Genomic DNA, 50,553 nt, shown 5'->3' with positions numbered 1-50,553 from the left:
CGGAGTCGAGATTCGCGAGGCGATCCACCTGGAGGAGAGGAGCGGCACGTGAAAATCGCGATGGTAGTGTCGGAGTTCAACTTTGACGTGACCTCCGCGATGGAGGAGCGGGCGCGGCGCCATGCCGCCTTCCTCGGCGTCGAGGTCAGCCACGTGGTCCACGTCCCGGGCGTCTTTGACATGGGCCCGGCGATCAAGAAGCTGCTGCGCCGCAAGGACGTCGACGCGGTGGTGATTATCGGCACCGTGATCAAGGGCGACACCGGGCACGACGAGATCGTGGCCCACGCCGCCGCGCGCGCCGCCGCCGACCTGGCGCTGCAGTTCGACAAGCCCGTCGCGCTGGGGATGACCGGGCCGGGGATGACCCGCGAGCAGGCGCTCGACCGTATCGACAACGCGCGCAACGCGGTCGAGGCGGCGGTGCGGATGGCGCGGACGCTCAAGGAAATCGGCGAATAGCGCTGCCTGCCGCGTACCTGGCGGCCGCTTTCCGCTGCCGAAGAGCGTTCGGGGCCGTTGCGGCCACCGCCGCGCTCTCAACAGGGCGCTGTTAAAAGATCGTTTCGGGCGGCGTTGAGACGCCGTAGATTATTTTCTTATACTTCGGTCCGTGGCGGGGATGCTGGACGAAGCGGCGGCAAAGCGTGCGCACACCTTTTCGACGCGTGCGGCGGCGCGCATCCTTGCCATCTCGCCCGACCGGATTCGGTACTGGGTAAGGCGCTCGCTGGTGCGGCCCTTTAAGGGCGGCCGCCAGATGCGCTTCGGCTTCGACGATCTGCTGGTGATGCGGCTCGCCAAAGAGTTGCTCCCGACGCGCCATCATCTCGACCCGGTGCGCCGATGCCTCGAGCGTGTGCGCGGGATGTTCGGGCCGGCAAGGCCGGTTACCTCGCTCAGGCTCGCCAACTATGAGGGCCAGATCGTGGTGCGCGACGGCAACGTGATGGTCGAGGCGATGAGCGGGCAGGTCCTGCTCAACTTCGAGGCGCCGCCGCCGCCCGGCAAAGTCGAGGAGCGCTTCGGTCCCGCTCGCGTGCGCGAGCGCTTCGAGGAGGCGCGCAAACTGGCGGAGAGCGATCCGCTGCGCGCACTCACGCTCTACAGCGAACTTTTGGGCCGCGAGCCGGGAAACTACCAAGCGCATATCGACCTTGCCGATCTGCTCGAGCGCGAAGGCGACCTCTCCGGCGCGCTGCGCGCGCTGCTCGGCGCGGCGGCGATCACTCCCACCAACGCCGACGTCCATATCCGGCTGGGATTGCTCTACCGCCGCCGCGAGGACCAGCAGAATGCGCTCGGGAGCTTCTTGCGCGCGACCGAATGCGATCCGCTCTCGCTCGCCGCGCATCGCAACCTGGCCGAGTTGTACGAGGCGATGGGCCGCAAGCGCGACGCGCTGCGCCATCTCGGTATGGTCCATCGCCTGACCCGCAATTAGCCCGTTCCGCAGGGCCAGGGCCGCTCTCCACGCTGCATTTGAACTGACCCGCGCCCCGGCGATAAGCTTGCGGGTGATGCCCGACAAGACTTTGAAGCAAATCGACGTGCTGCGCCACGAACTCAAGGCGCTGCGTTACATCCTGGACAATTTCCACGCCGGCAAACTTTCGCCCGCGGCCCTGCCGCCCCGCGACGATTTTCTCTCGGCGCAGGCGCGCGCGATCTACGACGCGATTTTGAAGGCCCCGAGCCGCACCGCGGCCGAGGAGGAAATCGCGGCGATGCGCCTTGATGAGGTCGACGTCGCATCGTTCCTGCGCCTAAGCGGCGGCCATTACTACACCTATCCCGCGCTGGTGCACGAGCGCGCCGAGGCGCTGCGCGCCGGCCGCCTCAGGATCGAGACGGCTTGAGTGCGCTCGCCGCAAAGGAATTGCACCTGTTGCTCGACGCCTCGGGCGCGCTGATCGTCTATCAGGAACAAGGCACGCACTGGGCCGGCGTGCTCGGATTTTCCAGCGAAGCCCGCGCGCGCGAGTTCGTGGCCGCAAGTCATCTCGACGCCGCCGAGACCGCCGCGATCGATCCCGCCGACCAGGCGCAGGTCGCCTCGCTGATCGAGGCGGTTAAACGGCGCGCCGTGCGCCACCTGCTGCTCGATCTCGATTGGCGCACCGGCGAATGCGTGCAGGTCGAATTCGACGGGAGTTCCTTCGGCCCTTCGCGCGAGCGCCGCTTCACGCCGCACCAGCATCGGACTTGAGCGCGGCCCGCGGGCGGCGCGGATGGCAAAACCAATGAGCGCGGCGAGCCCCGAAAGCGTCACCATCGAAGACCTCGAACGTGCGCGCGCGCGCCTTGCGGGAATCGTCAAACCGACCCCGCTCATCCGCAGCGAGACGCTCTCGCGGATGACCGGCGCGGAGGTTTACCTCAAGCCCGAGAACCTGCAGAAGACCGGCTCGTTCAAGATTCGCGGCGCGTATAACCGCGTCGCGTCGCTGGCGCCCGCCGAGGCCGCGCGCGGCGCGGTCGCGGCGTCGGCCGGCAATCACGGCCAGGCGCTCGCCTGGGCGGCCTCGCGCGCGGGCGTGCGCGCGACGATCGTGATGCCGACGACGGCCGCGATCGCCAAGATCGACGCCACGCGGAGCTACGGCCAGACCGTCGAGCTCGCCGGCATCGACTACCTCGAGGCCCGCCGCACGGCCGGGGAAATCTGCGCGCGCACGGGCGCGCTGTTCGTCGACGCCTACGACGATCCGTTCGTGATCGCAGGCCAGGGCACGGTCGGCCTTGAGATCGCGGACGAACTCACGCCCGACTTCGTGCTGGTGCCGGTGGGAGGCGGCGGCCTCCTCGCCGGGATAGCAATCGCGCTTGCCGCGCGCGCGCCGCGCGCGAAGTTGATCGGCGTAGAGGCGGCGGGCAGCCCGCAACTCAGCCTCAGCCTCGAGCGCGGCGCGCCGTGCACCGTGCCGACGGCGGTTGACACCATCGCCGACGGCCTTGCCACCGGGCGCGTCGGGCGCTTGCCGTTCGAAATCGTGCGCAACCGCCTCGACCGCGTCGTTACGGTGGACGACTTCGAGATCGGCGAGGCGGTGCTGTTGGTGCTCGAGCGGATGAAGCTTCTGGCCGAGGGCGCGGGCGCGGCCGCGCTGGCCGGGGCGCTCAAGCTCGGCGCGGCGCTCGCCGGGCGGCGCATGGCGATCGTGGTAAGCGGCGGCAATATCGACGTCAATCTCCTCGATCGGATCATCGGGCACGGGCTGGCCAAGGCGGGGCGGCTGATGCGGCTAACGGTCGAGATGCGCGATCGGCCTGGCGAGCTGCAGCGGTTGTTGGCCGCGATCACAGAGCAGGGCGCCAACGTCCGTGCGATTCAGCACGACCGCACGCGGCGCGACGTCCGGATTGGCGGCGCGCGGGTGACCCTGGAGCTCGAAACGCGCGGTCACGCTCATATCGAGCGCATCCGCGAGGCGCTCGCCGCAAGCGGCCACAATCTGCTGATCGAAGAATGAGCCGGTGCCGCCCGAAAAGTTAGTATGGACCCCATCGTCGACGCGCATTGCCATCTGGCCGACCCGCGGCTCTATCCCGATCTGGACGGCGCGCTCGCGCGCGCGGCCGCGGCGGCGGTCAGAACCATCGTCGCGGTCGGAGCGATCGAGACCATCGAGACCGACCGGCTGACAGTCGAGATCGCCGAGCGCCATCCGCGGGTCTTCGCCGCCGTCGGAGTCCATCCGCACAACGCCGCCGATTGCGACGAGGCGCGCATCGCCGCGCTCGCCGGGCTTGCGAGGTCGCCGAAAGTGGTCGCGATCGGCGAGACCGGGCTCGATTTTCACTACATGCATTCCCCGCCCGACGCGCAGGAGCGGGCGTTGCGGCGGCACCTGGAACTCGCCCGCGCGCTCGACCGTCCGGTGATGATTCATTGCCGCAACGCCGAGCGGCGGCTGTGCGAGATCGTGCGCGAGACCGGACTGCCGCCCGCCGGCGGGATGATCCATTGCTTCACCGGCGACGCCGGCGCGGCGCGGGACTTCGTCGAACTCGGTTTTTACGTGTCGTTCTCGGGAATTCTTACGTTCAAGAAGGCCGACGAGCTGCGCGCAGCGGCTAAAGTAGTGCCGGAGGACCGCCTGCTGATCGAGACCGACGCGCCCTATCTCGCGCCGGAGCCGTATCGCGGAAAGCCCAACGAGCCCGCGTACGTTCGCCGCACGTTCGAGGCGATGGCGGCGCTCCGCGGCGCCGATCCGTCGGCGCTCGCAGCGCGCATTTGCGCCAACGCCGCCCGCCTGTTCAGATTGCCGGCGGCCTGAGCGCTGCGTTTGCGGCGCCGAGCCCTAGCCCAGCGGATGGCCGCCGAAGGCCCACGGATGAATCGCGACCAGGACGATCGTCAGCGCCGTCCCGATGACGACCGCCAGCAGAGGAAAATCCTCGCGCGGATCGCATCGCTGGCGTCCGCTCAGCAGCGCCGCGCCAGGCATGAACGAGGTCTCTGCGACGAACTTGCGGTAGCGCTCGCCCATCGAGCGCAGCTTGCGGCGGTCCTGATGCAGGCCGCCAAAGATGCCGAGTGCGGGAAACGTGCCGAAGAAAATCACGTCGCCCACCCATCCGTTCATCAGCATGTGCGCGAAGCCGAAGATCGCGAACGCGACGAAGCCCGGATGGCGCGTCAGCTTGAGCATCCCGCGCGGCGTCGGATTGTCCGGCGCGCCGAGCGCTACCGGATTAGGAGTAATCAGCGACGCGACCCACATGATGAGCGCGGCCAGCATCAGCAGCCACACGAGCCATCGCAGCGGCGCGACACCGCGCAGATACCAGAGCATCGGACCCGCGTGCTTGTGATGGCCGAAGGCGACCACCAGCGGGATGAAGGTGCCGAGCGCGACCAGCGAATAGATCCCGCGAAAGGGCTGCTCGCCGGTCGCTCCGACGATCGCGCCGCGCACGGCGTCCGCGGACAGGATGAAATGTCCCGCCAGGAACAACACGGCCCATAGCGCTATCATCCCGACGGCTCCCATCGCTCCCTCTCGGACAAAAAGGGCGAAACGCGTCCTCGCGGCTGCCGTCAACTTTAGTCGCGCGGCGACCCGGCAGGATAGAGGGTCCGGCCGCGCCCCGGCCGCGTCGCTGGAGGCGATTCACGCCGGACCGATTGGGGGGTTATAACCTCTGTCATGGAAGCCACGGCAAAGAAGCTCAATCTGCCGCCGCCTTTCGAGGAGACGGTCAGCCGCCACGAGCGCGAGATCATGCGTTTCCTGCTGCGGATGACGCGGGACCAGAACGACGCGCTCGATCTCTTCCAGGAAACGTGGCTCCGCGCCTACCGCGCCTATCCGCAACTAGACTCCGCAGAGGGCCTGCGTCCGTGGCTGTATCGGATTGCGACCAATCTCTGCCGCAACCGCGTGCGCGACAACGTGCGGCGCGCACGCGTGATCACCAATGGCGACGACCCGACGGACGGCGACCATCGCGCTGCCGCGTCGGCGCCCGGCGGCGGCGGACACGAGGGGATGATCCATCTCAGGCGCGCGATTGCAGGACTTCCGAACAAGCAGAATCAGGCGCTGGTGATGCGCAAGTTCGCGGGACTCGAATACGAGGAAATAGGCGCGGCGCTCGAGTGCTCGGCCGATAGCGCGCGGGCGAGCGTTTACCAGGCGCTCAAAAAGCTCAAGGCAATCCGGTAGATGCGCAGGCCGCGGATATCCGGGACGGTGAAGATCATGAATCAGACGGTCAAGGACGAGATACTGATGCGCGAAATGCTCGGCGACGACGGACCGCTCGGGGCAGATAGCGCGCCCGACGACGCCACGGTCGATGCGGCGTTGCGGGCGGTGCGTCCGAAGCTCGCGCGCACGCTGGGCCGCGCGCGCCGGCCGCTTGCGCGCGTCGGCGTGATCGATTCTCCCGTCGGCCGCCTCCTGGTGGCCGAGAGCGCGCGCGGCCTCCTCGCCGTGCAGTTCCTCGACGTGGCCGAGGCGCCCGACTCGCTCGCGGCGATGCGGGAGAGCTTCGACGTGGTCGAAGACCCCGAGACCGCGGCGCGCATCGGGCGCGAGATCGGCCGCTATCTGAAGGGCGACCTGCAAGCGCTCAACCGTCCGGTCGATCTCAGCCTGGTGCGGAGCGATTTTCAGCGGCGGGCGCTGATGCGGCTGCGCAGGGCGGTGCCGCCCGGCGCGGTTATCACGTACCAGGCGCTGGCGGCGGCGGTCGGCGCGCCGTCGGGCCAGCGCGCGATCGGCAACACGATGGCCACCAATCCGGTGCCACTCTACGTTCCGTGCCATCGCGTGATCCGCTCCGACGGCACGATCGGCAACTATGGCGGCGGCGAGCCGCGGAAGATCAAGCTGCTGCGAGCCGAGGGCTTCAGCGTGGCGCGCGATCATCGGTTGCCGGCGGGCAGCGTGATGGGGCATCTGGTGACGCACATCTTCTGCCGTCCGCAATGTCACGCGGCGATGCGCGCGGATCCCGCGAAATCGGTGATCTTTGCGAATTCGCGCCGCGCGCAGAGCGCCGGACTGCGCGCGTGCAAGCTCTGCCGTCCGGTCTGAGGCTTGTGCGCGGCGCGGAGACAAAGCGCTCGAGGCGCGCAGAAATCAAAAGCGCAAGCGGCGCGGCGCCCCGCCAGGACGCCACGCCGCTTGCGCTTACTGGTCTTGCTTCGGCGAGCCTATTCGGTCTGCTGCTGCTGCTGAAGCTGCTGGATCTGCAGACGCTGGCTCTGGATCTCCTGCTCCTGGTTCTGAATCTGCCCCTGCTGCTGCGCGGTCGCGGACTGCTGATTCTGGAGCGAGTTGCCTACGACGTAGCCGGTGCCCGCGCCGAGCGCGCCGCCTATCGCCGCGCCGGCCAGCGGATGTCCTACCGCTGCGCCGACGATCGCGCCCGCGCCGCCGCCCAGCACGCCGCCGCCGAGCGTTCCTTCGGTAGTCGTTGACATCCCCTGCGGACCGCATCCGGCAAGCGCGGCCGCAGCAAGTATCGCCATCACCACCGCAGCCGCGCGAAAATTATTCGCCTTGACCATACAAACCCTCTGCCTCATCCCCGCCGCATGGCCGCCGCGGCACGACTCACTCGGTTTCCTGCTGTTGCTTGAGCTGCTGGATCTGCTGGCGCTGCTGCTCGAGTTCCTGCTGCTGCTGCTGGATCTGGCCCTGGGTCTGCGCCTGCTGGTTTTCGTTGTTCTGCATCGAGTTGCCTACGGCAAAGCCGCCAACACCGCCGATCGCGCCGCCGATCGCCGCGCCTGCGCCGGGCGCACCTACTGCGGCCCCGATAATCGCGCCGGTCGCGGCACCCAGTCCGCCGCCCAGAAGCGTTCCCTTCTCACGCGTCGATAACGGCTCGCCTGAGCATCCGGCCACCAAAAGAGCCGCCGCCACCGCCACCAGAATTGTCGAGACTACGCCTTTGCGCATTGCTCGCCCCCTCCTTGTACGTAAAGTAGTCTTCCTGGTTTCCATGCCCCGTCCGTATGCGATCCTGCTTGATTCGCTCGATTCGCCAGCGAGTCCCTGCGCAGCAGTTTTTATGCCACCGACGGCCCTCGGCTATTCTACCTTTTTCCAGATCGCTTTGCCTGCAGTGGCGGCGATGCAACCGGTTGCATCGTATTTCCAATCCCAGCAGAGATAATGCGGCGCCCGCTCGGGCGCGCCTGGAAACAAGGAATCCTCGAGAATTCCTTAAGGGAGCACCGCGAAAATGCGTGCGGGCGCTCCCGTTCCCTTGGCGATCTTCATCGGAATGCAGAAGATCGTTGCGCCGCTGAACGGAAGTTTATCTGCGTTGGCAAGATTTTCAAATCCGATCCGATTCGCGCCAAGCCACATCCGATGGACCGGAAAATCCCGCGAATTGCCGGGATCGAGACTCGGCGTGTCGATCGCCAGCGCCATTACGTTCCGATCGGTGAGTAGAAATTTCACGGCTTCGGGCGAGAAACCTGGAAAGTGGAGATCGGTTACGTCGCCCGGCTTGTCGCTGCCGAGGTAGTGCTTCTTGTCGGGCCAGTAGCGGCCCCACCCCGAGCGCGCCACGACGATCGCTCCCGAAGGAATTTGGCCGTGGGTTCTTTCGTAAGCGTGAATGTCCTCGAGGATGAGCGTGGCATCGGGATAATTCTCGGAGCGGGCGGAAAAATCGATAACCGCCGCTGGTCCGACGAAGTAGCTCATCGGCACCTGTTCCGCCGACATCCCGTTGCGGTTGAAATGCAGCGGCGCGTCCATATGCGTGCCGCCGTGTTCGGCCGCGGCAAACCTGGCCGAGGCGTAAAAGTAGCCGCCCGGCTGCATCCCGAACAACTCGAACTTGTGCTCGAACCCGCCTTCGGTGGGCCAGTAGATGGTCGAGGCGTCGAAGCTGTAGGTCAGGTCGATGATTTTGCCCTGGTCGCTGAGCGCGCCGATGACTTTCGCCGGGTTGAAAAAGTCGGCCTGGGCCCGCACGCGCGGGGCGGTCGAAGCCAGCAGCGCCCAGAAAACCGCAGCTGAGAGTGCCGCGCCGGACGCGATTGCGCCGATCACGCCGATCGCACGGGGCAGCTTCCGGATCGTCTTGCGCATCGTCTCGCGCCTCATTTCGCGCCTCATCGTTGCGCGTCTGTTGCGTCTGGCGTGGCCCGCTCCGTCACCACCCGATCGCCTGCGCCGGCATTAGCGCGGCGATCTGTCCGCGCGGATCGGCGCCGGCCTTGAGCTGCCCGCGCGCACCGTCGCGCGACACCGCGAGCACGTTGCCGTCGCACCATGGCGGACGCGTCTCGAGCTTGTGGCCGTGCGCCGCAAGCTCGGCGCGCACACGCTCGTCGATGCGGTCCTCGATACGCACGAGTCCGGGCGAAGCGTCGTGCGGAAAGAACGACGACGGGGCATGCATGCACGAGTAGCGCGGCGCCTCGATCGCCTCCTGAAGGTCCATCCCGAACTCCGCCAGGTTGAGAAAGAACTGCAGCGTCCATTGATCCTGCTGGTCGCCGCCCTGGGTGCCGAAGGCGATCCATCTGCCGTCGCGCGTCAACGCCATCGACGGCGTCAACGTGGTGCGCGGGCGCTTGTGGGGCGCCAGGGCATTGGGATGGCGTTCGTCGAGGTAGAAGGTCTGCAGGCGCGTGCCGAGCGGAAAGCCGAGCGCCTCGACCACGGGCGAGCTGCGCAGCCACGCGCCGCTCGGCGTGATCGCGATCAGGTTGCCGTGGCGGTCGGCGGCGTCGACGTGCGTCGTGCCGGCGCCCCACGAACGCGGCCCAAGCGGCGCGTCCGACTCGGCGCGCATCGCCCGCGGATCGCCCGGCCGCAAATCCATCGCGGCGCGCTTCGGATCGATAAGCGCGCGGCGCAGCGCCGAATAGCCCTCGGAGAACAACGCGCCGAGCGGTACGTCGACGAATTCTGGATCGGCGTAATAGGCCTCGCGGTCGGCGAAGGCAAGCTTGGCGGCCTCGATGAGCGTATGAAGGTAGGCGGCCGAGTTATGGCCCATCGCGGCGAGGTCGAAACCCTCGAGCAACGCAAGCTGCTGCAGGAAGACCGGCCCCTGCGACCACGGTCCGCACTTGAAGACGGTTGAGCCACGATAGGTGCGGCTCGCCGGCTCTTCGATCCGGGTAGCGAAGGTGGCAAGGTCCTCGAGCGCCAGCAGTCCGCCGTGCGCCTCGGAGTGGGCGACGATCTCGCGCGCGATGTCGCCGCGGTAGAAGCGCTCGACCGCCGCGCGCAGGCCGGCCGCGCGGCCGCCGTTGCGCGCGCCGGCTTCGGCGTCGAGCAGGCGGCGGAAGAAGTGCGCGAGCGCCGGATTCCTGATCACGTCGCCGGAGCGCGGCGGCTCGCCACCGGGCATATATACGCGCGCGGTCGAAGGCCATCGCGTCCGAAAGACCTCGGCATTGGCGTGGATCGAGCCCATCCCCAGGCCAGGGACATCGACCGAGGCGTCGTCGCCGCAAAGCCCCGGGTGCATCGCAAATCCGTCCTCGCAGAGGGCGAGCGCCGGACCCGCGACGTCGGCGAGGGTCATCGTGCCGAAGTTCTCCAGCGCGCAGGCCATCGCGCCGAAAGCCGCGGGCACGCCGGCGGCGAGCAATCCTTCGCCAGGAACGAGATCCAGCCCGAGCGCCCGATAGTGGGAAATCGTCGCGCGCTCGGGCGCCATCGTATTGCCGTTGATCGCGACCACCCGGTCGGCCGATCCTGTCTTGATCAGCATCGGCGCCTCGCCGCCGATGGTGTGCATGTGGGGATTTACGACGCCTTCGACGAGCGTGGCTGCTACGGCGGCGTCGATCGCATTGCCGCCGCGGTCGAAGATGCGGGCGGCGGCGGCGGCGGAGAGATAGTGCTCGGTGGACGCGACGACCTCGCGGCCGATGATCAGGGGATATAGCGTTGACATGGCATTTATAACGAGTATCTTAGAGGCTGGGCGTTTGTTAACGATAGATGGTGCTAGTAGTAACCAAATGGTGCTGCGGCGCAGAAGTTTTCATCCCAAACCGGTTTATCCCAAATCAGTCCGACCCTGTACCTGACGCGATTCTCGCCGCAAATCAAGAGCGCGTAACTGCGCAGCCAAACCTGGCTAACAACCAGGGACTAGGAATTCGAGGGAAGGGCCGAGTTATTTGGCTTTTCGAACGAGGTTGTGGGGGAATGAAAGTCGGTTCCGAAGCGTCTAATTCAATAGGCGCGATCATTGCTATCCAGTAAGGCACAGAGGGATTCTCCAACATGCGGGCGGCGGAGCTAGGCGGGCGGAAGGACAGTGATGAACATGGAAACTATGAATTTCGAGGCGGCGGTGGGGCGGCGTTGTCGTTTGCTCAAGCCTGTGCGAGACCATGAAGGGTTGAGCAGATACACAGAAAAACCTCGCATTTTGCGCTCGGTGGACAACCTCGGGCGCCGGATGTTGTTGGTGCAGTTTGACGATGGCGCAACCACCTTCCTGTTTCCGGACGAAGTGACGGTCGAGTAAGAGCGCTGCCTGATTAGCGGGCGACCGCGTAATTCGCGGTCAGCCAGGGGCGGGTCCGAATATTGGCAATCGTCGCAAACCAGGCGACGGCGGGCCCAAAAACGCGACTCAGGCTGATCCTGCGCCAGTCAGGAAATCGCGGGCGCGTAGCAGCGCGACGATCGACTTTGCATCGATGAGCTCACCGCTCACGATCATCGCCAGTGCCCGGTCCAAGGCGACCGGCGTGGCACTGATGACTTCGTCATGGTCGAGCTCGCCTGGCGCGGCCTCGAGTTCGCGTGCCAGGTAAAGCTCGATGCGCTCGTCGCAAAAGCTTGGGATCGTTACGATTGCACCGAGGTAGTCCCAGCGGCGCGCACCAAGTCCGGCCTCCTCGCTAAGCTCGCGCTCGGCGCAGGCGCGCGCGGTTTCGTCGGCACGGCGGCATCCCGCCGGAACCTCCCATATCCAGCCGCCCATCGCGTGCCGCCACTGCCGAAGCAGCGTCACGCGGCTATGCTCGTCGAGGGCGACGATAGCGCTCGCCCCCGGATGGCGGATTACGGCGAGGTCGACTGTCAGGCCGTTGGGCAATTCGGCTTTTTCGACGCCCAAATCGACCACGCCGAGCTTCATCACTTCCCGTCTTTCTATCGCCATGCGCCAGCATTGCGGTCATCGCCCGAGCAGGCAAGCGGGCAAAGCGCCCGCACACAAGGCAATTGCCCGCGCGCGCCGGAGAGGCCAATATTTGAGTCGAGACACGAAGCGCGAGAAGCCGTGGCGAAGACCGTAATTCCAATCTATTTCGACTACGCTTCGACGCTCTGTTATTTCGCGTGGCGCATCGTCAGCCAGCTCGAACGCGAGCTCGAATTTATCGCGCTGTGGAAGGGCGTGCCGATCGCGCTACGCAACTACCGCACGCGCCCCGGACTGCCGCTCGGCGCGCTCGAACTGGTAAAGATTCGCAACGTCGCCGCCGAGACCGGCATCGCCGTCGAGCCGCCCGGACGATGGCTCGACTCGGACAATGCGCTCCAGGGCTCGGAGTTGGCGCGCGACGCCGGCGCTTTCGCTGACTATCACGATGCGGTCTTTCGCGCCGCCTTCGAGGAGCGCGCCGATATCGGAAATCTCGACCTGTTGACCGCGATCGCGGCTGAGGCCGGCCTTGACCGCGCGCGCTTTCGCGACGAAATCGAACGCGGACGGATGGCCGCGCGGCTTGCCGCGAACAAGGCCGAAGCGGACCGTTTTTCGGCGCTCGGCTATCCAAGCTTCATCCTGGGCGATTTTCCGCTCACGGGGATCCAGCCGATCGAGTCGATGCGGATGCTGCTTTCGCGCTTCATCGAGCGTCGCGCCGCGGAGCCGCAGGCGTGAGCGCCGTGCCGAAGCCAAGCGCTCCGTCACCCGCCGGCACTGCAGGATCGCGGCCGCCGCTTAAATGGGCGGGGGGCAAGCGATGGCTGGTGCCGCACCTCGCTCCCCTGTGGCTACGGTTCAGCGATCGAAGGTTGGTCGAGCCGTTTTGCGGCGGGATAGCGGTTGCGCTCGCCCTGATGCCGGCGCGCGCGCACCTCAGCGACATCAACCCGCACGTGGTGAACTTTTATCGATGGCTGAAGCGTGGGTTCAAGGTAAAGATCGCGATGCGCAACGAGGCGGCGCTTTTTTATCGTCATCGCGAGCGCTTCAATCGCCTGGTCGCGGACGGCGACGGCGACAGCGCGGCGGCGGCCGCGCTCTTCTACTATCTGAATCGGACCGGTTACAACGGGCTTTGCCGCTTCAACCGCAAGGGCGAGTTCAACGTACCGTTCGGCCGCTACCGCCGGATCAACTATGTCACCGATTTTTCCGCCTACCGGGCCGCGTTCCGGCGATGGGAGTTCAGCGCCGGCGATTTTGAGAAGCTGGCCCTCGCGGACGACGATTTCATCTATGCCGATCCGCCCTACGATGTCGAGTTCACCCAGTATTCAAAAGAGCAGTTCGGTTGGGATGAACAGGTGCGTCTGGCCGAATTCCTCGCGCGCCATCGCGGACCCGTGCTTCTGTCGAACCAGGCGACCGCGCGAATTCTCCGTCTCTATCGCCGGCTGGGCTTTTCCATCCGGCGCCTTGAGGCCCCGCGGATGATCAGTTGCACGGGCGATCGCGCGCCTGCGCGCGAAGTCCTCGCAACGCGGGGATTCTGACCCGCCGCGCCACCGCCGGCATGGCAGTCCGTCCTGCTTTGGACTAGCGCGACAGGAATACCGGGCACGGCGCGTTGCGCAGGACGTATTCGGTGGTCGAGCCCAGCACCATTTCGATTATCCGGCTGTGGCCGTATGCGCCGATGAACAGCAGGTCGGTCTCGCTCTGGTTGAGATAACGTACGATCTCCTCGTGCGCATGGCCGCTAAGCCGCTCGAACGTGGCGCCGACGCGGTAGGGTTCAAGGTAGTGGCGCGCTTCGGCGATCACCCGCTCGCCCATCTTGGGGTCGCGCGCGACGGTTATTACCGTGAGCGGCGCGCCGAGTTCGGTGGCGAACTCCGCCGCCGCGCGCATCGCCTTGGACGCCCGCTCGCTGCCATCGTAGGCGAGAGTCAGCCGCTCGATTTCGCGCAGACGCTTGGGCGAGACGAACAGCGGCCGCGGGCTCTTGCGCGCGACGCTCTCGGCGGTCGAGCCTAAAAGCCCCGTCGAGAAGCGTTCGTGGACGCCGCGATGGCCGATCATCACGAGGTCGGCGGCCTTGGCCCGCTCGCAAATCTGGTTGGCCACCACGCCCATGTCGAGCAGCGGCTCGGCCGCGATCTTTTCGCGTTCGGCGGTCGCGCAGAAGTCCTCCACCACGGTCCGTCCCCGCAGCGTCAGCACTTCGCGCATTTTTGAGGAGAAGTCGAGATAGGGTTCTAGTCCGAGCGAGCCTGAGATATCATGGAAGAAAGAACCCTCGATCGAAACGATGTCGACGACGTGCAGTCCGACAAGAGTGGCGCCCAGGCGGCGCGCCAGCGCAAAGGCGTAAGCCTGGGCCACGCGGGAGTGCTCCGAGGTGTCGATGCCGACCAGGATGCGCTTGATCATCGGCCTCACTCTAAGCGTACAATCCGGCGATATCATGCGTATTCGGCTCTAACAAGGGGTGTTTGAAGATGGCTGAGTTACGAGGCGGCGCGCGAATCGCATCGATGGTCGAAGAGCTGGCGGCGGCGGCGGAGCGCGTCGGATTGCAGGTCAGGCGCGAGCGGCTGCTGCGCGAGGTCGGCTATCGCGCGCGCGGCGGCGCCTGTCGGCTCCGCGAAAAGGACCTCATCATCATCGATTCCTCGCAGCCGCCGGCCGAACAGCTCGAGGTGTTGCTCGACGCGCTGCGCACGCGCGACCTCGAGACGCTTTACCTGTCGCCCGCCGCGCGCCGGCTGTTGCAGACCCGCTCAGACGAGCCCGACGGGCCGGAGCGGGCCGACAAAGGCGGCGCGGCCGAGCCTGGCTGAGTCGCATCGTTCCCCCATGCCGCGCCCGGAGGAAGGAATCGCCCGCAAGGCCGCAGGCAATCCGAAGCTCGGCGAGGTCGAGCGGCGGATGGCGGTGTTCCACGGGCGGCTCAAGGAGCGCGGACTCAAATCGACCGGCCAGCGCGACGATATTGCGCGCGTCTTCTTCGGGCTGGGGCGTCATGTCAGCGCCGAGGAGCTTTACGCCGAGGTCAAGAAGGTCAATCCGCACGTCGGCTATGCCACCATCTACCGCACGCTGCGCCTGCTCAAGGAATGCGACCTGCTCTATGAGCGCCACTTCGACGAAGGCCAGGCGCGCTACGAGGTTGCCGGCGACCATCATCACGACCATTTCATCTGCGAGCGCTGTGGACGCATCATCGAATTCGAGAACGCGGCGATCGAAGAACTTCAGCAGACGGTCGCGCGCGAGCTTGGCGTAATGCTGACCCACCACAAGATGGAGCTTTACGGGCTTTGCTCCGAATGTCGCGCGCGTCCCGCCCGCTAAAACCGCCTCCGAACTTCCTTGGACATGGCGGCGCGCGGCTCTGTATGATGGCGCGGGGATGCGACCAGCGGAGCATCACTGACAAGCAACGCTCACACTCCGGGTCGGCACGGCCGGACCCAAGCCGGATCTGATAAGGATTGCATATGACACAGCAGCAGCCGCAGATGCTCGAGGGTTTCCACGTGCTCGACTTCACCCACTACGTGGCGGGCCCGACCTGCACGCGCATCCTGGGCGAACTCGGCGCGGACGTTATCAAGGTCGAGCGCTCGCTCGATGGCGATCACGTGCGCGCGCTCGGGATCGTGAAGGACGGCATGAGCAGCTACTACTTCCAGCACAATCACTGCAAACGCAGCCTGGCGGTAGACCTGCGCAAGCCGCGCGGCAGGGCGTTGCTGCTCGCGATGATCCCGAAGATCGACGTGGTGGTGGAGAACTTCGCGCCCGGCGTAATCGCCGACATGGGCTTCGGCTACGAGGCGCTTGAGAAAATCAATCCGCGCCTGGTGATGTGCTCGATCTCGGCCGCCGGACAGAGCGGGCCGCTCAGCCGCCGGCCCGGTTACGACTATATTGGCTCGGCGCTCGCGGGCGTCACCGATCAGCTTGGCGAGCCCGACCGCGCGCCGATCGTGCCCTCGATGGCGATCGGCGACATTTCGACCGGCGTGGCAGCTGCGATGGCGGTCGGCTTCGCGTTGCTTTCGCGCGAACGCACCGGCAAGGGGCAGTATATCGACGCCTCTCTGATGGACACTTACTTTCACATGCACGAGTTGTTCGTGCCGGTGCTCTCGCTGCGGCCCGGCCGCTACCATCCCAAGCGCAACGGCTCGATGCATCCTGCGGGCAGTCCGTGCGGCGTCTACAAGGCCAACGGCGGCCATATCATGCTGATCGCGCAGCAGCACGAGATGCCGCGATTGCTGCGCGCGATGGGCCAGCCGGATCTGATGAACGACGAGCGCTTTTCATCCAACGGGCGCAGGGTCAAGAACAACGCCGCGCTGCGCGAGATTATCGAAACGTGGCTCGCGACCTTCCCCGACCGCGACTCCGCTATCGCCGCGCTCGACCGCGAGCGCGTACCCTGCGCGCCCGTGCTCAAGCTGGAAGAGGCTATGGAGCATCCGCACATGCGCGGCCGCAAGACCGTGCGGCGCGTGCGCGACGAGACGCTCGGCGAGCTCGATATCCCCGGGATGCCGGTCAAGTTCTCGGACTGGCCCGAGCGCACCGACGTCAAGGCGTCGCGCGTGGGCGAGGATAACGCCGCCGTGCTGCGCGAGATGCTGGCGCTTTCCGACAGCGAGGTTGCCGCGCTCCATGACGAAGACGTGCTGCTGCGCGGCGGGCCTGCGGATGAGACCAAGGTGGCCGCGGGCAACGTGGTGATCGAACCGCATCGCGGCTGAACGCGCCACCCGCCGCACGACGGGCGGGGACAAAATCGATGGTCGATGAAGCACGCCGGACCCAAGGCGCTCGAAGCGATTGAAGCGCTGCTCGAAGAACTCCGGACGATCCCCGGCCTGACCGAGCGCAAACGCGGCATCTTCTATCGCGGCGCCGCCGCCTTTCTGCATTTCCACGAGGACCCCGCCGGGATGTTCGCCGATTTGCGCCGCGGTGCGGACTTCGAGCGCTACGCTGCGAATACGCGGAGCGAAATCGCCGGGCTGCTCCGCGCGGCGCGAGCCGAGGCTCGCAGGCCCAGCAGCGCATGATGATGTGAAGCCCGCCGCTGGGCTTTTCGCTATTTCTTCTATTGTAAAACGCCCGCGTACAATGTGGGGAACTTGTTTCTCCGGCCGGTCGTTTAGTGAGGTGCGGGGCTACTTAGGCAAAATCATGGGCATCTCATCCGAAAATTGCCTGTTCTGGTTTGCTTTAATCTTGTCAAAGGATTAGACCGAGCTAGTCCGAAGATAAGTCTGAGTAATCCAAGACGTTAGTTTCAGCCTTGGTTGACGGGGGTCGCAGGTGACTTCTGGCAAGGCGAATCGAGCGTTCCTAGCAGCAGGCGCGAGGGCTCTGAGGCGCTACTCAGGGCCGCTTGTCGCTAGCTCCGTCGCGGCCGTGCTCCTCATCGCGGCCGTGGCCGTCTTTCGGATTAGCCGAAACCACTTTTTTACACACTCTTCCTTTCCCGCGCTCCTCGACATTTCCACCGATCCCTCGATGAGCGTGATTGGCGCGATGGTCGAGCGCGGCGATTTGTGGGGAGCGAGCGCGCGGATTGGAAGCTCGTATCGATTCGACAAACCGGCGGGCCTCGCGGCATTGCGGTCCTTTTCCGTGCTCGTGCTGCGCCGTGGCCTGTATGAGTCCGACCCGTACGAGCGCTGCTACGCGATCAGCGCGCTTGCCGCTGCGGGCGACCACGACGAGATTGCGCGTCTGGTCGAGATTTTTGAGGGCACCCGCAAGCCCGCCCTCAGGATGGCCGTGGCGGATGGACTGGGAGATGTAGGCGACGCGGACGCCGTGGAAGCTCTGGGCCAGCTCTATCTCTCGACCGCACCCGCGTACCGGCGAATCGTCGTGGACGGAGCCGCCGAAGCTCACGACCCGGGCGCGAGCGAATTGCTGGGGCGCGCCTTGGAAGGTCCGGATCGAACGACGCGCATCGCCGCCGCGCGGGGACTGGGCCAGCTTGGGAACCGCGCCGCGATTCCCGTCCTTAGACGATTCGCCGCCGCGGCGCGGGATTCCTTCGAAAGAGCCGGCGCGGCGTACGCGCTGTTGCGCTTGGGTGACGGCTCGGCGGTTCAAATCGCCGAGCCTATCCTGAGCGGCAGGGTCGACGATGACGCGCGCGCGATGGCCGCGGTAGCGCTCGGCCGGGCGGGCGATCCGCGCGTGGCCGGCCTGCTGCGGGAGGCGCTAAGCGATCGCAATATTGACGTGAGAATCGGCGCGGCGGCGGCGCTCACCCATTACGGCGACCCCGCCGGCGCCGCCTACCTCAAAGCCGCAATCCAGGACGACGATTCGATCACCCGCCTCCATGTGGCTCAACTTCTCGACGAAGTGGAATTCCGCAACGCGCGCGACGTCGTGATCGCGGCGGTCGCTTCGCCGGACTCCGAGTTGTCGCTGATGGGCATTCGCGCGGTGGGCTTGTCGGGCGGCGCCGCCGAAGTCGGATTGCTCGTCCGGACGGCAGATGAGACCGAGGATCCGATGGCGCGGGCCGAGGTGGCATGGGCATTGGGCAGAATCGGCGGAGATCGCTCGGTTGTGCCGCTCATTGCGATGGTCGCGGAGCTCGACCATACGGTGCGCTACACGGCGGCGGACGCGCTGGATCGGACGGCGATGCGGCTGCTGGAGGGCAAATCGTCGGGCGGGGCATGAATCAGGGAAGAACGTGTGAGTTGGGGGCAAGCGTGAAGATAGGGATCGGAAGTCAGGAGGGGATCATCGAGGGCTGAATTTCGAAACGCATCACGAGGGAGGACAGCGAAAGGGTTATGTGGATCAAACCGAAGATGACTGAGGCGGCGGGAAGCAGGTGCATCGCGCTGGCAGGGCTGTTGGTCATTGCCGGTGCCTTGCTTTGCGCGCGTCCCGCCATGGCGCAGGACGTAAAGAGCTACACCAGAGCCACATTCGACCAGTGGTTGGCCAAGTATAAGGACGCAAAGCCCGACTTCAAGGTCGGCGACGTGCTCACCGCAAAAGATCTCGAGCGCATGCGGCCGTTCATTTTTCCCGGCTATCTCGAACAGCTGAACTTCCCCGAGTTCAAGGCGCCGATCGCGGCTCCGGTGGACCATACTCCCCGCCAGGACTACATGGCCTGCACGGAGAAGTATCAGTCGCAGGTCAAATTGCTCCCGGATCACACCGTGGGCAACTACGTATGCGGACAGCCGTTTCCCAATGCCTCGGTCAAGGAAAGCGATCCTGACGCCGGATGGAAAGCGGTCTGGAACTACGAGTATCGATGGCAGAGCTTCGGATTCTCGTGCATGGCTCCAGCCACCTGGGACCGCTCTGGCGGCTCGCACGACATCCCCACCTGGGAGCTGCCTCCGACCGACTGGATGAACAGCGCGGGTTGGACGGAGTCCGGCGTGAATCCGAGATTGCCGTCAGCCGAAGTGATGAAGCTGATATATGGCGGCGGCGGCAACTTCCAGCGCACGCTGGATGCGTTCTATCGCAAGGTCTTCTATACGCATCTTGCGATGCTGGAGAATCACACGCTGCCGGTGCCTAATGCTGCAGCGTTCGAGTTCAAGGAGTTCACGGGTTTCTACTCGCCGTTTGACATCCGCGGCACCGCGTTCATCATCTACCGTTACGCCGACCCGCATCGCGAAGACGACGGCTGGGCCTATATCCCGAACCTGCGCCGCGTGCGCCGTATTTCGGCCGAGGTCAAGTCGGACTCGTTGCTGGGCACCGACCATACGCTCGAAGATTTCTACAGCTTCTCCGGGCGCGAGCTCGAGTGGCACTGGCGTTTCCTCGGATGGAAAGATCAGCTGGCGGTCGTCGATTCCGTTCACGCATATACCTATCTTTACGGCCCCAACGGAATCATCCCGAACGATACGTGGACGATGCGGCGCTTTGCCATCGAAGAGCGCACGCCGCTCAGCGAGCGTCATCCGTACAAGAGCGTCGTCGAGGATTGGGATTCGCAGAACTATGACGCGTGGCTGATGGAAGCCTTCGACCACAAGGACAAACTCTGGAAGGTCTGGGAATTCCAGAAGAAGTGGAGCGAAAGCTTCGACAAGGACGACTGGATGTACCCGATCAACAAGGGCGTCTTCACGACAGAGTTCCAGTCGGTGCAGGTGCTCGACGTGCAGAACGATCGCGGCACGATCTGGATCGTTCCGGGCGGCTTCCCGAACCTGAAGGGACCTGAAGCGGAGAAGCTCTACGACATCAACAAGCTCGAAGAGATCCATCGCTAGGCAGTTGGTGAACGAATGAAAATGGCGCTGCCGGGCCGCGCGCGGCCCGGCAGCGTCCTTCCAACGCCGATTCGGCGCGCGCGCGGCCTCTGGTGCTGGCGCCTATCTGCGGGCCGGCGAAAAATCGCGAAAGAACTGCCACATCTGATCGTTAGCGTCGATGACCCGCGTGCCGCGTCCCAGGTAGAAAACCGAGCGCGATGCGCCCGGCCACACATGCCCCGAGCCTGACAGCTTCCACAGCACGATTCTGCTGCCGTCGCGGCAGGGCCCCCATTCGTAGCGGGTCGCGGTGTTGCCCGCATCCGCAGAGCCCGAAGCGCCCTTCAACTCCGGCCCGACCTGCGCCCCTGACGGACAGCCGTCGAATCCGCGCCATCGCACCACCTCTTCATCCACTCCCGGAACGCGCGGATAGCGCGTCGCGCGAGAGAGGCCGCCGAGCAATCCGGGGCGGCCCCCGTAAGGCACGTAGCGATCGTCGACGCTATTGAAGAGCATCAGCGGCATCGCCCGCGCGGGTCCTGACGCCTCGACCATCAGGGCGCCCTCAACCGGCGCGATTGCCGCGATAAGGTCCGCGGCCTCGACCCCGAGCCGGAAGGCCATCATTCCGCCGTTCGAGATGCCGGTCGCGTACACCCGCGCGCGATCGACGCGGACTCGCGTGGCTAGGTCGTCAAGCAGGGCCCTGGTGAAGCCAACGTCGTCGACACGGTTGCGCTCGGCATAGGCGCAGCATCCGCCGGCGTTCCAGGTGAGCGCGCGCGTGCCACGCCCGGTTCCGTTCGGATACACCGCGAGGAAGCCGGCGCGGTCGGCCGTCGCGTCCATCGCCGAGTACCACTCCTGCTGCTGCGCGTTGCTACCCGCGCCGTGAAAATTCAGGATGACCGGGAAGGCTCCGTCCGCGAAGCTCTGGGGAGGAACGTGCACGATGTAACTTCGCGCAAGTCCGCCGAAGTGGAGCTTAATCCGATGGCTCCCGGGGCCGAGCGTTTCGCCGCTCGCGCCGACGCCCGCGGGCACGGACGCGACGAGGGCGATCAGCGCGAAAACCGCGCGGCCGCGCCGTCCGCGGCCGCGCCCGCCCGAGCGGCTCAGAGCAGACCTTCCTTGAGCGCGTCATCGACCGCGCCGATATTGACGTAGTGGCCTTTGGCCATCACCGCGAGAAAGGCGCGCAGCTCGGCGTCCGCGATAGTCCCGAGGTTTTCCTCGATCTTGCGGATTACCCAGCGCTGGCCGCGGTTGAGCAGCTCGAGCTTGCCGTGGAAGTCCCCCACCGCGCGCACCTTTTCGACGAAGTCGCCGGTCTTGTTTGACGCGACGCCGCCGAGACGGCGGACGTGCGCCGCAAGCTCGCCCGCGTAGTAGCCCTCGTCGTGGCCGACCTTTTTGAGCAGTTCGCGAAGCTCGAGCGAGCGAGCCTCGGCGGTCAGTTCGTGCAGGACGCGGCCGCCGGCGCGCTCGGCCTCGCCCAACGTGTTGAGAAAACCTTCAAGCTGCGCGTCCATCGCAATTTCTCCCGTGGTTTCTCCTTCAGCTTTTCACCGATGTCTCCGGCCACCTGAGTTTTTTCGCGGCGCATCAAATCACCGGCGCCACCGGACATAACACCGCGCGAAGCCATCCGCCATGCGCGCCGGCCGCAGCGTTGAGCATCCAGACCATCGCGCGCAGTTGCGCGGAGATGCCGGTGCGCAGCGCACCGTCGTTGCCCAGATTCCCTTTCATCAGGCTCTTGAACAGCCCCGGCGGCGCCGGCAGTTCGACTGTCCCAAGCTTGGTGTCCTCGGGTATCTTGGCGAGCTTCCGCGCCGCTTTGATCGCCTCGTCGAGGCCGCCGATGCCGTCGACGAGTTTGAGTTTGACCGCCTCTGCGCCGGTCCAAACGCGGCCCTGCGCAATCTGGTCGACGCGCGTGGGAGTCAGGCCGCGTTGCTTGGCGACGAGGTTGACGAAATGCTGATAGGTCTCACCCAGGAGCTGATCGCGGAACAAGTGCTGCTGCGCAGGGGTGAAGTCGGCGAAGGCATCGAACATCGTGGCGTTGGCGCCGTGTGCGATCGCAGCGCCGTTCACTCCGATCGAGGTCAAGAGCGGCGCGATATTGAACTTGCCGCCGAGCACGCCGATCGAGCCCGTGATGGTCGCCGGCTCGGCAAAAATCTTCTCGGCCGGCATCGCGATCCAGTAGCCGCCTGAAGCCGCGTAGCCTGACATGCTCACTACCAGCGGCTTTTCCTTGGCCAGCAGTTCGGCCGCGCGCCGGATGAGCTCGGAGGCGATCACCGAGCCGCCGGGCGAGTTGATGCGCAGGACCACCGCCCGCACCGAATCGTCGTCGCGCGCCTGGTCGAGCGCCTCGACCAGGTCATCCGAGCCGACCGCGTCGCCTCCCGGCGAAAGGAGCGGATCGAATCCGCCCTGTCCCTCTTGAATCGCACCGTCGGCGTAGACCACCGCGATGCTGTCGCGATGGCCGAGGTGCGGCAGCAGCGGAACTTGCTTGTAGTCGGAGTACTTGACGATCTCGTGGTCGTGCCCGCTCCAGGCCTTGACCCGGTCGGTGAATTCGTCGCCGTACTCGATCCGATCGATGAGGTGGGCTTTGAGCCCGGCCTTGGCGCTGAGCGGCGCCTGGTCGATCAGCGCGCGGAGCTGCGCGGGTTCGAGATGGCGCTCGCCGGCGGCCGTGGCGACCAGCTGATCGAACAGACCGCCCGCCAGTGCTTCATCCTCCTCGCGTTGAGCGGCGGTGAAGTCCTTTTCGGTGAAGATGTTGGCGGCGCTTTTATATTTGCCGATCGCGGCGAAGTTGGGTCTGATCCCGACCTTGTCGAACAGTCCGCGCGCGAACAGCTCCTGCAGCCGCACGCCCATCAGCTCGATCTCGCCCTCGGGCATCATCGAGACCTCGCCGGCGGCTGCCGCGACCAGGTAGGGCAGATTGCCGGAGTCGAAGTCGCCGGCGCTTTCGAGATATGCGGTGGTCCATTTGTGATGAGCCGCGAAGCCGCGGATGAGCGCACTCAATTCCTGGGCCTGCGCGAACTCCATCTCGGGGTCAGTGATACGGATTGCGAGCCCGACGATTCGCGGATCGTCGGCCGCCTCGCGCAGCGCTCGGCGCGCCACGTTGAGCGGCGTGCGGTTCTCGTCAACCAGTCCGCGCAGACCGTCCGTGCCGCGCTCGATTACCGGACCCTTCAGCGCGAGCTCGATCACCGAGCCGGGCGCAACGCGATGCGACCACCATTTGACGAAGTGACTGATGATGCCGAAGACGATTAAGATAACGGCCGTTCGCACCAGCCATCGCAGCATCCGTTTGATCATGCCCTGTCTCCTATCCAGCCGCGAGCCTGCGCTCCGGGGATTTTGCGCGGTCTCTTGAAAAGCCGCGAGCCAAACCCCAATGATAGCCAACCACAACCCGGCTGGCGGGACCAGTACCGCCGGGATTGGCGGAAAACTGGCGGCGATGAAGGAGGATACCGAGCGCAGAGGAGCGGCGCGCCGCACGGCGCGCCGGGAGCCGCGATGAACGGGGCTGGCCCGGACTCGCGCGCCGCCGCGACTCCAGCCCCGGCGCTGCTGATGAGCGAGCAGCCGATGGGCTGGCCCCAGTACCGGATCGTCACGCTCTGCCTCGTCGCCTGGATCTTCGACTTCTACGATCTCATCCTCTACTCGTTTTTGATGGTGCCGATGGCGCACGATCTGCACCTGGGCAAGCTCGAGGCGTCATTCGCGATGGGCCTCTCGTTGCTGATGACGGCGCTCGGCGGGCTTCTTTTTGGCTTTATCGGCGATCGCTTCGGCCGGCGTCCGACGATCATCGCGACCGTGCTCATCTACGGCTTCGGCACGCTGCTCTGCGCGGCGAGCCTTAGCCTTGCGCATCTGCTGATCTTCCGCTCGCTCACCGGAATCGGAATCGGCGGCGAGTGGGCCGCCGGGCAGAGCCTGGTGGCCGAGACCGTGCCGCCCGCCCGGCGCGCGCGCTACGCGGCCTACGTTCAGGTGGGAGCGCCGCTCGGCGTATTCATCGCCGCGTTCCTCGCCGGTTACGTCACACCGGTGATCGGATGGCGCGCTACCTTCGCGCTCTCCTCGCTGCCGGCGCTCCTGGTCGCGGCCGCGGTCTGGCGATGGCTTCCGGAGAGCGACGTATGGCAGCGCCGGATGGCCGGCGGCGGCGAGTGGCTTACACGCGAGGAGCTGGGGGCCCTCCGCCCATACCTCGGAATCCTGATGCTGCTGTTCCTGGTTATCTGGGTGAACTCGGAAGCCTACTGGTTCACCTACAGTTGGATGCCCGGCTATCTGAGGCTCACCCGCAATTTGAGCGACCGCGCGGCGAGCCGCCTCATGATGGGAATGCAGATCGGCGCGGTCGCCGGCTACGCGAGCTTCGGCCTCCTCGCCGACCGCTTCGGGCGGCGGCCGGTGTATTCGGCCTTCGCCGCGATGATGGCGTTCGGGCTGCTGCCCGCGACCATCCTGTGGCCATGGGCGATTGGGGTGCCCGGGCTCGTCGCGGGCGCGATGGCGCTGGCGGGATTTGGCACCGGCATCTGGTCGGGCACCGGGCCGATCGTTTCCGAACTGCTGCCGACCAAGGTGCGTAACTCAGCGCTCGGATTGCTGCTCAACGTGACCCGCGGCCTGCAGTTCTTTACCCCGATGGCGATCGCGGTGATGAGCCGCTCAATCGGGTTCGGCGCGGCGCTGTCGATCGGCGCGGCGTTCTCGGCGCTGGGCTCGATGCTGATCTGGCTGATTCCGGAAACTCGCGGCCGCGTGCTCACCCGGCTCGACGAGGACCTGGTTGCGCGCTCTCCCGATCCCGCGCCCGCCACCACGCTTTCGTAATCGGCGCCTACTTGCCGCTCTGGCTGTACTCGGCGCCGTCAAGATAGGACCATCGCCGTTTCCCGTCGCTTACCTGCGAAAAAATCAGCGTGGTCGAGACGGTTGCCGCCGCGGGCGCCGGCAGCGTTCGCCCGACCGTTATGCGCGACTCCGTCGTTGAGCCGGTGAACTTCCTGTCGGACAGCGCCTCGTCGAGCACGCGGCCGGCGCCCTGTTCTCCGGGCGGCAGACCCATCGCCCGCGCGATCGTCGCCCGTATGTCGAGATTGCCGCTCGGATACGGATCGACGAAGCCGCGGCGGAAATCCGGGCCGACCGCCGCACAGAAGTTGTGCAGCTCGCGCGCGCCTGCCGCCGCATGCATGCCAAGCCCCGTGGTGAAGCCGCCCCATCCCCCGGCGTCGGCGTACATCACGCCCTTGACCGGCACGACCAGGGCGTCGGAGCGATTTTTTCCGGTGCTGCCGCTCGATGCGCCCTTGGCGTCGAGTACGTAGACAGGCGCGTTCGGCCCGGTGAGTCCGCGATTATCCACGTCGGGCAGTTCGCGAAACGAGACCACCAGGTCGGGCGCGTCGAAATAATTCTCGCGCCCGATCATCGCGACGACGTCGAGGCTGAACGTGCCGTCGATCCATCCCGAGTGGCCGACTGTCACTTTGCCGTAGGTTTTGCCGGCGCCATCGAGCGCGCGCTCCTCGTCCGCGCTCCGCGTGAAAAGCGGCCCTGCCCACGGTTGCGCCTCGATGAAGTCGGTTATCTTCTGCAGCGTCGCACGCCGTGATTCCATCGTCGGGAACGCCGCCCTGGAAAGATCGATCAAATCGGTGCCGCCGTTGGCCATGACCGTGATGTCGCGGCTCGTTGCCGACTGCTTGAGCCCCTTGGCTATCAGCATCTGCGCAAGCGGCACCATCGCGCGGATCGTCGCGAACCCGTGGTCCGAGATGACCATCAGGTCGGTGCGGTCGGCGATGCCGAGCCTTGCGATCGCGGCGCGGACGCTCTGGAGGTTCGCGTCGCATAGCTTGAGCGCATCGAGGTTGGGCTGCGTGCCGAGGCCGCGATGATGCTGCGTGAGGTCGGGATTGTGTTGCCAGAAGACGACCAGCGCCGGATGGCCGCCGAGCGCGGCGTCCCGCGCTTCCGGCAGCGCCCGCTCGGTCACGACGCGGGCGAAATAAGTGTCGCGCATGCCGTCGGCCACGCTCTCGCTTTTCGCATCGGGCGGCGCGGGCGCCAGCGCGCCATTGAGCGAAGGCGGCGCCAGAAGGTCGTCGCTCACAAAAATGTATTTGCCCGCATCGATCGGACCGCCGGGCGCCGCGTCGCCCGAGACGCTGTCGTCGAAGAGAAACGTCGGCCCCCGCTTGCCGACGATCGCGAGGTAGCCGCCCGCGCGCCGCACCTGCTGCCCGATCGATTCGGAGCCGAGCAACGCGCCGTTGAAAAACTTCGGCCCGTTGAGCGCCGCGAGCGCGGCCGAGTTTTCCAGGTTGACCGGCTCCTTCGCCCACGCGTCATCCGGCGCAAGCGCGATCTTGTGCGCGCCAAGCCGCCGCGCGAGCGACACCTCGTCGCCGAGAATCGCCGTCGTGCCGGGCGGCGTGCCGGTCGCGAGCGCCGCCGCGTCAACCATCGTGATCGTCGGGTAGACCGAATGCTGCCGCGCGAAGCGCACTCCTCCGTTTGCCATCGCGAACAGGTTCGGCGTGCGCTCGGCGGTCACAAAATCGGGCCGCAGACCGTCCCATACCATCAGGACGAAGATCCGCGCGGGCAAGATCCGCGACGGACGAACCGCCGTCTGCGCCTCAGCCTGACAAGGCCGCGCAGCCGCAAATCCGAGCGACAGCGCGAGCGCGCAGCCAAGCAGCCGGAGCATCGCATGCGGCGCGCGCCGGACGGATTTAGGTATTCGCTGCAAGCAAAGCGGCGCCCCTTTTCGAAAATTGCCAGGCCGCGTAGCGCGCGCCGCGCGCTCAGCGCATCAGGTGCGTCACGAACCAGTCGCGCGCCGGATACGCCGCCTTCTCGAAATCGCTGACGTACGCGTCGAAGTGGCCGCCGTCGAGCAGCACCAGCCGCTTGGGCTCGAGCGCCTCGTTGTAAGCCGCGATCGCCATGTCGGCGGCGGCCAGCGTATCGCCCGTGGCGACGACCAGCATCAGCGGCGTCGGGCTGATCTTGGCGATGTAGCTTCCGGGCTCGTACTCCATCAGCATCTCGAGCGTGCGCAGCGTGACCTCGTTGCGCCAGGCCTTGGCGCGCTCGCGGCCAGTGTCGGTGAACCACTGGTAGGAATCGGGGGTGGGCAGGGCCGAGGGCGCGAGCGGATCGGCCGCGACCACCGGGATCATCGCGGGCGGCTCGCCGCGGAAGCGCGCTTCGCGGTCGGCGTCGAGCTGCGCGCGCAGCGGGCCGAGAAAGTCGGGCCGCACGAGGCGCTGGACGTTGCGGTAGCCGCTGATGAGCGGCACCTGCGAGACTACGCATTTGACCCGCCGGTCGATTGCGCCGACCACTAGCGCATGGCCGCCGGAGTAGCTCGAACCCCACACGCCGACGCGCTCGGAGTTGACCTCGCGCTGCGCTCGCGTCCACGTGATCACGTGGCGATAGTCGCGCACCTGCGCCCACGGGTCGATCTCCTGGTGCGGCTGGCCGTCGCTCGCGCCGAAGTTGCGGTTGTCGAACACCACCGCGGCGAGGCCGGCGGCCGAGAAGCACTCGGCGAAGCGGTCGAGGTACATCTCCTTGACGGCGGAAAAGCCGTGCGCCATCACGATCGCCGGCGCCTTGCCGCTTTGGCGATCGGGCGTGTAGAACCATCCGCGCAAAATCGTTCCCTCGGCGTTGATCTCGATGTCCTTTCGCATCGGTGTCGCTCCTTTTCGCCTTTAGTGGGGCCGGGATCGCGCCGTGGCCGGCCGGCAACGGCTTTAGTCCGACCTCGCTGTTCTCCCCGCCGCCGATTCTTCCGATACCTTTTGGCGCCCCACCTATACACCGGGAACACCCGCGCGCGCCAACCCGCGGGGTGCTGTGGACGAACGCGCCGCGCGGATAGCGCGCGCGCGTGCCAGGGAGCGCTCTATTTGGTAGCGTGGCCCCAGTGCCGGACATCGGTGCGTAGATTGGGAGCGGAGGTTTAGAGCGGTGCGCATCGCGCTCATCGGGCAGGCGGCCTTTGCCGAGCGCGCCTTGGAGGCGCTCCATTCGCGGGGCGAAGAAATCGTCCACGTCTTCGCGCCGCCCGATCTGCCCGGCGGCCGTCCCGACCCGCTCAAGACCAAGGCGCTCGCGCTTGGATTGCCGCTCAGCCAGCCCGCGACCTTCAAGACCGACGAGGTCTTCGATCAGTTCCGCGAGCTTGACGCCGAGCTTTTGGTGATGGCCTTCGTCACGCTGATCGTGCCCGAGCGGATCCTCTACGCGCCGCGGCACAAGACGATCTGCTTTCATCCTTCGCTCCTGCCGCGCCATCGCGGAGCCAGCGCGATCAACTGGACGCTGATCATGGGCGACGCTGAGGCCGGCGTGACCTGGTTCTGGCCCGACAGGGGAATCGACACAGGACCGGTCCTGCTGCAGCGCAGCGAACCCATCCGTGACGAAGATACCGTCGGCTCGCTCTACTTCAACCGGCTGTTTCCGCTCGGCATCGAGACGATGGGCGAGGCGATCGACCTCATCAAGGCTGGGCGCGCGCCGGCAATCGCGCAAGACGAACGGCTCGCCACCTACGAGCCGCCCTGCCGCGACGAGCATGCGCGGGTCGATTTCGCACGTGGCGCGCGCGAGGTCTTCAACCTGGTGCGCGGATGCGATCCGCAGCCGGGCGCATATGCGAATGCGGGTGGCGAGCGGCTGCGCCTTTACGAGCCGATTTTGGAAAACCGGCGGAACGAAAACCCGGCCGGCACGGTGATATCGGGCACAGTCATATCAATCGACGACGCCGGGATGCGGGTTGCGCTGGAGGGCGGCACGATGGTGGTGCGGCGGGTGCGCTTCGATTCGAGTCCGAAAAAGGCCGCGCCGGCGGAACTCGCCGCAGCGGGCCGCCTGCACGCCTCGATACAACTTACGTAAGCACAAGGAAGACCATACCGGAGCGGGGCCGCTGATGCTTTTGCGGCACCCGCGACATAGGATTTGGAAGCCGCGATGCGGTGCGAGACACCGCGCGCCATAAGGGGGAAGGGGCGAAGATGAAACTCTGCGTGGGTACGTCCAAGGGGATCGTGCTCCTCGACGCCGAGCACAAGGGCAAGCCGCTGATGGTGCTCGCGGATCCGCCGTCGGTGTGGTGCATGGCGCAGGACTGCCGCGATCCGGGAACGATTTACGCCGGCTCCATGGCCGACGCGCACATGGGCAGCGCGCGAGGGCGGGTCGCGCTCGCGCGCTCGAACGACGGCGGCCGCGCCTGGGCCGATATCACGCCCGGCATTGCGCGCAACGAGGACGTCTGGGCCGTTGCCGTGCCGCCCGACGGGCCGGGCGAGCTTTTTATCGGCACCTCGCACGCGCGGCTTCTCCACAGCCTCGATCACGGCCGCACGTTTCGCGAGTGCGCGGATTTCCTCAAACTGCCGGGGCGCGAGCGCTGGAGCTTTCCACCATCGCCGCACATCCCCCACGTCCGCGCGATCGCCTTCGACCCGCACGACGCGATGACCATGTATGTTGGCGTCGAGGAGGGCGGCGTCGCGCGCTCGAGCGACCGCGGCGAGAGCTTCGAACTGCTGAACAAGGGCATCTATGAGGACATCCACTGCATCGCGGTCGATCCGCAGGATCGAAGACGCCTCTACGCGACTACCGGCGCGGGCTTCTACCTCTCGGAGAACCGCGGCGCGTCGTGGAGCAGGATCAAGCGCGGCTTTTGTCGCAGCTACACCGTGCCGCTGTTCGTTGCGCGCGGAGATATGAGCCGTGTGTTCACCGCCGCGGCGGCCGGCCCGCCGCCGTCATGGTCTGCCGGGCCGAGCGGCGCGGACGCGGTGATGTTCCGCAGCCTGGACGGAGGCGAGAGCTTCGAGGCGCTTGGCGACGATACGCTGCCCGAGCGCGGGATGGTGATGCGGTTTAGGGCCGACCCGGAGAGCGAGGGCGCGTTCTTCGCGCTTACGACCGACGGACTGGTGATCCGGATGCGCGAGGGGGCCGCGAGCGCGATGGTTATCGGCGAACGTCTGCCCGCAGCCTACGACCTGGTGGCGCTGCCGTAACGAACCATACCGCGCGACGCTCGTTACGCGCGGCCGCCGCCGCTCAGGCGCGCGCTTAGCCCGCTGTGCCGCTCCTTGGCAGCCGAAGTCAGCGTCAGCACCGCGCAATGCGCCCGCCGCACGATCTGCTCGGCCACGCTGCCCATGATGAAGTGGGCAAGCCCCGTGCGCCCGTGAGTTTTAAGCAGGATAAGGTCGGTATCCAACTCCGTCGCCACTTCTAGCACGGCCCTCGCGACTTCGCCCGGCCCCGCCACGCGCGTGATAACTTCCGATTTGAGCCCGGCGAGCCTGTCGTCGGCCAGTTTTTGCAACCTGAGGCGCGCATCGTCTCCGGTGCGACCCTGCGACGCCTCCATCGCATCGGGCGCGCCAATCCTGGGCAGGATCAGCACGACGTGCAGCAGATAGATCGTCGCGTCGATATCCTTGGCCATTTGCGCGGCCAGGTCCAGCGCGTTCTGCTCGGACTCGTCGAACTGTACCGGACAGAGAATTTTCCTGAACGGATATGACATTGGCCCTCCGCTGCGTGCGCGCTGGAGTTCTTCATTATGATGTATCGAAGTGGAAATGCCTTCTCCAGCCGCCACGGCCGCCCTTGACAGATGGCGAATAAAAAACGAAACTAAGCCGATGAAGCTCGTGTCATCGGCGCTGTTCGACGACCCCTTCTATGACCCGGCCGCCGCGCTCCCCCCTGTCCGCGATGTCGAGTTCGTCGAGATGCCAGTCCGCACCGTCTTGAACCGCTGCGAGAATCCGCGGATGCCGTTTCGATGGACGATCAACCCGTACCGCGGATGCGAGTTCGGATGCGTTTACTGTTACGCGCGCTACACGCATGAGTTCCTGGAACTGCGCGATCCGATGGATTTCGAGCGGCGCATCTTCGTCAAACGGATGGCCGCGCAGGTGCTGGCGCACACGCTTTCGCGCACGCCGCTCGGCTCGGACCCGATTGCGATCGGAACGGCGACCGATCCCTACCAGCCGGCCGAGCGCAAGTACGGGCTTACGCGCTCGATGCTCGAAGTGTTCGCGCAACTCGGCGGGCTCGAGCTTTCGATCACCACCAAGTCCGCGCTGGTGGTGCGCGACCTCGACCTTCTCCGCGCGATCAACTCTCGGTCGAAGATAAGCGTCAACTTCTCGCTGATGACGCTCAACCACCGTCTCCAGCGTACGCTCGAGCCGCGCGCGCCGCGTCCCGGGCTGCGCCTGCGCGCGCTCGCCGAGCTGAGCCGCGCGGGTATTCGATGCAATCTGTTAATGATGCCGGTTATTCCCGGCTTGACCGACGCCCCGGCGGCGATCGAAAGCGTGGTGCGCGCGGCGCGCCGCGCGGGCGCAAGCGCGGTTTGGTGGCGTTCCCTGTTTCTCAAGCCCGCGGCCGCCCGCCGCTTCATCCCGTTCGTCAAGGAGCATTTCCCCGAAGTCGCCCCTCGGATTGACGAGTTCTATGCGCGCGCGGTGTACGCGCCGCGCGCGTATGACGAACGGATCGGCTCGATCTTCGACCGGATCCGCGCCAAGCACGGTTTCAAGGTCGAGCATCGCGACCGCCGCGAACCGGCGCGCGCCGCGGCGCCCGCGATGGCGCGCGGCACGCAGCTCTCGCTCGGCGTCCGCTAACAATGCTCTCCCCAGACTTGTTCCTGCCCAGACTTGGACGATGGCGAGGGTGGAGATCGAGGCGGTTCTGAACGTTTGTCAGAACTGCCTTGTGTGCGGCAGGTCTAAGACTGGTGCGCGGAGCGGGACTTGAACCCGCACGGTATTTCTACCACGAGCCCCTCAAACTCGCGTGTCTGCCATTCCACCACCCGCGCACGGGCCGCATCCTGGTGCAGCCTCAAAACTATCGGCCGCGACGATCCGCGGCCCGGTCACTCATTTCTTTCGCGCCTTACATGCGGCGCTCGCAACATCAGATTATCACACCACCGGCGCGGTTTTGCCTATGACCCGTGCTTCGGAGCAACCGGCCCGGCAGGTGCTGCAGGCGCTGCCGGAGCAGCCGGCGCCGCATGGAGCGGAGCGCTCGCCGGCACAGCCGGAGCGGCCGGATTCGCCGGCGCAGTCGGGACTCCCGGCGCCGGCGGCACGACCGGCTTCGACGGATAAACCACCTTGCGATTCAATCCCGCGCCGGAGCCGAAGATACTGCCCGTGAAGCGCCGCGTCGAGGCGTAGGCCAGGAAAATCGAGGTCGCGAAAAATATCGCGGCCATTGTCCACGTCGCCTTGGTCAGCACGTTGCCCGCGCCGGTCGCGCCGAATACGGTCTGGCTCGAGCCGCCGAATACCGCGCCGATTTCGGCGCCCTTACCCTGCTGGAGCAGGATCACGACGATCAGCGCGAGGCAGACAACGACGTGAATCCCGACAACGATCGCAACCATCGAATTTTATAAACCCGGGTCCTGATAGACTTGTGAGCTCAGCCCACTCCCGCCCGCACGATGCGCGCGAACGAGTCAGCCTTTAAGCTTGCCCCGCCGACCAAAGCCCCGTCAATATCGTGGCTTGAGATGAGCCCGTCAACATTTTCAGGCGTGACGCTCCCACCATATAAGATCCGCACCGCAGCGGCGCATTCCGGGCCGAAATTGTCGCGGATCGCCTCGCGAATCACGCCATGCGCGAGCGAAGCCTGCGCCGGTGTCGCGGTGCGTCCGGTGCCGATCGCCCATACCGGCTCGTAAGCGATAATCGCGCGCGCGGCCTCGCGCCCGTCGAGCCCGGCAAGGCCGTTTTGCGTCTGGCGCAGCACCACCGTCGTCGTATGCCCGCCGTCGTGCTCCTCCTGGGTCTCGCCGACGCAGAGGATCGGCACCAGGCGATGCTTCACCGCGGCCAGGACCTTGCGATTTATCAGCTCGTCGCCTTCGCCGAAGACGTGACGCCGCTCGGAATGACCTAGGATCACGTGGGTGACGCCGGCCGCCTTGAGCATCGGCGCCGATACTTCGCCGGTGAACGCGCCCTTGTCCTCGTAGTGCATGTTCTGCGCGGCGAGCGCGATGTTCGACCCGGCGAGTTCTTGCACGGCGGCGGCGAGCGCGATCGCGGCCGGCGCGACCAGGACGTCGCGGTCGCGCGCGAGCGTTGCGGCCTCGGGATCGATCTCGGCCCGGAGCGCGCGGATGAGCTTGCGCGCCTCAAGCGGCGTCAGATTCATCTTCCAGTTTCCGGCGAGCATCTTCCTGCGCATCGCGCTCTCTCCGCGAGTCAAGTTGGTTTTGCGATTCCGATTTCGAAAGCGGAGCGGCCGTTCCGGTCAGCCCCGGCTCTCGAGCGCTTTGACGCCGGGTAACTCGATGCCTTCGAGGTATTCGAGCGTCGCCCCGCCGCCGGTCGAGATATGGCTGAAGCGCGCCGACCACGGCTGGTTGGCGAGCGCCGCGGCGGTATCGCCGCCGCCGATCACGCTGAAGACGCCGGTTTGATTCGCCAGCGCCTCGCCCACCTTGTGCGTGCCGCGCGCAAAGGCCTCGATTTCAAAGTAGCCCAGCGGCCCATTCCAGACCACGGTCTTGGCGTCGCGTAATTTCGCAATGAATTCGTCAGTGGTGCGCGGCCCGATATCGAGGCCCATTTGGTCGGGCGCGATGGTTTCCGCCGTCTCGGCCGTGCCGGCGTCGGGCGCCGCCGCGACAACGTGATCAACCGGCAGCATGAGCGAGACGCCGCGCCGCGCGGCCTCGGCCATCAGCTCGCCCGCGAGCTGCAGCTTGTCCGCTTCGACGCGCGAGCGGCCGACCTCGACGCCGCGCGCGCGCAGGAACGTGTAGGCCATCGCACCGCCGATCAAAATCGCATCAACCTTGGTCAGCAGGTTGCGGATCATGGCGATCTTGTCGGAGACTTTTGCGCCGCCGAGGATTGCGACGTACGGATGCGCCGGGTCGTGCGTGAGGGCGCTCAGCGCCTCGAGCTCGCGCATCATCAGGAAGCCCGCGGCGCGTTCCGCGAGAAAGTGTGTCACGCCGACGGTCGAAGCGTGCGCACGATGCGCCGAACCGAAGGCGTCGTTGATGTAAACGTCCTTGCCGCGCGCGAGCTCGTGAGAAAAATCGCGGTCGTTGGCCTCTTCTTCGGGATGAAAGCGGAGGTTTTCCAGTAGCAGCGCCTCGCCGGGCTTGAGCGCCGCGATCATCCGCAGCGTAACCTCGCCGATACAATCGGGCGCGAGCGCGACCTTGCGCCCGAGCGCCGTACTCAGGTACTCCGCGACCGGCTTGAGGCTGAGTTCGGGCGTGCGCTCCTTGGGTCGGCCGAGATGCGAGCACAGCACCGCCGCGCCGCCGTGCTCCAGGATGTAGCGGATCGTGTCGAGGCTCGCGTCGATGCGCGCGGGGTCGGCGATCCGCCGCTCGTGCAGGGGGACATTGAAATCGCAGCGTACCAGGGCCTTGCGGCCGTCAAGCTTGAGCTGCGTGAGTTCGAGCGCGGACATCGCGATGCCGGCGATCGCTCAGATCTTGCTGGCAACGAAGGCGGTGACGTCGGCAAGCCGGTTCGAATATCCCCATTCGTTGTCGTACCAGGAAAAGATCTTGACCAGGCGCTTGCCCAGGACCTTGGTGAGCGGGGCGTCGAAAATCGACGAATGAGGGTTGCCGTTGAGGTCCACCGAGACCAGCGGCTCTTCGCTGTAAGCGAGGATTCCGCGCAGTTCGCCTTCGGCCGCCTTTTTCATCGCCGCATTGACCGACTTGTCGTCCGCGTCGCGCTCGACCGTCGCGGTCAGATCGACCACCGAGACGTTGGGCGTGGGCACGCGAATCGCGATACCGTCGAGCTTGCCGTTGAGCGCCGGCAGCACCAGCCCGATCGCCTTGGCCGCGCCCGTCGACGTCGGCACCATCGAGAGCCCCGCGGCCCGCGCCCGGCGCAGATCCCGATGCGGTCCATCCTGCAGCATCTGGTCGGAGGTGTACGCGTGTACGGTGGTCATCAGGCCCTGCACGATGCCGAAGTTTTCATGCAGCACCTTGGCGACCGGCGCGAGGCAGTTGGTCGTGCAGGATGCGTTGGAGATCACGTGATGCTTGGCCGGATCGTACGCCGCCTGGTTGACGCCCATGCAGAGCGTCACGTCGACGCCGTCGGCCGGCGCGCTGATCACGACCTTGCGCGCACCCGCGTTCAGATGGAGCGCGGCCTTGTCGCGCGCGGTGAAAAGGCCGGTCGATTCGATCACCACCTCAACCTTGAGGTCCTTCCACGGAAGTTTTCCCGGGTCACGTTCGGCGAGCACGCGCAGCGCGCGGCCGTCGAGCATGATCTCGTTGCCCTCGGCCTTCACCTGATGCTTGAGCGGGCCGTGCACCGAGTCGTGCTTCAGCAGATGGGCGAGCGTTTTGGCGTCGGTGATGTCGTTGACGGCAACGACCTCGATGTTCTTGTTGTCGAGCATCGCCCGATAAGCCATCCGTCCGATCCTGCCGAAACCGTTGATTCCGATCCTGATCGCCACAGCACGGTCCTCCCTGAATGCGTCGGGACGAGTCCCCCAGGACGTGCGCCGTCCCCTGATGTGATGAAAGCCGGCACAATGTGACCCGCCGGCCTTCCTTCACCGGCAAGCCTATCACAAATTTTGTGGAAGCTGGCAGCGTTTCAGCGATCCGCTAGATGACGCGTTTGTTTCGCGCGTATCGCCGCCGGTGAACAGGCCTCGGAAAGTGATTTGCCCCGGCCCGAGCCACGACGTAAATTGATTGCAACGAAATCCGTCTGTTTGCGTCCTAAGAAGCTGTGGAGCGGATGCGGTATGCCCCATGAGTTAGGCGGCCCCGGCACGATGGGGGTGGCTGAACTGCTGCTGGGAACAGGCCCGGTGGTGCAGGTGGTGTTGTGGACGCTGGTCCTGTTCTCGGTCGCGAGTTGGGGCATCATCATCTACAAACTCAACCAGATTTCGCACGCTCGGCGCGAGTCCGAGCGCTTCATTGCGCTGTTCTGGGAATCAAAGAACCTCGCTGCGATTCATAACGGAAGCGTCGGCCTGACACGCAGCCCGGTCGCCCAGGTGTTTCGCGCCGGCTACCAGGAACTGCTCCAGTTGACGCGCGCCAAACGCCAGGCGGTGGGCGCCGACAGCGGGTTCTCGACCGATCTCGGCGGGGTCGAGAACGTCACGCGCGCGATGCGCCGACAGGCCAATGTCGAAACCACCAAGCTCGAAAAGGGCATCACGTTTCTCGCCACGACCGGCTCGACCTGCCCGTTTATCGGGCTGTTCGGAACGGTATGGGGAATAATGACGGCGTTTATCGGACTTTCGGCGGCCCATTCGTCGAATATCCAGGCCGTCGCCCCCGGGATCGCCGAAGCGCTCATCACGACCGCGATCGGACTGGTCGCGGCGATTCCGGCGCAGATGCTCTACAACTATTTCACTGCCCGCGTGCGCGAGCTCGCGATCGAGATGGAAAACTTCACCTCTGAATTCCTCAACATCGCCGAGCGTCACTTCCTCTCGTAGGGACGCCGGGCCCGAGCAAGGGCGCAGAGGATGGCTTTCGAGTCGGGACAGCGCGGGCAATTCGCCTCGCAAATCAACGTCACGCCGCTCGTCGACGTGATGCTGGTGCTGCTCGTGATCTTCATGGTCACCGCGCCGATGATTCAGCAGGGCGTCGAGGTCAGCGTGCCGCGAGTCAAAGCGTCGGCGCTGCCGGGCAAGGAAGAGCAGTTCGTCGTTTCGATCACCCGCAATCAGGAAGTCTATCTCAACGACACTCGGCTTGGACTCGATCAGTTGACCGAGAAGCTGCAGGCGATCGCCGCCGTGCGGCCCGACCGCGAAGTATTCGTGCGCGCCGACGAGCAGGTGCCGTACGGCGCGGTGATCAAGACGATGGCTGCGATCAAGGCGGCGGGAATCGAAAACGTCGGGATGGTGACCGAGATGCCGCAGGCGGGCGAGGAGCCGGCGGCGGGCGGATCGCTCGGTGGCAGCGCCAAACCTTGACGGCCGCGATCGCCCCTCGCGCTGGGGCTACGCGGCGGCGATCTTGCTCTCGGCGCTCGGCCATGCGGTGTTTTTCGCCCTGGTCCTGGTGATCCTGCCGGCTTATTTTAATCGGCACGAGGCCGCGCCCGCCGGCTACACGGTACAGATCGTCGACAACATACCCGCCGGCGACCTCGGGACGCATCTGCCGCGTCTGACGCAAGACAAGCCTCATCCCGAGCATCGCAGCGAGCCCAAGCCGGCTCCTGAGCAGCACAAAGCGCCGCCGCCGACCGCGCCCGACAACGACAAGACCGTCATCGCACTCAACACCGGCTACACGCCGACACCCACTCCCGAGCCGACGCCGCCGCCGACGCCCGAACCCACCGTCGAGCCCACGCTGGAACCGACGCCTGAGTCGACGCCGGAGCCGACGCGTGCGCCCACGCCGAAACCGACTCCGCGGCCCCGGCCAAAGCGCCGGCCCACTCCGCGTCCGACGCCCACTCCGCGCCGTCGCCCGATCCCGACGCCGACCCCGGCGCCAAAGCATGGCGCGCACTCGCGGCCCAATCCCAATGATGTCGTCATCGCGCGTGCCGAGCCGACGCCTGGAGTCAAGGAGCAACTCGCCGCCTTGCGCCAGAGTCTGCTGAAGGAGCATCTGGCGGAGCGCGCCGCGGAGCAGAAGGCGCGCGCGAGCGGTCCGTCGGGCGGCGGACCCGTCGTCGCCAGCGTGCCGCGCGAGGGCGAAGGCTACGGCGTGGGAACCGGAAAGGGCAGCATGGGGATTCAACAGGACCCGCAATTTCTGCTCTACTATCAGACGGTACAGGATCGGATTAAGAAGGCCTGGAATTACGTGGGCGGGAGCGGAGACCTGACCACCAGCGTGACCTTCGCGATCGGCTCCGACGGCGCTCTCACAGGCGTCAAGCTGACGCAAAGTTCGCGCGATCCGGCGTTCGATGATTCGGTGATTCGCGCAATCCGGCGCGCTGCGCCGTTTCCGCCGCCGCCGGAGAAGTACCGCTCGGAATTCGGCGAAGGCATCGATGCGGACTTCAAGCTGGGCGAGCTGAAATCGTAAGCGGACGGAGAGGCGGCGGACGGGCCCGCGCGAGACGCGCGGCAGGCCCGGATGCCTTGAACGGAACAGCGATGATCAGGCGGTGCATCTATATTCTGCGAGCGATGCTGGCGGCGCTCGCGCTGCTCTCGATTGCCGGCGCCGGCGTTGCGCTGGCGCAGCCGATACACATGACGATCAGCGGTCCCGGCTCGACCGCTGCTCCGATCGCGGTCTCGGAGTTGAAGAACCTCGGCGGCGACGACCAGGGCACGATCTCGCACGACTTCGTGCGCGTCCTGCGCCGCGACCTCGAATTGAGCGGCTTCTTCTCCATCATTGCACCCAAGTCGTATATCGAGGATCCGCAGAACTCGGGCTATGACCTGGGCAAGTTCAATTTCAGCGACTGGAGTTCGCTCAACGCCGAATTCCTGGTCAAGGGCGCGGTGACGAACAGCGGCGGCCAGATTTCGGTCGAGGCGCTGATGTTCGACGTCGCGCAACAGCGCCGGATGTTCGGCACGCGCTTCAATGGGGGAGCGGACGACGTGCAGCAGATGGCGCGGCGCTTCGCCGACTCGGTGCTGAAGGCGGTGACCGGCGTGCAGGGACCGTTCGACACGAAAATCGCATTCGTCTCGACGCAGGGCGGGCGTTTCAAGGAAGTGTATCTCGCCGCACCCGACGGCGGCGGGCTTTTCCGCGTGTCGGATAATCCGACGATCAATCTCTTTCCGAAATTCGCCCGCAGTCCGGCGAGCGTGCTCTATCTTTCATATAAGAACGGCGCGCCCGCGCTTTACCTGTTCGACGTCGCCGGCCGCAGCGAGATTCGGATCGACAGTCCGCACGGCAACGTGATCGGCGGCGCGCTCTCGCCCGACGGCAGCCGGATCGTCGCCGCGGTCGAAAACGGCGGGCGCACCAATCTGTTCCTGCTTTCGCGCAGCGGCGAGCAGATCCGCCAGCTGACGCAGGGCGGCGCGATCAACGTCAACCCGGCCTTCTCGGCCGACGGCCAGCAACTCGCCTTTACTTCGGACCGCTCGGGCACGCCGCAGATCTACGTGATGAGCCTCGGCGGCGGCGCGCCGCGCCGCGTCACTTTCCAGGGCGACTACAATACTTCCCCATCGTTCTCACCCGACGGAAAATGGATCGCGTATCAGAGCCGCTCCGGGGGGTTTAACATCTTCATCATCCCGAGCGCCGGCGGTCAGCCCGCGCAACTTACCCGGGACGCGCGCTCCAACCAGTCGCCGTGCTGGTCGCCCGACGGGCGCTACCTGGTTTTCAGCTCGAACCGCGGCGGCCATGAACGGCTCTACTTGATGCAAGTCAATACAAACTCGCAGACCGGCAAAGTTATTTCTGCCTTGATGGAGGATGAGGGCAATGACACTTCTCCCACTTGGTCGTGGTGGCTTGGTGGATAACCAACGACGGCTGGGGCGATTGACCGTGATCGCTGCGGCGGCGCTGGCACTGGCGCTGGCCGCCGGATGTTCGTCGAAGCAGAGCGGCGCCGGCGCGGGCGCCGGAAATCAGGGCGCGGCAGGCGGAATAGGTGAGAACGGACTCGGCGCCAACGGCAGCAGCTCGCTCAACCGGTTCCAGAAAGGCACGCTAGGCGCGGGTGGCGAGGGGCCGCTAAGCGACATTCATTTCGACTACAATGACTATTCAGTGCGCGGGCAGGACGGCGAAATCCTGAAATCCAACGCCGACTGGATGACCAAGAATCCGGGCGCGCGGGTCCAGATCGAGGGGCATTGCGACGACCGCGGCTCCGAGGAGTACAATATCGCGCTCGGCGCCAAACGCGCCCAGGCCGCCAAGGACTATCTCGAAACCCTGGGCATCACCGCCGACCGGATGTCGACCATCAGTTACGGCAAGGAGTTGCCGGTTTGCAACGAGGACACCGACGAATGCTGGGCACAAAACCGTCGCGACCACTTCGTAGTCCAGCAGTAGTGCGCATGGCTCCTATGCTCGAGCGGCCCGTTTTGAGATGGGCCGGCCTTGCCGCGATGCTCGCGATGACGCTCGGCGCGGGCGGTTGCGCGGGGCGCGCGGACATCGATCAGGTCTCGCAAAACGAGCAATCGATGCGCGAAATGATCGCCAACGACCAGCAGCAGATAGCTGCGATGCACGATCAGATCGCGCGGCTCAACGACCACATCACCGAGCTCCAGCACAACGACAGCGGCGACGATTCCAAGCAGGTTGCAGCGCTCAAGGACCGCATTGCCAAGCTCGAGTCGCAGGTCAACGCGCCCGCGGCGGGCACGCCGGCCGCCCCGGGCGCTCCTGCGGCTCCGGGCGCCGTCCCAGGTGCTCCCGGAGCGGCGCCGCCGGGCGCTCCCGGCGCGCCGGCAACTGCCTCGGTAGCGCCCGGCGAGGGCGCGACGGTGGATGAAGGCGAGGCCGCCGCGCCGGAAGGCGAAGCGCCGCCGCCCGCGGCATCGGTCCCGGCGGTGGCCGGATGGCAATCGGTGCTCGACCAGGAGCTCGCGAACGCCAACAACAGCACGGAGCCGGGCTCGCGTGTTTACCGCGACGGTTTGGTCGACATGAAGGCGAGCAGATACCCCAACGCGGTCGCCAAATTCCAGGCCTTTCAGCGGGCCCATCCCAAGTCGCCGCTGGCCGAGCCGGCGGAGTATTTCTCCGCCAACGCGCTGTTCGAGATGGGCGCGCGCGACCCGTCCAATTACAACCAGTCGATCCTGCAGTTCAACGATCTCGCGCTGCGCTATCCGCGCGGCCGCTTCGCCGCCAGCGCGCAGCTGCGCGAGGCGGAGGCCTTCCTGCGCACCAACGACTCGCTCGACGCCCGCCTGACCCTGCAGAAACTGGTCCGCGATCATCCGGGCACCCCTGAGGCTGCGGCCGCCGATGCGATGATGAAGAGCATGGCGAGCAGCTAGCTGCGAGCGATTCGCGCGTCCGCCAAGCAGATGCCGGCGCGCCGCGCCGCCGTCCCGCCGCGCAGGTGATGCACGCCGCGTATGCGTTGACCGATGGAAACAATCCGCAATATAGAGGCGCTTGCGCCGCACCCTCATCCGGTGGTGGCGCTCGGCAACTTTGACGGCGTGCACCTGGGACATCGTGTGATCCTCAAGACCGCGATCGATCGCGCGCGCGCGGCTGCGGGCACCGCCTTCGCCCTCACTTTCGATCCGCTGCCGGCCAAGGTGCTCGCGCCGGCGCGCGCGCCCCAACTGATCCTCGCGCCCGAAGACAAACTCGAACTGCTGCGCGATTCGGGAATCGACGGCGTGATCGTCCTCGCGTTCACCGAGGCGCTGAGCCGGCTTGCGCCCGCCGATTTCGTGCGCGAATGCCTGCTGGGCAAAATCGGCGCCCGTGAAGTGGTGGTCGGACACAGCGTGAGCTTCGGCCATGCCCGCGCCGGCAACGCCGAGGTGATGGCCGAGTTGGGACGGCGGATGGGCTTTGCGACGGTCGTGGTGGGACCGGTGCGGGCCGCTGACGCGGTCGTGAGCTCGACGCGGGTGCGCGAGCTGATCGCTGCGGGCGAGATGCGGAGGGTCGCCGAGTTGCTCGGGCGCGTGCACTTCCTGAGCGGTACGGTCGTCCATGGGCGCGAGCGCGGCCGCACCATCGGCTTTCCCACTGCCAATCTCGACTCCGCAACCGAATGTCTGCCGCCCGACGGTGTTTATGCGACGCGCGTGATCTTGCCGGACGGCGCGTTCGCGTCGATAACCAATATCGGGATGCGTCCGACGTTCGCCGAACCCGCGCGCACGATCGAGGCGCACATTTTCAATTTCGATCGCGACATCTACGGCGCGAAGATCCGCCTCGAGATCGTCGAGCGGATCCGCGGCGAGCGCAAGTTCGAATCCGGCCAGGCGCTGGCCGCGCAGATCGCCGAGGACTTGAAGCGCGCCAAAGAAATCCTCGCGGCCGCGTGAGCGTTCGAATTGCCGAAACCGGGGGCCTCGCGGAGGCGTATTTTCGCTCGTGCCCCGCTGGAGGCGGGGCGCGGGCGCGCGAATCCTCGCGCGGCGCGCGCCGACCGGATAACGGGACGCTACGGAGCGTGGCGGCGCGACGCGGCTCTTGCATGCCGAACAAAGCCATCACCTTTGCCTGCATCCTGATGATGCTCGCCGCCGCGACGGCGGCGCCCGCGTCCGCGCCCGTTGTCGTGCGGGTCGCGCGTCGCATTCCCTCCGCAGGCCTCCGCGTGCGAGTGGCGGGTCTTCGCGATTCGAAGGGCCAGGTGATTTGCACGCTCTACGATTTGCCGGAGGCCTTCCCCTCGGATTCGAATCGGGCCGTCGGGCACGCGGTCGTGGCGATCAGGAATCGTAGCGCCGAGTGCGATTTTGCAGGCATCGCACCGGGCAAATACGCGCTGGTCGCTTTTCACGACGAGAACAGCAACGGCGAGTTCGATCGCAGCTGGTTCGGAATGCCCAAGGAGGGGTACGCGTTCTCGAACAATGTCAGACCGGTGTTCGCCCCGCCATCGTTCAAGGCCGCCGCTTTCGACTACGCGGGCGGCGAGCAATGGCTGACGGTCGCGATGCACTACTAGCTGGCCGCGCGCTGCGCTCTCACGCGCGGCTGGTGCAGTCGGATTGCCGGATTTTGCGGATTTCGCGCTACTTGATGTAGAACGCCTCGGGCGCCGGCCGATATACGCGCGCAAGCCAGGTCGGACGCCGCAGCCCGCCGGGGCCGGGAGCGGGCCGCGTCATCTCGAGCCATCGGCGATACACCTCGTGCGACTTGCGCGTGTCGACAAAGATGTCGCCGTAGCGATCCTCCGGCCCCGCGCCGCTGACCGTGACCTTCTGATGCCAGCAGTGCTGACCGCTTATGGGATCGGGTTGCACGGGGAAAATCAGGTTCTGATGCACGCCGGCGTCCTGCCACCAAACGCGCTCCGAATCGGGGTCGGCGCTCGCAAACGGTCGGACGCCGTGCACCTGCCGCATCATCCAGGCGCCCTCCTCCTTGCGGGTCAATTCGACCAGTCCGCTGGCCCATCGCTCGCCGCCGCTTTCCTCCTGCAGACGCCAGCGCCCCAGATGATGCGAGCACGCGATCACGCCCGGCCGAATCGATTCGGTCACCCATACCTTGTCGATGAAATAACCGATCTCGGTGGCGATCTTGAGCAGCCCGCTGGTGTCGACGCTGAAGCGCCGCGCGTCTTCGGGGTTAAGCCAGAGCGGATTGCGATTGGATATTTCGTATAGCCACTTGGCGTTGGCGGAGCGAGTATGTACCAGCGTCGGCAGGCGGAACGTCGGCAGCAGCAGCATTTCGCCGCGCGCGCGATCGATTTTGCTCCAGTGCACGTGGCTTCTGATGTAGGTCGGAATAGAATACTCAGGCCATTTCCATTCCTTGAGCGTCCTTGAGTAGAACTCCAGCTTGCGCGAGGGCGTGGGAAAACCCACGTGCGCGCGGCCGTCGATCTCGACGCCGACGGCGGCGCCTCCGTGCGTGATGACTTTACTCGCCGGATCGACCGCGGCGTCTTCAAGGTCGCGCGCGGGCGGCGCCTTTTCGTGAACCCGGTAGGAGCCTTCCTCGATCAGGAACGCGCCGTACTTGCGCATGTAGGCTAGCGGCGCGAGGTTTTCTTTCGCCGCCGCGGCAGGCAGGCCGGGCACGCTGTTGTCGAAAATCCAGCGATAGAAATCCTCGACCGTCAGTTTTTCTCCCGGGCGATACGGCGACTCGAAGTATTTGCGGATGCCGAGCGCGCCGTCGGGGTCGATTCTCCACGACAACTCGATCCAGAACTCGTCCTCTTCCCAGACCTCGCCCAGGCCGGCTTCGCGATGGGCCTCGTAGGTGAAGTTGAAGCGCTTGCCCGCGCGCTCCAGCGCGACCCGCGCGACCGGCTGGCGAAATCCGATCCAGCGCGCGGCGTGGGTCTCCTGGCTCAGCAGATCATGGCGCTCCGGTCCGTGGCCCATCGGCAGCACGTAGTCGGCGAACTGCGCGGTCTCGCTCCAGATCGGCGTAAGGCACGCGTGGCGTTCGATCTTGCTCTCGTCGGTGAGCGCCTCGATCCAGCTCATCCCGTCGGGATTGGTCCACACGGGATTGTAAACGCGGGTGAAGTAGGCGCTGATTTTTCCGCGGCCCTGCTTGAGGAAATGCGGCAGCAGGAAGCTCATCTCGAAGAAGGCGAGCGGAAACTCGCGCGGCCACATCAGCTCGTTCCACATCTTCGCCGGCGGCGGCATCATCGGCGGCGCCGGCACGAACTTGTTGGCGGAGTTGGGCGCGGTGCCGCCGGGCGCGTCCACCGCTCCCATCAGGACCACCAGGAACTCCAGCGCGCGCGCCACCTGCCATCCGCCCAGGTTGCCCGCCGCCGCGTTGCGCCATACGTGGGTCGCCAGCGCCGGACCGGCGCGCCCGATCTCCCGCGCGACTTCGACGATTACGCTCGCCGGCGCCCCTGATTCGTGCTCGGCGAACTCGGGCGTGTATTGCGCGTAAACCTCGGCGAGCGCCTCCAGGAACGCCTCGAAAGTCTGCGCGCGACCGGGATGCTCTTCGCGCAGGTATTCCTCCCAGTTGACCCAGCGGCGCAGAAACTCGCGATCGTAAAGCCGCTCGCGCAGGATCACGTGGCACATCGCCAGCAGCACGGCGGCCTCCGTGCCCGGCCAGGTGGACATCCACCAATCCGCCTTGGTTGCGGTATTGGAGAGCCGCGTATCGATCACGCAGACCCGCGCGCCGCGCTGCTTCGCCTCGATAATCCGCTGCGCATGCGGGTTGAAGTAGTGGCCCGCCTCCAGGTGCGAGCTGAGCAGCAGGATAAAGCGGGCGTTCGCGTGATCGGGCGAGGGCCGGTCCGCGCCGTGCCAGAACGCGTAGCCGGTGCGGGCGCCGGCGGAACATACGTTGGTATGGCTGTTGTGTCCGTCGATTCCCCAGGCGTGCAGGATGCGATGGTTGTAAATCAGTTCATGGCCGGGGCGGCCGACGTGGTAGACGATCTCGTTGCGGCGTCCGTCGACCAGCGCGCGGCGGATTCGCCCGGCCAGATCGTCGAGCGCCTCATCCCACGTCACGCGCTCCCATTTGCCCTCGCCGCGCTGCCCCGCGCGCCGCATCGGGTAGCGGATACGTTCGGGGTCGGTGACCTGATTGATCGTCGCGGGACCCTTGGCGCAGTTGCGGCCGCGGCTTCCCGGATGCGCCGGGTTGCCTTCGAACTTGCGGATCGTAAAGTCGCTCTTGTCGACGTATCCGAGCAGGCCGCATCCGGCCTCGCAGTTGAAGCATACGGTCGGCACCAGCGTGTAACGTTTCTCGACCTTGCGCGGCCACGCGGCCGGGTCGTACTCGACCCAGTCGTCCCATCGCTCGATCGGTGGGAACGCGCTTAGCCCGCCGGCTGGCGCCTCCAGTTCCATCGCCGCCGGATTGAGCGGCTCAGGCGTGTCCTTCGCTTCAGCCATCGTTCCTCTTGTCTCAGCGGTACCGCCCGCTAACTGAGCGGCACCGCCTGTCCGGCTTCGATGAAGATATTCTCGAACACCCACAATCCGAACAGGCTGAGGACGGCCGCGATAGTCGCGAGCGCCATCGTGTTCGTTGCCATCGCGACTCCGAGCAAGGAAGACGGCACGAGGGTCCCGAGCACCACGGCTGCGCCCCAGAAGCGCCGGCCGAGAGCGCCGCGCAGGATGAGTTCGGCGGCGCGGCGAAAATCCTCGCTCATTGCCGGCAGCGTGAGTTCGATAAGGATCATCGCGAGCCCGAGGATCAGCGCCAACAACAGAACCATCGCCGACATATAACTCACGGCATCCGTAGAGCCGAGCAGCGCGGCCGCAAGTAACAGAATCGCCGCGCCGCCAATAAGCGCCTGCACCAGCAGGTGCCAGATGAAGATCGGGCTTTGCCAGAGATCGCGGCCCTTGGCCTGGGCGAAGAGGAATGCCGAGTAGCAGGCCGAGGCGACCCCAAAGATAGCGGTCGCGGTCGCCAGAACGTCGGGGACCGAGCGGGCGAAGATGCCGCAGGCGAGCCACGCCGTCGCGAGCGCGCCATAGATCATCAGGATGTACGTTCCCCAGACCAGCCACGAGCGAAAATTGGGTTTGGTTAGCAGATAGTAAAAACGCCACGGCTGCTTGAGGTCCGCGACCAACAGCACGACCGTGATGCCGAGAAACAGCAGGGCAACAGTTGGACCGGCGATATCAACCAGGACGCGGTCGCCGCCGCTCGGCGTCGCGAACAGCATAGCGGCGACGAGCAGCGCGCCCGCCGCGATTGATTTGGTCCATAGGTACGCCGCAGGAATCGCTCCCCAGGGCGCGGGATGCGCGACGTCATATACGATGCGCGACGAGCCGGGCGCGACGCCGCCGGCGTCTTCGCCGGTCGGCGGACGTTCGCCGCCGAGCGGATTGTGGTCGGCCCACATCGAGCTTTCTTCCGGCCGCATCATCGACGGCTGCAGCAGGTCGCCCTCGATACCGACATAAAAGAGCTTGGGCTGTGTGCCCTTGTGCGGCTTGCGGGCCGCGACCTTCTGCGTCGCCACGATGCGACTTACGCGGCTTTGCGGATCGTCGAGGTCGCCGGTCATGATCGCCTGCGTGGGACAGACCACGACGCAGGCCGGCTCGAGGTTGGCTTCGACGCGATGCGCGCAGAAGTTGCACTTGGCGGCTGTGCTGGTCGCCGGGTCGATGTAAAGCGCGTCGTAGGGGCAGGCCTGCATGCATGATTTGCATCCGATGCAGCGGCTGTTGTCGAAATCGACGATCCCATTGTCGCGCCTGAAGAGCGCCCTGGTCGGGCAGATCTCGACGCAGGGCGCCTGCTCGCAGTGATTGCAGCGCATCACGCCGAAATGGCGGCTGGTGCCGGGAAAGGAACCCTTCTCGATGTATTTGACCCAGGTGCGGAAGACGCCGACCGGGACCTTATGCTCGTCCTTGCAGGCGACCGTGCATGCGTGGCATCCGATGCATCGGTTCTGGTCGATCACGAAACCATAACGCACGCGCGAGTCCCCCCTCGCGTCACTGCCGCAAGGCGCCGGCAGGAGCGGTAGAGAAGCTATCCAAGGGAAATCATCGTCCGGCAAGCCGCTACGGCGGCGGCCGACGTCTTTTCTCTTACTACAGGAACGGCGGAGCTGCGAAACAGTAGAAGCGGCGCGGCTGCCGCATACGGGCTCAGGGCTCCCAGAAGGGAATTTCGGCGATCAGGGTCAGCCCGCGGTTGGCATGCGTGCGCGCGCTTACGGTGCCGCCGTTGGTCTCGGTAAGCGCGCGCGCGATGTATAGCTTCCAGCCTGACGAACCCATCCCCTGCCGATCTTGCACCGGCCGCTCGAACAGGTGCGAGAATTGTTCCTGACTGAGCTGCGGGCCGGTGTCCTGAACCTCAACGATCACCTTGCCGCCGCTTAAGAAGGTGCGCAGCACCACTTCGCCGCTTTCGGTGCGCTGGATGCCGTTGCTGAGCAGGTTGGCCGTGATGCGCTCGAGATGGAGCGGATCGAGACTGCCGCGCGGCATCCCGCCCAACTCGGTGCGCATCCGCAGCCCCTTAAGCCGCGCCTCGCGACCGTAAACGTCGGCAACTTCCTGCACGATGACGTTGGGGTCGATGACTCGCGGATGAGGTTGGAGGTTATCCTCTTCGAGCAGGTACATGTCGAGCACGTTCTTAACCAGCAAGTCCATCGCGCGCGAGGTCGAGCCGACGCGGGCCAGCAGATGGGTGGTCTCTTTTTCGCTGAGCTCGTCCTCCTCGAGCAGCGTCACGAGCCCTACCAGCGTGGCGAGGGGATTGCGGATGTCATGGGTCATCGTGCCGACCTGGCGCTCGCGGAACTTGGCCGCCGCCGCCAGCTGCTCCATCTGCGCGCGCAGCTTGCCCCGGTAGCGGTCGAGAAACACCGCCGTGAACCACGACAACACCAGCGCGGCGACAAAACCCAGCCATCGATAAATCGTGTACTGATCGTGCGCGGGCACGAACAACTGGGCCGCGCCGAACAGGGCGAGGCATCCGAGGTTGAGCATTCCCTGCCATCGCGGCCCCCACATCACGAAGGCCGCGGTCGCGAACGGGCACAGAACGATGGCGATAAAGGCGAGTTCGGGAGTGTGGTTGAGCGCCGCGATCTTTATGAACAGCGCGATGACAATGACGCAGGTAGTCAGCGTCCAGGCTTTCCAATAGCGGCGAAACACGCTCAGCCAGGTAAGGCCGAAAAACGCAGTGACGATCGCGAACGCAGCGTACTGGTAGGGGCTTAGTTCATGCTGACCGAACCGCAGCACCTCGAGGCTGCCGTAGGCGAACAGGAAAAAGATCGCAATCGGCCCCGCGACCTTGAGGGTGCTGATGGCTTCGGCGTCGTGATCGATCTCGAGCAGAACGCGCCGGTCGGCGGCTACAGGACGCCGTGGACTAAGTATCAGCCCCGGCTGGTCAGCGCCGACTTCGTCCGCCGCTATGAACTGAGCTGTTGCCATAGTCCCCCCCCCGGGGCGCTCAGACTCTAGATTTGCCGATGGCGCGGGCTGCTTCAAGCGCCTCGTCCATCACGCGCAGGGCGAAATCCACTTCGGCGGCGCCCAGGTTGAGCGGCGGCGCGACCCTGACCACGCGCTCCGCATTCAACGTCCAGTTTACGATCACGCCGCGGGCCAGCGATTCGCGAACGAAAGTCTGGGCGATCTCCGCGCTCGCGAACTCGATGCCTATCAGTGCTCCAATGGCGCGCACGCCCGCAAGCTCCGACGCGCTAAACCGCCGAAGCCCCTGCGCCAGCTGCTCGCCAAGCGTGTCTGCCCGCTTCCAGAGGCGTTGATTGACAATTACGTCAAGCGTAGCTAGGCCAGCCGCGCAGGACAGTGGATGACCGCCGAAGGTGGTGATGTGACCGAGCGGTGGATTCCGCGCAAGTTCCCCCAAGAGCTCGGTTGACCCGCAAAACGCGCCCAAGGGCAGGCCGCCGCCCAGCGCTTTCGCCATCACTACGAGATCGGGCACTACGCCGAAGTGCTCCATCGCAAACAACCGCCCGGTGCGGCCCATCCCGGTCAGCACTTCGTCGAAGATCAGAAGCGCTCCCGTCCGGTCGCATCGCTCGCGCAGCGACCGCATGAAGCCGGCCGCAGGGATACGCACGCCACCCTCGGCCTGTACCGGCTCGATCACGACCGCGGCAACCGTCGCATCGATCGCCTCCAGCGCGGCTGCGTTATCGTAGGGCAGGTGGGTTACCGGGCCCGGCAGTGGTTCGAACGGGGCGCGAAACGCCGGGTTTCCCATCAGGGCCAGCGCGGCCATCGTGTCGCCGTGATATGCGCCGTCAAACGCCACGAAACGCGAGCGCCGCGTGTGCTTGCGTGCTGTCTTGAGTGCGCCCTCGATCGCTTCGGCTCCGCTGTTGGTGAAATAGACACATCCGAGCGAGGCCGGCAGCAACTGCGCGAGGCGTTCGGCGAGCCGCACCTGCGCTTCGATGACGTATTCGCCGTAGACCATCACGTGCAGGTGGCGGCGGGCCTGCGCCGCGATCGCCGCGAGCACGGCCGGATGACCGTGTCCGAGCGCCGAGACACCGATTCCTGCGATCAAATCGAGGTAACGCCGTCCGTCGGCCGTGAACAGCCACGCACCCTCGGCGCGCGCGATCTCCAGTCCGATCGGCGCCTGCGAGGTCTGCGCGACGTGTTGCAGGAAGGCCTGTCTCAACGCGCTCATCGCGCCGCCTCGCGCAACAATTCGAGCATCGCACCGCCGCCGTGCGGCCAATCGAGCGGCGGCGATTGCATCCGTCCCGGATCGCACACGTACGTCGCGCCGAGCCGCCGCAATTCGGCGGCGAGCCGCTCGCGAACGTCCAACGGCGCGGCCAGCGCAAAGGCTTCCAGCCGTCCGGCGGCCGCACCGAGCCGCGAGCCGAGTTCGTCAGCGCGCTCAAGCTCGCTGACGAACACCGTGCGATAGCCGGGCGAGGCGGAAAAAGCGGCTGCGGCGTCGTAGATGACGGTCCAGGCCATGCGCGGGCCTTCCCATAGCCCCACGTCGCCGCGGCCCGCGCGCTCTGCGAGCGCGCGCCATCGCGCGCGCTCGCAGAGCGCGCGAATCGAGGCGGCGGCGCCAAGTGGCAGCCGCTGCGGCGCTGGCAGCCGCCGTTCCAGGCGCGCAAGGGCGCGGGCGAGGTGCGCCGCGAAGCGGCGCGCCGCGCCCGCGCCCCCCGCCACGAAGATGTGATGCGGCGAGAGACATCCGCGCTGCTCGAACAGCGTGACGTCGCGGGCGAGGCCGTCCGCCGCCGCCTCGGCGGCGGACGGCCTCGCCCCGGGAGCCACCACCAGCAGTGCGCCGCTTAGCCGGCTGCCGAAGCCGGCGAGCGGGCGCGCACCCGCTGATGCGGCGCGCGCGGTGAGCGCAGCGATGGAGGCGTCGTCGCCGTAGGCG

At 66.0% G+C, this 50,553-nt stretch carries 51 protein-coding genes and 1 tRNA gene; 29 read left to right on the top strand and 23 right to left on the bottom strand.

The annotated features are described in order from the left end of the window. The 6 genes from ribH to VMI09_12460 form a co-directional block, all read left to right on the top strand. The coding region (gene ribH, locus VMI09_12485) for a 6,7-dimethyl-8-ribityllumazine synthase (GenBank protein ID HTQ25507.1) at nucleotides 1-462 on the top strand (462 nt) is incomplete at its 5' end. 160 nt (nucleotides 463-622) lie between these two features. Then, nucleotides 623-1,444: a tetratricopeptide repeat protein gene (locus tag VMI09_12480; GenBank protein HTQ25506.1), complete on the top strand. Its 822-nt coding sequence runs from the start codon at nucleotides 623-625 to the stop codon at nucleotides 1,442-1,444. 76 nt (nucleotides 1,445-1,520) lie between these two features. After that, the gene (locus VMI09_12475) at nucleotides 1,521-1,859 is read left to right on the top strand and encodes a hypothetical protein (GenBank protein HTQ25505.1); all 339 of its coding nucleotides are present in this window, start codon (nucleotides 1,521-1,523) and stop codon (nucleotides 1,857-1,859) included. Further along, a complete protein-coding gene (locus VMI09_12470; GenBank protein ID HTQ25504.1) occupies nucleotides 1,856-2,209 on the top strand; it encodes a hypothetical protein in 354 nt (117 codons plus the stop codon). The genes VMI09_12475 and VMI09_12470 overlap by 4 nt, the downstream gene beginning before the upstream one ends. A gap of 22 nt (nucleotides 2,210-2,231) precedes the next feature. Further along, nucleotides 2,232-3,473 (top strand): threonine ammonia-lyase, encoded by a 1,242-nt coding sequence (ilvA, locus tag VMI09_12465; GenBank protein ID HTQ25503.1) that lies wholly within the window; start codon nucleotides 2,232-2,234, stop codon nucleotides 3,471-3,473. A gap of 24 nt (nucleotides 3,474-3,497) precedes the next feature. Next, nucleotides 3,498-4,283, top strand: a complete 786-nt coding sequence (locus VMI09_12460; protein HTQ25502.1) for a TatD family hydrolase — start codon at nucleotides 3,498-3,500, stop codon at nucleotides 4,281-4,283. Between the two features lie 24 nt (nucleotides 4,284-4,307). On the opposite strand, the gene VMI09_12455 is transcribed toward VMI09_12460, so the two are convergent. After that, on the bottom strand, nucleotides 4,308-5,000 hold the full coding sequence (locus VMI09_12455) for an NnrU family protein (protein ID HTQ25501.1): 693 nt from the start codon (nucleotides 4,998-5,000) through the stop codon (nucleotides 4,308-4,310). A gap of 156 nt (nucleotides 5,001-5,156) precedes the next feature. Between VMI09_12455 and VMI09_12450 the strand changes: the two genes are divergently transcribed. Beyond that, a complete protein-coding gene (locus VMI09_12450) occupies nucleotides 5,157-5,675 on the top strand; it encodes an RNA polymerase sigma factor (GenBank protein HTQ25500.1) in 519 nt (172 codons plus the stop codon). Nucleotides 5,676-5,711: 36 nt separating this feature from the next. Beyond that, entirely contained in the window at nucleotides 5,712-6,551 is an 840-nt protein-coding gene (locus VMI09_12445) for a methylated-DNA--[protein]-cysteine S-methyltransferase (protein HTQ25499.1), read from the top strand. 119 nt (nucleotides 6,552-6,670) lie between these two features. Here the strand turns inward: VMI09_12445 and VMI09_12440 are convergent, their stop codons facing one another. From VMI09_12440 to VMI09_12425, 4 genes are all read right to left on the bottom strand, one after another. Continuing rightward, nucleotides 6,671-7,027 carry a glycine zipper domain-containing protein gene (locus tag VMI09_12440; protein ID HTQ25498.1) on the bottom strand — a complete coding sequence of 119 codons (357 nt, stop codon included), beginning with the start codon at nucleotides 7,025-7,027 and terminating at the stop codon, nucleotides 6,671-6,673. A 46-nt stretch (nucleotides 7,028-7,073) separates the two neighbouring features. Continuing rightward, nucleotides 7,074-7,421 carry a glycine zipper domain-containing protein gene (locus VMI09_12435; GenBank protein HTQ25497.1) on the bottom strand — a complete coding sequence of 116 codons (348 nt, stop codon included), beginning with the start codon at nucleotides 7,419-7,421 and terminating at the stop codon, nucleotides 7,074-7,076. A gap of 267 nt (nucleotides 7,422-7,688) precedes the next feature. After that, the gene (locus tag VMI09_12430; GenBank protein ID HTQ25496.1) at nucleotides 7,689-8,585 is read right to left on the bottom strand and encodes a cyclase family protein; all 897 of its coding nucleotides are present in this window, start codon (nucleotides 8,583-8,585) and stop codon (nucleotides 7,689-7,691) included. A 49-nt stretch (nucleotides 8,586-8,634) separates the two neighbouring features. Then, nucleotides 8,635-10,395 carry a gamma-glutamyltransferase family protein gene (locus VMI09_12425; GenBank protein ID HTQ25495.1) on the bottom strand — a complete coding sequence of 587 codons (1,761 nt, stop codon included), beginning with the start codon at nucleotides 10,393-10,395 and terminating at the stop codon, nucleotides 8,635-8,637. 372 nt (nucleotides 10,396-10,767) lie between these two features. On the opposite strand from VMI09_12425, the gene VMI09_12420 reads away from it, so the two are divergent. Next, nucleotides 10,768-10,977, top strand: a complete 210-nt coding sequence (locus VMI09_12420) for a hypothetical protein (protein ID HTQ25494.1) — start codon at nucleotides 10,768-10,770, stop codon at nucleotides 10,975-10,977. A gap of 108 nt (nucleotides 10,978-11,085) precedes the next feature. Here the strand turns inward: VMI09_12420 and VMI09_12415 are convergent, their stop codons facing one another. Continuing rightward, complete coding sequence (locus tag VMI09_12415; GenBank protein ID HTQ25493.1) at nucleotides 11,086-11,619, bottom strand: NUDIX hydrolase; 534 nt, start codon at nucleotides 11,617-11,619, stop codon at nucleotides 11,086-11,088. Between the two features lie 120 nt (nucleotides 11,620-11,739). On the opposite strand from VMI09_12415, the gene VMI09_12410 reads away from it, so the two are divergent. Both VMI09_12410 and VMI09_12405 read left to right on the top strand, forming a co-directional pair. Continuing rightward, nucleotides 11,740-12,345, top strand: coding sequence for a DsbA family protein (locus VMI09_12410; protein ID HTQ25492.1), 606 nt, complete (start codon nucleotides 11,740-11,742; stop codon nucleotides 12,343-12,345). Beyond that, nucleotides 12,342-13,163 (top strand): Dam family site-specific DNA-(adenine-N6)-methyltransferase, encoded by an 822-nt coding sequence (locus VMI09_12405; protein HTQ25491.1) that lies wholly within the window; start codon nucleotides 12,342-12,344, stop codon nucleotides 13,161-13,163. Before VMI09_12410 ends, VMI09_12405 begins: the two co-directional genes overlap by 4 nt. A gap of 43 nt (nucleotides 13,164-13,206) precedes the next feature. Here VMI09_12405 and VMI09_12400 read toward each other — a convergent pair whose 3' ends face one another. Next, the gene (locus VMI09_12400) at nucleotides 13,207-14,043 is read right to left on the bottom strand and encodes a universal stress protein (GenBank protein ID HTQ25490.1); all 837 of its coding nucleotides are present in this window, start codon (nucleotides 14,041-14,043) and stop codon (nucleotides 13,207-13,209) included. 68 nt (nucleotides 14,044-14,111) lie between these two features. Here VMI09_12400 and VMI09_12395 point away from each other — a divergent pair, with 68 nt between their 5' ends. From VMI09_12395 to VMI09_12370, 6 genes are all read left to right on the top strand, one after another. Further along, nucleotides 14,112-14,453, top strand: coding sequence for a hypothetical protein (locus VMI09_12395; GenBank protein ID HTQ25489.1), 342 nt, complete (start codon nucleotides 14,112-14,114; stop codon nucleotides 14,451-14,453). Nucleotides 14,454-14,469: 16 nt separating this feature from the next. Then, nucleotides 14,470-14,967 (top strand): transcriptional repressor, encoded by a 498-nt coding sequence (locus VMI09_12390; GenBank protein HTQ25488.1) that lies wholly within the window; start codon nucleotides 14,470-14,472, stop codon nucleotides 14,965-14,967. 146 nt (nucleotides 14,968-15,113) lie between these two features. Continuing rightward, nucleotides 15,114-16,388 carry a CaiB/BaiF CoA-transferase family protein gene (locus tag VMI09_12385; GenBank protein HTQ25487.1) on the top strand — a complete coding sequence of 425 codons (1,275 nt, stop codon included), beginning with the start codon at nucleotides 15,114-15,116 and terminating at the stop codon, nucleotides 16,386-16,388. A 45-nt stretch (nucleotides 16,389-16,433) separates the two neighbouring features. Further along, the gene (locus VMI09_12380; GenBank protein ID HTQ25486.1) at nucleotides 16,434-16,700 is read left to right on the top strand and encodes a hypothetical protein; all 267 of its coding nucleotides are present in this window, start codon (nucleotides 16,434-16,436) and stop codon (nucleotides 16,698-16,700) included. A gap of 454 nt (nucleotides 16,701-17,154) precedes the next feature. Continuing rightward, nucleotides 17,155-18,333 carry a HEAT repeat domain-containing protein gene (locus VMI09_12375; GenBank protein ID HTQ25485.1) on the top strand — a complete coding sequence of 393 codons (1,179 nt, stop codon included), beginning with the start codon at nucleotides 17,155-17,157 and terminating at the stop codon, nucleotides 18,331-18,333. A gap of 218 nt (nucleotides 18,334-18,551) precedes the next feature. Continuing rightward, the gene (locus tag VMI09_12370; protein ID HTQ25484.1) at nucleotides 18,552-19,910 is read left to right on the top strand and encodes a DUF1329 domain-containing protein; all 1,359 of its coding nucleotides are present in this window, start codon (nucleotides 18,552-18,554) and stop codon (nucleotides 19,908-19,910) included. Between the two features lie 102 nt (nucleotides 19,911-20,012). Here the strand turns inward: VMI09_12370 and VMI09_12365 are convergent, their stop codons facing one another. From VMI09_12365 to sppA, 3 genes are all read right to left on the bottom strand, one after another. Continuing rightward, a complete protein-coding gene (locus VMI09_12365; GenBank protein ID HTQ25483.1) occupies nucleotides 20,013-20,846 on the bottom strand; it encodes a PHB depolymerase family esterase in 834 nt (277 codons plus the stop codon). A gap of 164 nt (nucleotides 20,847-21,010) precedes the next feature. Then, the gene (locus VMI09_12360) at nucleotides 21,011-21,427 is read right to left on the bottom strand and encodes a DUF6306 domain-containing protein (GenBank protein ID HTQ25482.1); all 417 of its coding nucleotides are present in this window, start codon (nucleotides 21,425-21,427) and stop codon (nucleotides 21,011-21,013) included. 73 nt (nucleotides 21,428-21,500) lie between these two features. Further along, nucleotides 21,501-23,252 (bottom strand): signal peptide peptidase SppA, encoded by a 1,752-nt coding sequence (gene sppA / locus VMI09_12355; protein HTQ25481.1) that lies wholly within the window; start codon nucleotides 23,250-23,252, stop codon nucleotides 21,501-21,503. Nucleotides 23,253-23,456: 204 nt separating this feature from the next. Here sppA and VMI09_12350 point away from each other — a divergent pair, with 204 nt between their 5' ends. After that, a complete protein-coding gene (locus tag VMI09_12350) occupies nucleotides 23,457-24,791 on the top strand; it encodes an MFS transporter (protein ID HTQ25480.1) in 1,335 nt (444 codons plus the stop codon). Nucleotides 24,792-24,798: 7 nt separating this feature from the next. Here VMI09_12350 and VMI09_12345 read toward each other — a convergent pair whose 3' ends face one another. Together VMI09_12345 and VMI09_12340 are read right to left on the bottom strand one after the other, a co-directional pair. Continuing rightward, entirely contained in the window at nucleotides 24,799-26,676 is a 1,878-nt protein-coding gene (locus tag VMI09_12345) for an alkaline phosphatase family protein (protein HTQ25479.1), read from the bottom strand. Nucleotides 26,677-26,773: 97 nt separating this feature from the next. Continuing rightward, nucleotides 26,774-27,670, bottom strand: coding sequence for an alpha/beta hydrolase (locus tag VMI09_12340; protein ID HTQ25478.1), 897 nt, complete (start codon nucleotides 27,668-27,670; stop codon nucleotides 26,774-26,776). 280 nt (nucleotides 27,671-27,950) lie between these two features. Between VMI09_12340 and VMI09_12335 the strand changes: the two genes are divergently transcribed. Beyond that, nucleotides 27,951-28,886 carry a methionyl-tRNA formyltransferase gene (locus VMI09_12335; protein ID HTQ25477.1) on the top strand — a complete coding sequence of 312 codons (936 nt, stop codon included), beginning with the start codon at nucleotides 27,951-27,953 and terminating at the stop codon, nucleotides 28,884-28,886. Between the two features lie 119 nt (nucleotides 28,887-29,005). Then, nucleotides 29,006-30,028 (top strand): hypothetical protein, encoded by a 1,023-nt coding sequence (locus tag VMI09_12330; GenBank protein ID HTQ25476.1) that lies wholly within the window; start codon nucleotides 29,006-29,008, stop codon nucleotides 30,026-30,028. Between the two features lie 23 nt (nucleotides 30,029-30,051). Here the strand turns inward: VMI09_12330 and VMI09_12325 are convergent, their stop codons facing one another. Further along, entirely contained in the window at nucleotides 30,052-30,546 is a 495-nt protein-coding gene (locus tag VMI09_12325) for a universal stress protein (GenBank protein HTQ25475.1), read from the bottom strand. A 118-nt stretch (nucleotides 30,547-30,664) separates the two neighbouring features. Between VMI09_12325 and VMI09_12320 the strand changes: the two genes are divergently transcribed. Beyond that, nucleotides 30,665-31,663, top strand: coding sequence for a radical SAM protein (locus tag VMI09_12320; protein HTQ25474.1), 999 nt, complete (start codon nucleotides 30,665-30,667; stop codon nucleotides 31,661-31,663). Between the two features lie 111 nt (nucleotides 31,664-31,774). Here the strand turns inward: VMI09_12320 and VMI09_12315 are convergent. The 5 genes from VMI09_12315 to gap all read right to left on the bottom strand — a co-directional run bounded on the left by VMI09_12315 (nucleotide 31,775) and on the right by gap (nucleotide 35,513). Further along, nucleotides 31,775-31,860, bottom strand: a tRNA-Leu gene (locus VMI09_12315). A gap of 129 nt (nucleotides 31,861-31,989) precedes the next feature. Further along, complete coding sequence (gene secG, locus VMI09_12310; protein ID HTQ25473.1) at nucleotides 31,990-32,433, bottom strand: preprotein translocase subunit SecG; 444 nt, start codon at nucleotides 32,431-32,433, stop codon at nucleotides 31,990-31,992. 38 nt (nucleotides 32,434-32,471) lie between these two features. Continuing rightward, complete coding sequence (tpiA, locus tag VMI09_12305) at nucleotides 32,472-33,245, bottom strand: triose-phosphate isomerase (protein HTQ25472.1); 774 nt, start codon at nucleotides 33,243-33,245, stop codon at nucleotides 32,472-32,474. A 66-nt stretch (nucleotides 33,246-33,311) separates the two neighbouring features. Next, complete coding sequence (locus tag VMI09_12300; GenBank protein HTQ25471.1) at nucleotides 33,312-34,490, bottom strand: phosphoglycerate kinase; 1,179 nt, start codon at nucleotides 34,488-34,490, stop codon at nucleotides 33,312-33,314. Between the two features lie 18 nt (nucleotides 34,491-34,508). Further along, entirely contained in the window at nucleotides 34,509-35,513 is a 1,005-nt protein-coding gene (gap, locus tag VMI09_12295) for a type I glyceraldehyde-3-phosphate dehydrogenase (protein HTQ25470.1), read from the bottom strand. A gap of 297 nt (nucleotides 35,514-35,810) precedes the next feature. On the opposite strand from gap, the gene tolQ reads away from it, so the two are divergent. The 8 genes from tolQ to VMI09_12255 all read left to right on the top strand — a co-directional run bounded on the left by tolQ (nucleotide 35,811) and on the right by VMI09_12255 (nucleotide 42,652). Then, on the top strand, nucleotides 35,811-36,524 hold the full coding sequence (gene tolQ, locus VMI09_12290; protein ID HTQ25469.1) for a protein TolQ: 714 nt from the start codon (nucleotides 35,811-35,813) through the stop codon (nucleotides 36,522-36,524). A gap of 30 nt (nucleotides 36,525-36,554) precedes the next feature. Then, nucleotides 36,555-37,013, top strand: coding sequence for a protein TolR (gene tolR, locus VMI09_12285; GenBank protein ID HTQ25468.1), 459 nt, complete (start codon nucleotides 36,555-36,557; stop codon nucleotides 37,011-37,013). After that, nucleotides 36,994-38,088, top strand: a complete 1,095-nt coding sequence (locus tag VMI09_12280) for a cell envelope integrity protein TolA (protein ID HTQ25467.1) — start codon at nucleotides 36,994-36,996, stop codon at nucleotides 38,086-38,088. The genes tolR and VMI09_12280 overlap by 20 nt, the downstream gene beginning before the upstream one ends. Before the next feature lie 71 nt (nucleotides 38,089-38,159). Next, nucleotides 38,160-39,506, top strand: a complete 1,347-nt coding sequence (locus VMI09_12275; GenBank protein HTQ25466.1) for a DPP IV N-terminal domain-containing protein — start codon at nucleotides 38,160-38,162, stop codon at nucleotides 39,504-39,506. Next, nucleotides 39,499-40,047: a peptidoglycan-associated lipoprotein Pal gene (pal, locus tag VMI09_12270; protein ID HTQ25465.1), complete on the top strand. Its 549-nt coding sequence runs from the start codon at nucleotides 39,499-39,501 to the stop codon at nucleotides 40,045-40,047. The genes VMI09_12275 and pal overlap by 8 nt, the downstream gene beginning before the upstream one ends. A 5-nt stretch (nucleotides 40,048-40,052) precedes the next feature. After that, complete coding sequence (bamD, locus tag VMI09_12265; GenBank protein ID HTQ25464.1) at nucleotides 40,053-41,006, top strand: outer membrane protein assembly factor BamD; 954 nt, start codon at nucleotides 40,053-40,055, stop codon at nucleotides 41,004-41,006. Between the two features lie 93 nt (nucleotides 41,007-41,099). Next, nucleotides 41,100-42,023 (top strand): bifunctional riboflavin kinase/FAD synthetase, encoded by a 924-nt coding sequence (locus VMI09_12260; protein HTQ25463.1) that lies wholly within the window; start codon nucleotides 41,100-41,102, stop codon nucleotides 42,021-42,023. Between the two features lie 152 nt (nucleotides 42,024-42,175). Next, a complete protein-coding gene (locus VMI09_12255) occupies nucleotides 42,176-42,652 on the top strand; it encodes a DUF2141 domain-containing protein (protein ID HTQ25462.1) in 477 nt (158 codons plus the stop codon). 67 nt (nucleotides 42,653-42,719) lie between these two features. On the opposite strand, the gene VMI09_12250 is transcribed toward VMI09_12255, so the two are convergent. The 5 genes from VMI09_12250 to VMI09_12230 all read right to left on the bottom strand — a co-directional run. Continuing rightward, nucleotides 42,720-45,551 carry a molybdopterin-dependent oxidoreductase gene (locus VMI09_12250; GenBank protein ID HTQ25461.1) on the bottom strand — a complete coding sequence of 944 codons (2,832 nt, stop codon included), beginning with the start codon at nucleotides 45,549-45,551 and terminating at the stop codon, nucleotides 42,720-42,722. A 29-nt stretch (nucleotides 45,552-45,580) separates the two neighbouring features. Next, nucleotides 45,581-47,110 (bottom strand): 4Fe-4S dicluster domain-containing protein, encoded by a 1,530-nt coding sequence (locus VMI09_12245; GenBank protein ID HTQ25460.1) that lies wholly within the window; start codon nucleotides 47,108-47,110, stop codon nucleotides 45,581-45,583. A 175-nt stretch (nucleotides 47,111-47,285) separates the two neighbouring features. Then, complete coding sequence (locus VMI09_12240) at nucleotides 47,286-48,596, bottom strand: HAMP domain-containing sensor histidine kinase (GenBank protein ID HTQ25459.1); 1,311 nt, start codon at nucleotides 48,594-48,596, stop codon at nucleotides 47,286-47,288. 19 nt (nucleotides 48,597-48,615) lie between these two features. Continuing rightward, nucleotides 48,616-49,833 carry an aspartate aminotransferase family protein gene (locus VMI09_12235; protein HTQ25458.1) on the bottom strand — a complete coding sequence of 406 codons (1,218 nt, stop codon included), beginning with the start codon at nucleotides 49,831-49,833 and terminating at the stop codon, nucleotides 48,616-48,618. Continuing rightward, nucleotides 49,830-50,553 (bottom strand): acyl-CoA reductase (locus VMI09_12230; protein ID HTQ25457.1); only part of this gene is annotated, 724 nt, incomplete at its 5' end. The genes VMI09_12230 and VMI09_12235, both read right to left, overlap by 4 nt.

The organism is Candidatus Binataceae bacterium, assembly GCA_035500095.1.
In the GTDB taxonomy this organism is placed as follows: Bacteria; Desulfobacterota; Binatia; order Binatales; family Binataceae; genus JAKAVN01.
Note: the sequence above shows the minus strand (reverse complement) of the source record. Positions and strands in the feature narration are given on the sequence as shown.

Coding starts and splice junctions, on each gene's coding strand:
- VMI09_12440 (HTQ25498.1), bottom strand. CDS start 7,027: ATGGTCAAGGCGAATAATTTTCGCGCGGCTGCGGTGGTGATGGCGATA.
- secG (HTQ25473.1), bottom strand. CDS start 32,433: ATGGTTGCGATCGTTGTCGGGATTCACGTCGTTGTCTGCCTCGCGCTG.
- VMI09_12240 (HTQ25459.1), bottom strand. CDS start 48,596: ATGGCAACAGCTCAGTTCATAGCGGCGGACGAAGTCGGCGCTGACCAG.
- ilvA (HTQ25503.1), top strand. CDS start 2,232: ATGGCAAAACCAATGAGCGCGGCGAGCCCCGAAAGCGTCACCATCGAA.
- VMI09_12350 (HTQ25480.1), top strand. CDS start 23,457: ATGAACGGGGCTGGCCCGGACTCGCGCGCCGCCGCGACTCCAGCCCCG.
- VMI09_12300 (HTQ25471.1), bottom strand. CDS start 34,490: ATGTCCGCGCTCGAACTCACGCAGCTCAAGCTTGACGGCCGCAAGGCC.
- VMI09_12445 (HTQ25499.1), top strand. CDS start 5,712: ATGAATCAGACGGTCAAGGACGAGATACTGATGCGCGAAATGCTCGGC.
- VMI09_12340 (HTQ25478.1), bottom strand. CDS start 27,670: ATGCGAAAGGACATCGAGATCAACGCCGAGGGAACGATTTTGCGCGGA.
- VMI09_12345 (HTQ25479.1), bottom strand. CDS start 26,676: ATGCTCCGGCTGCTTGGCTGCGCGCTCGCGCTGTCGCTCGGATTTGCG.
- VMI09_12360 (HTQ25482.1), bottom strand. CDS start 21,427: ATGGACGCGCAGCTTGAAGGTTTTCTCAACACGTTGGGCGAGGCCGAG.
- VMI09_12480 (HTQ25506.1), top strand. CDS start 623: ATGCTGGACGAAGCGGCGGCAAAGCGTGCGCACACCTTTTCGACGCGT.
- VMI09_12475 (HTQ25505.1), top strand. CDS start 1,521: ATGCCCGACAAGACTTTGAAGCAAATCGACGTGCTGCGCCACGAACTC.
- VMI09_12425 (HTQ25495.1), bottom strand. CDS start 10,395: ATGTCAACGCTATATCCCCTGATCATCGGCCGCGAGGTCGTCGCGTCC.
- VMI09_12250 (HTQ25461.1), bottom strand. CDS start 45,551: ATGGCTGAAGCGAAGGACACGCCTGAGCCGCTCAATCCGGCGGCGATG.
- VMI09_12235 (HTQ25458.1), bottom strand. CDS start 49,833: ATGAGCGCGTTGAGACAGGCCTTCCTGCAACACGTCGCGCAGACCTCG.
- VMI09_12380 (HTQ25486.1), top strand. CDS start 16,434: ATGAAGCACGCCGGACCCAAGGCGCTCGAAGCGATTGAAGCGCTGCTC.
- tolR (HTQ25468.1), top strand. CDS start 36,555: ATGGCTTTCGAGTCGGGACAGCGCGGGCAATTCGCCTCGCAAATCAAC.
- VMI09_12320 (HTQ25474.1), top strand. CDS start 30,665: ATGAAGCTCGTGTCATCGGCGCTGTTCGACGACCCCTTCTATGACCCG.
- VMI09_12415 (HTQ25493.1), bottom strand. CDS start 11,619: ATGGCGATAGAAAGACGGGAAGTGATGAAGCTCGGCGTGGTCGATTTG.
- VMI09_12400 (HTQ25490.1), bottom strand. CDS start 14,043: ATGATCAAGCGCATCCTGGTCGGCATCGACACCTCGGAGCACTCCCGC.
- VMI09_12430 (HTQ25496.1), bottom strand. CDS start 8,585: ATGAGGCGCGAGACGATGCGCAAGACGATCCGGAAGCTGCCCCGTGCG.
- VMI09_12330 (HTQ25476.1), top strand. CDS start 29,006: ATGAAACTCTGCGTGGGTACGTCCAAGGGGATCGTGCTCCTCGACGCC.
- sppA (HTQ25481.1), bottom strand. CDS start 23,252: ATGATCAAACGGATGCTGCGATGGCTGGTGCGAACGGCCGTTATCTTA.
- VMI09_12260 (HTQ25463.1), top strand. CDS start 41,100: ATGGAAACAATCCGCAATATAGAGGCGCTTGCGCCGCACCCTCATCCG.
- tpiA (HTQ25472.1), bottom strand. CDS start 33,245: ATGCGCAGGAAGATGCTCGCCGGAAACTGGAAGATGAATCTGACGCCG.
- VMI09_12255 (HTQ25462.1), top strand. CDS start 42,176: ATGCCGAACAAAGCCATCACCTTTGCCTGCATCCTGATGATGCTCGCC.
- VMI09_12435 (HTQ25497.1), bottom strand. CDS start 7,421: ATGCGCAAAGGCGTAGTCTCGACAATTCTGGTGGCGGTGGCGGCGGCT.
- VMI09_12455 (HTQ25501.1), bottom strand. CDS start 5,000: ATGGGAGCCGTCGGGATGATAGCGCTATGGGCCGTGTTGTTCCTGGCG.
- VMI09_12420 (HTQ25494.1), top strand. CDS start 10,768: ATGAACATGGAAACTATGAATTTCGAGGCGGCGGTGGGGCGGCGTTGT.
- VMI09_12390 (HTQ25488.1), top strand. CDS start 14,470: ATGCCGCGCCCGGAGGAAGGAATCGCCCGCAAGGCCGCAGGCAATCCG.
- VMI09_12375 (HTQ25485.1), top strand. CDS start 17,155: ATGAGCGTGATTGGCGCGATGGTCGAGCGCGGCGATTTGTGGGGAGCG.
- VMI09_12325 (HTQ25475.1), bottom strand. CDS start 30,546: ATGTCATATCCGTTCAGGAAAATTCTCTGTCCGGTACAGTTCGACGAG.
- VMI09_12275 (HTQ25466.1), top strand. CDS start 38,160: ATGATCAGGCGGTGCATCTATATTCTGCGAGCGATGCTGGCGGCGCTC.
- bamD (HTQ25464.1), top strand. CDS start 40,053: ATGGCTCCTATGCTCGAGCGGCCCGTTTTGAGATGGGCCGGCCTTGCC.
- tolQ (HTQ25469.1), top strand. CDS start 35,811: ATGCCCCATGAGTTAGGCGGCCCCGGCACGATGGGGGTGGCTGAACTG.
- VMI09_12385 (HTQ25487.1), top strand. CDS start 15,114: ATGACACAGCAGCAGCCGCAGATGCTCGAGGGTTTCCACGTGCTCGAC.
- VMI09_12460 (HTQ25502.1), top strand. CDS start 3,498: ATGGACCCCATCGTCGACGCGCATTGCCATCTGGCCGACCCGCGGCTC.
- VMI09_12450 (HTQ25500.1), top strand. CDS start 5,157: ATGGAAGCCACGGCAAAGAAGCTCAATCTGCCGCCGCCTTTCGAGGAG.
- VMI09_12395 (HTQ25489.1), top strand. CDS start 14,112: ATGGCTGAGTTACGAGGCGGCGCGCGAATCGCATCGATGGTCGAAGAG.
- VMI09_12370 (HTQ25484.1), top strand. CDS start 18,552: ATGGCGCAGGACGTAAAGAGCTACACCAGAGCCACATTCGACCAGTGG.